Raw genomic sequence first — 57252 nt, forward strand, 5'->3', positions numbered from 1 at the left:
GCCTCACCCCGTCCAGCGCCACGACCTACTACGTGCGCCTGAGCGGCAGCTACAGCGGCCTGACCGTGGTCGGACGGCAGTAAGGCCCGAAGGCCCGATCGCGCGGCGGCGCCGTTCGCCGCCGCGCAACGTGCGCGGGAGGACGCCCTCCCGCCGCGGTTCCGAAAGCAGCGACGTGCCCACCATGACGCAATTCGCCCGCCTTCCGGCGGGCATTTTTTTTGGCGCTGCGGCGCACCGCGATGCCGCAAGCCCCTCTCCCACCGGGAGAGGGGTTGGGGTGAGAGTGCGGCACGAGGCGCGGTGCAATGGGCGACGCGCGGCTGCGCCCTACCGCATCCGGCCCTCCGGGCCACCTTCTCCCGGTGGGAGAAGGAAACGCGTTAGCGGCTTTCGCGCAGGAACCGCGCCATCGACGACACCCCGGCAGCGCCGGCTGGACACGTGCGCGGGAGGAGCGCCTCCCGCCTTCCGGCAAACATTTTTTTGCATGGCGGTGCACGGCGATGCCGCGCAATGCCGCAAGCCCCTCTCCCACCGGGAGAGGGGTTGGGGTGAGGGTGCGGCACGAGGCGCGGTGCAATGGGCGATGCGCGGCGGCGCCCTACCCGCATCCGGCCCCCGGGCCACCTTCTCCCGGTGGGAGAAGGAAACGCGTTAGCGGCTTTCCCGCAGGAACCGCGCCATCGACGAGACCCCCGGCAGCGCCGGCTGGAACTGCCCGGCGACGTCGACGAAACCGCGCATCACCGCGACCTCGCGCGGGGTGCGGTTCAAGGTATCGCGCAGTTCCGGATCCGCGCCGGCGCGCAGCAGGCGCTGCACCAGCAGCGGCAGGCCGTGCAGCGCGGCCAGGTGCAGCGGGCCGAAGCCGCGCGGATCCTGCACCTCCAGGCTGACCTCCTCGTCGAGCAGGCGCTCCACCCCGGCCAGCACCACCGGCTCCTCGCAGGCCGTGCCCGGTTCGGCGCGCGCGCCGAGCAGCAACAACAGCGGCGTCACCCCGCCGGCAGAGCCGCGGTCGGCCTCGGCGCCGGCCAGCAGCAAGGTATCCAGCAGGGCCAGCAGGCGCGTCTTGTCGCGCGCGGTGAAGCCGTACAGCGCGGCGCAGTGCAGCGGCGCCAGTTGCTGGGCGTCGCCGGCATGCACGTCGGCGCCGGCGGCCAGCAGCCGCGCGGCGATGTCCGGCAGGCCCAGCGCGCAGGCCAGCATCAGCACGGTGACGCCGCCGGGCAGGCGGTGTTCGATCTGCGCGCCGGCCTGCAGCAGGGCGGCGACGATCTCGGTCTGGCGCATGCTCACCGCCGCCGACAGCGGCGTGGCGCCGCTGGCCGCGGCGTGCTGAAGGTCGGCGCCACGCGACAGCAACAGCTGCACCGCCGCGAGGTGGCCGCCGCCGGCGGCGCGCAGCAGCGCGGTGCAGCCCTGCGCGTCCACCGCGTCCACCGGCAGGCCCAGGTCGATCAGGCGGCGGATCGCCTCGGCGTCGCCAACCATCGCCGCGGCCGGCACGTCGGCCTCGCGCAGCGGGCGCCGCGGCAGCGGCCAGGTGCGCCAGTCCAGCCAGTCGGCCAGGTCGCGGCGGCCGCTGGCCAGGGCTACGCCCAGCGGGGTCTGGCCGTCGGCGGCGCGCGCGTCCGGCGAGGCGCCCTGCTGGATCAGCAGCTTCAGCGAGGCCTCGCGGCCCAGCGCGGCGGCCAGGTGTAGCGCGGTCATGCCATGGCTGTCGCGCGCCTCGCGGTCGGCGCCGCGCTCGAGCAACTGCAGTTGCAGGCGCAGCCAGCCCAGCCGCACCGCCAGCGACAGCGGCGGATCGCCGGCCGGCGACGGCGCGAACGGATCGGCGCCGCGCTCCAGCAGTTCCAGGGCGAACTGTTCCAGCGCGCGCGAGGCGTGATCGTGCTGGGCGCAGGCGGCGAGCAGGCGGGTCAGGCCGCCGCGGCCGGCCGGCGACACGCCGTGGCGCAGCATCGCCTGCAGGCTGGGCACCGCCTCCACGCCGCGCGAGAGCAGCGCGAACATCGGGGTGTCGCCGCAGGCATCGAGCACCTCCGGCTCGGCGCCGTGCGCCAGCAGCCAGTCCACCGCCTGCGCGTTCAGCGCCAGCGGCGGCTCGTGCAGCAGCGCACCCAGTTCCTCGGCCGCGCACAGCCGCGCCAGCGCGGCCAGGCCGTCGCGCGGCTGGCCCAGTTGCAGGCCCTCGCGCAGCAGTTCCAGCGGCGGCCGGTCGGGCAGTCCGGCCGGGCCGGTCTCGCCCTGGCCGTCACTGACCGCCGCGGGCAGCGGATAGTCCGGGTCCAGCGCGGACACGATCGCCCAGCGCCCGGCCTCGGCGGCCAGGTCGACGGCGCGACGGCCGCTCTGGTCCGGCTGCGCCGGCGCCACGCCCAGGTCGAGCAGGCGCCGGATCAGCCCGGGGGCGACGTGGTCGGCGGTGCAGGCCAGCAGGATCGCGTTGCGGCCGTCGCCATCGACCGCAACCAGATCCGGCTTGTGCGGCAGCAGCCGTTCCAGCACCGCCACGCGGCCGTGGCGGGCGGCTTCCAGCCACGGCGTGCGGCCCAGCGCGTCGCGCGCTTCCAGGTTGGCGCCGGCGCCGAGCAGGGCCTGCACGATCTCCACGTGGCCGGCCTGCGCCGCCTCGTGCAGCGCGCTGCGGCGCTGGCGATCGCGCGCGTCGACCCGCGCCTTGTGCTTGAGCAGCAGCTGCACGCCGGCCGGATCGTCTTCCTCGGTGCCGGCGGCGGCCAGCAGCACCGGGCTGGCCTCGGCCGGCTCCGGCTTGGCGCCGCGTTCGAGCAGGAACTTGGCCATGCGCCAGTTGCCGACCTGGCAGGCCACCGCCAGCGGGGTCAGGCCGTCGCGGTTGGCCGCGTCCAGTTCGGCGGCGGCGTCGCGCAGCAGCGCGGCCACGCCCGGGTCGGAGCTGCGCGCGGCGTGATGCAGCGGGGTGTTGCCGTCGCCGTCGCTGGCGCGCGGGTCGGCGCCGTTGGCGAGCAGGGTCATCACCGCCTCCGGGCGGCCATGCCAGCTGTCGCGGGTGGCGGCCAGCAGCGGGGTCATGCCCAGGTGCGGGCGATTGACGTCGACCCCGCGCACGATCAGTTCGCGCAGCAGGCGCAGGTCCGGCAGCACCGCGGCCAGCACCGGCAGGCTGCGCTGGTCGCGCCACTCGGCGGCGGGCAGCGCATGCGGATCGGCGCCGGCCTGCAGCAACTGCAGCGCGCGATCGACGCGGCCGCCGCGGGCGGCGTCGTACAGCGCCGCATGCAGTTCGTCCTGCGCCGGCGGCGGCTCGTCCGCGCGCGGCGCGGCGGTGGCGCTGAGTTCGGCGAACAGGTCGGCGGAGGACACCGGCGGGGTCAGCGTCTGCGGCGGCGCCACCCGTTGCAGGCCGGCGTGCAGCAGCGGCGAGAGCAGCGCATAGGCCAGCGCCAGCGGCCAGCGCGCGGCCTCGGCGAGCAGTCCCGGCCAGGCCAGCACCACGCCGAGTCCGGCCAGCACCAGCACCAGCGCGGCCACCGCCAGCCCGCGCCAGGCCTGCACGTCCTGCTGCGCCAGCGCATGCCAGCGCGCCCCCAGCGGACCACCCTCGGCATCGCTGCCGTGCCACAACGGCCAAGTCCGCCACAGGCCGAGCAATGCGGCACTGGCGGCCACGCTCAGCGCCAACGCCGCGGCCAGGCTGCCGCTGTCGTGCAGCGCCGCCAGCGGCCAGGCCACCAGCACCGCGACCAGCGCCATGCCGCCGGCCCACAGCACCAGCAGCGGCGCCGCCGCGCCGACCAGGTCGCGCGCGGCGCGCGGACGCGGCCGGCTGCCACGGTGCCAGGACAGCGCCAGCGCGAACGCCGGCTGCGCCAGCCAGGCACCCAGGGCGGCGGCCAGCGGGCCGAATCCGGCGGCCAGCGCCAGCACCGCGCCCAGCGCGGCGGCGAGCATGGGCGCACGCGCGCGGAGGAAAGAGTCAGTCATCGTGTCGATCGGTGGTGCCGGGCAGGGACGGCGGCAATTGCAGATGGAAGCCGCAGCCGGCGAGGTTGGCGCGCACCGCGGCCGGATCGGCGCGGGCCAGCGTGCGTTCGGCGGTCAACGCCACCTCCAGCACGAACGCCAACGGCTGCAGCGACGCCAGCAGCGCCGGCGGCAGACGGCCGAAGTCGTCGCGGGCGGCGAGATACAGATAGGTGTCCGGCTTGCGTTGGCTTTTGTAGACGTAGGCTTGCATGCCCGTGGCGTGCGCCTGGCGTGGAAAGGCAAGCGATTGTGGAGGAAATGCGCCAGCGGCGAAAGCGCACGCCGGCCCTGCGCTGAACGGCTCCGGGGCAGGAGCGCTATTCACGTTCGCGTTGCGGGCGTTTCACGGCATGACCGAATGCGTCGATATACTGCGACGATTGTCCTTGTATGGAATACCGCGTGACCGAAGCGCCCCCGTCGCCCCGCATGGCTCCCGTGGCCATCCGTGCCTACACCGCGACCAACGCGCTCGGCAGCGGACTGCAGGCCCAGGCCGCGGCGCTGCGCAAGGGTCGCAGCGGGCTGCGCCGCAACGACTTCGGTCCGCAACCGCTGGAATGCTGGATCGGCCGGGTGGACGCGCTGGAAACCGCCGCGCTGCCTGACGCCCTGGCTGCGTGGGAATGCCGCAACAATCGCCTGGCCTGGCTGGCCCTGCAGCAGGATGGCATGGCCGCCGCCGTGGCCGCCGCCGCGCAGCGGCACGGCGCCGAGCGGGTGGCGGTGGTGATGGGCACCTCCACCTCCAGCATCGGTGCCAGCGAGGAGGCATACACCCGGCTCGAACACGACGCGGACGGCCCGCGCATGCCCGCCGACCTGGACCGGCCGATCGTGCACACCCCGCATTCGCTCGGCGATTTCGTGCGCGCCGCCACCGGGTTGCGCGGCCCGTGCATCACCGTCGCCACCGCCTGTTCGTCCAGCGCCAAGGTGTTCGCCCAGGCGGCGCGGCTGATCGCCGCCGGCGTGGTCGATGCGGCGCTGGTCGGCGGCGTGGACACGCTGTGCGGCAGCGTGCTGTTCGGCTTCAACTCGCTGCAGGTGGTGTCACCGGAACCGTGCAGGCCGTTCGACGTGCGCCGGGTCGGGCTGTCGTTGGGCGAGGCCGGCGGCTACGCGCTGCTGGAACGCACCGATGCCGCCGACGCGCCGCCGGCGCAGGCGCTGCTGTGCGGCTACGGCGAATCCAGCGACGCCCACCACATGTCCGCGCCGCATCCGCAGGGGCTGGGCGCCGGCCTGGCGATGCGCGGTGCGCTGCAGCGCGCCGGGGTGGACCCGGCCGAGGTCGGCTACCTCAACCTGCACGGCACCGCGACCCCGGCCAACGACAGCGTCGAGGCCGCCGCGGTGGCGGCACTGTTCCCGCCGACCCTGCACGCCAGTTCGACCAAGGCCTGGACCGGGCACACGCTCGGCGCCGCCGGCATCGTCGAGTCGGTGTTCGCGCTGCTGGCGCTGCGCGACGGCCTGCTGCCCGGCACCCTCAACAGCGAACTGCCCGATCCCGCCTGCGGCCCGCAGATCCGCTTCGCCACCGCCCATGCACAGGTCCGCTACGCGATGAACAACTCCTTCGGCTTCGGCGGCAACAACTGCTCGCTGCTGTTCGGCCGCGCATGAGCACGCCGATGCTGAGCGCCACGATCGAAGGCATCGGGTTCTGGGCGCCCGGGCTGCCGTCGTGGGCGGTGGCGCAGGCCTTCGCGCACGGCGGCGCGCTACAGGAGACGCCGGCTCGGCCATCGCCGCAGCTGCTGGCGCCCAACGAACGGCGGCGTGCGCCGGACACGGTGGCGGTGTCGCTGGACGCGGCGTTGGCCGCCTGCCACGACGCCGGCCGCGACCCGGCCACGCTGCCGTCGGTGTTCACCTCCACCCACGGCGACCTGGCGATCACCGACTACATGTGCACCACCCTGGCCAGCGAACCGCTGTCGGTGTCGCCGACCAAGTTCCACAACTCGGTGCACAACGCCGCCGCCGGCTACTGGACCATCGGCGCCGGCGCCACCGCCGCGGCGACCGCGATCAGCGCGCACTCGGGCAGCTTCGCGCAGGGCCTGCTGGAAGCGCTGTCGCAATTGGTCGCGGGCGAAGACGCGGTGCTGCTGGTCGGCTACGACAGCCGCTCGGTTGGCGCGCTGGGCCGCATCGCGCGCAGCGAGGGCCTGCTCGGCGGCGCGCTGGTGCTGAGCGCGGGCGCACGCAACGGCAAGCCGCAGTTGCAGGTGCAGCTGCGCGATGGCACGGCGCCGGTGGGCGATGGCGCGCTGGCGCGGCATGCCGCGGGCAACGCGATGGCGCCGATGCTGCCGCTGTTCGATGCGCTGGCGCTGGGCGGCAGCGGTTGCGTGCTCGACGCAGGCGGCTGCCGCTGCCTGCAGGTGGAGCTGCGCGCATGAGCCGCACGCCGCTGACCGCCGCCGACGCCGCGATCCTGATCCCGGCCCTCAACGAACGGCTGCGCATCCGCGAGGTGGTCAGCGACGCGCTGGCGCACTGCCCGCGGGTGATCGTGGTCGACGACGGCTCCGACGACGGCACCAGCGACTGCATCGCCGACCTGCCGGTGACCCTGCTGCGCCACCCGCAGCGCCGCGGCAAGGGCGCGGCGCTGCGCAGCGGCTTCGCCGAGGCGCAGCGCCAGGGCGCGCGCGCGGTGATGACCATGGACGGCGACGGCCAGCACAGCGCCGCCGACTTCCCGCGGCTGCTGGCCGCGGCCAACCGCCACCCCGGCTGCGTGATCGTCGGCGCGCGCCTGCGCAAGCGCGCCAGCCAGCCGCCGATCCGCCGCATCGGCAACGATTTCGGCGACTGGGGCATCGCCTGGGGCTGCGGCTTCCGCCTGGTCGACAGCCAGAGCGGCCAGCGCCTGTACCCCCAGTCGGTCTATACCCTGCCCGACGTGCCCGGCGAAGGTTTCGTGTTCGAAGCGCAGTTGCTGATCTCGGCCGCGCGCCAGGCCGGTGCGCGGGTGGTGGCGGTGCCGATCGAGACCCGCTACGCCAGCCAGACCCCCGGCACGTTCCGCAAGAGCCACTTCCGGCTGGTGCGCGATCTGTGGAAGATCACCTCGCACGTGATCGTGCAGGTATGGACCTACGGGCACGTGGTGCGCGAGTACCGGCGCACCCGCGCCAATCCGGTGCTGATCGACGACATCGACGGCACCCTCGACCCGGCCCCCCTGGCCGTCGCCAAGGAAAAGACGACATGACAGCAGCGCAGGCGGATGTGGCGATTCTGGGCGGCGGACTGGCCGGGCTGACCCTGGCGCTGCAATTGCGCCAGCGCGACCCGCAACTGCGCATCCGCGTGCTGGAACGGCGCGCTCACCCGGTGCGCGAGGCCGCGTTCAAGGTCGGCGAGTCCTCGGTGGAGATCGGCGCGCACTACTTCGCCGAGGTGCTGGGCCTGCGCGAACACCTGGACGCCGAACAGATCCGCAAGTTCGGCTTCCGTTTTTTCTTCTCCGACGGGCGCGCCGACATCGACCAGTGCACCGAGCTGGGCGTGAGCCAGTTGCTGCCGACGCCGTCGTGGCAGATCGACCGCGGCCGCTTCGAGAACTTCCTCGGGCAGCGCGCGCGCGACCTGGGCGTGGAGTTCCTCGACGGCAGCACGGTGCGCGGCGTCGACCTGGCCGAGGACGACGGCGACCACTGCGTGCGCTACAGCCGCGATGGCGCCGACGCCCGTCTGCAGGCGCGCTGGGTGATCGACGCCAGCGGCCGCGCTGGCCTGCTCAAGCGCAAGCTCGGCCTGGCCCAGGACAACGCGCACCAGGCCAACGCGGTGTGGTGGCGGGTGGACGGGCTGGTCGATCCCAACGGCTGGTCGCAGGACAGCGCCTGGCTGCAGCGCTGCACGCCGCCGGACCGCTGGCGCTCGACCAACCACATGTGCGGCCCCGGCTACTGGTTCTGGCTGATCCCGCTGTCCTCCGGCGCGCATTCGCTGGGCATCGTCTGCGATGCCGCCCTGCATCCGCTGGAGACGATGAACACCCACGCCAAGGCGATGGACTGGCTGCGCACGCACCAGCCGCAGGTGGCCAGCACGCTGGAGCGCAGCGAGCATACCGTGCAGGACTTCCTGTTCCTGCGCGACTTCTCCTACGGCTGCAAGCAGGTGTTCTCGGCGCAGCGCTGGGCGCTGACCGGCGAGGCCGGCGTGTTCCTGGACCCGTTCTATTCGCCGGGCAGCGACTTCATCGCCATCAGCAACACCTACATCTGCGAACTGATCGGGCGCGAGCGCGCCGGGCGCGACATCGCGCCCTACGCCGAGCTGTACCAGCAGCTGTACTTCTCGTTCTACGAGAACACCCTGACCCTGTACCAGGACCAGTACCCGCTGTTCGGCGACGCCCAGGTGATGCCGGTCAAGGTGATCTGGGACTACACCTACTACTGGTCGCTGCTGGCGCCGCTGTACTGCACCGACCGCATCGCCGACCTGGCGGTGCTGGGCCGGCTGCGCCCGGCACTGCAGCAGGCCAGCGCGCTCAACCTGGGCATGCAGGCACTGCTGCGCGACTGGGGCGTGGCCAACCGCGCACAGGCCGCGGCGGTGGCCGACGGACGCCTGCTGGACCAGTACCTGATCGGCTGGTTCCACGAACTCAACCGCGCCCTGCGCGACCGGCTGGACGACGCCGCCTTCGTCGCCCGCCTGCACGGCAACGTCGCGCGCATGGCGGAACTGGCCGGAGAGATCCTGGCCCGCGCCCGCCAGCAGCATCCGGCGCTGGCCGACCACGGCCTGCTGGATGCCTGCCGCGATGCGGCGACGCCGCTGCCGGTGCTCTCGCCGGCCTGGTACGCGGACGCAGCCTGATCCACGCGCAGGGCCGTGCGGCCCTGCAACAACGAGGGCTTCGCGCGGTGCCACGAGGCACAAGGGAGCAGTGCAATTGCGCGGCACACATCACATGGGGCGAATATCGCCCGCGCATTCGTGTTTTCGCACGCACGGCGGTTGACGCCCTGGCGCCACCGGCGCGACACAGGCCCGCCGCGCCCGGCGCGTCCTCCAGGAGAACTCCATGCGCTCCACGCTGCTCGCCTTGGCCCTGCCGCTGGCCGCTCTTGCCGCCTCCTCCACCGCACATGCGCAGACGACCGCGCGCGCGCCGGCCACCCCGGCACCGCTGCAACAGTCGTGCGAGGCGCTGGCGAGCCGGCTCGCCTATCCCGGCACCCGCTTCACTGCAGTGCACAGCGTGGCCGCCGGCGCCCTGCGGGTGGCCGGCCAGCCGATCGGCGCGCACTGCCAGGTCACCGGCCTGATGCACGAACGGGTCGGCGCGGACGGCCAGTCCTATGCGATCGGCTTCGAGATGCGCCTGCCGGCGGCGTGGAACGGGCGCTTCTTCTACCAGGCCAACGGCGGCCTCGACGGCAACGTGGTGCCCGCGCTCGGCGACATCGGCGGCGGTGGCCAGCGCGACAACCCGCTGCGCATGGGCTTTGCGGTCATCAGTTCCGACGCTGGGCACAGCAACGCGCAGAACCCGCTGTTCGGCCGCGACCCGCAGGCGCGCCTGGACTATGGCTACCAGGCGGTGCAGGCGCTGACTCCGATGGCCAAGCGCGTGATGCAGATCGCCTACGGCAAGGCACCGGACTACAGCTATTTCGGCGGCTGCTCCAACGGCGGCCGCCACGGCATGGTCGCCGCTGCGCGCGATGCGCAGGACTACGACGGCATCCTGGTCGGCGACCCCGGGTTCCACCTGCCCAAGGCGGCGATCGCGGACCTGGCCGCGGCCCAGCAGCTGGCGGCGCTGGCGGGCGGCAGCGACACGCGCAGCGGCCTGACTGCCGCCGAGCGCAGCCTGGTGGCCGAGCGCATCGTCGCCACCTGCGATGCGCTGGACGGCGTGCGCGACGGCATGGTGCAGGACGTGCTCGCCTGCCAGCGCCGCTTCGACCTGAACCGCGACGTCGCCACCTGCGGCAGCGCCGGGCGGACCGGCCAATGCCTGACCCCGGCGCAGAAGCGCGCGCTCGGCGCCATCCACGCCGGCGTGCGCAACAGCGCCGGCACGCCGCTGTACGCGCCCTTCCCCTACGACCCGGGCATCGCCAGCGGCGACTGGGCCGGCTGGCGGCAGGACGCCTCGCTGACCCTGGTGCCCGGATCGGTGGCCTTCGGCTTCGTCACTCCGCCGGAGGATCCGGCGGTGCTGCAGGACCTCAAGCGCTACGCGCTGCAATTCAACATGGAACGCGACGCGCCGAAGATCTTCGCCACGGCCGGCGCCTTTGGCGAATCCGCCTGGTCGTACATGACCCCGCCGAACGAGACCCAGCTGACCACGCTGAAGGCGCGCGGCGGCAAGCTGCTGGTCTACCATGGCACCGGCGACGGCATCTTCTCCTTCGCCGACACCGCGGCCTGGTACGACCGCCTGCGCGCGGCAGATGCCGAGGCCGCCAGCTACGCGCGCCTGTTCGCGGTGCCGGCGATGGCCCATTGCGCCGGCGGACCGGCCACCGACCAGTTCGATGCGCTGACCCCGCTGGTGGCCTGGGTCGAGCAGGGCCAGGCGCCGGCCGCGATCGTCGCCACCGCACGCGGCAGGGGCAGCGCCGCGCCGAACACCGAGGTGCCGGCCAGTTGGAGCAGCCAGCGCAGCCGGCCGCTGTGTCCGTATCCGCAGGTGGCGCGCTACGTCGGCGGCGACGTGGAGGCGGCCAGCAGCTTCGTCTGCCGCTGAGCGCGAACCGCCATCGCGCCGTCGGCGTGGCGGCGCGACGGGCGCACCGCCGTCAGCCCATGCCGCCGTTGATGCCGATGACCTGGCCGTTGATGTAGGCGGCTGCGTCCGAGCACAGGAAGGCGACCAGCGCGGCCACTTCCTCCGGCTTGCCCGGGCGCCCGGCGGGGACCATCTGCTTGATCGTCTCCGGCGGGAACGCGCTCTCGGCCATCGCGCCCTGGATCACGCCCGGCGCGACCACATTGACGCTGATCCCGCGGCTGGCCATTTCCCGCGCCAGCGACATGCTGGCGCCGTGCAGCGCGGCCTTGGCCGCGGCGTAGTTGGTCTGCCCGCGATTGCCCAGCACCGCCGCCACCGAGGACACGCTGACGATGCGGCCCCAGCGCGTGCGCGCCATCGGCAGCAGCAGCGGCTGGGTGACGTGGAAGAAGCCGTGCAGCGACACGTCGATGACCCTGTGCCACTGCGCCGCGCTCATGCCCGCCATCGGCGCGTCGTCGTGGATGCCGGCGTTGTTGACCAGCACCTGGATCGGGCCGCGCTCCAGCAGCGTCGCCAGTGCCTGCGCACTGGCCTCGGCGTCGGCCACGTCGAACGCCACCGCCTCGGCGCTGCCGCCGGCGGCGACGATCGCCTCCACCACCGCCGCGGCCCGCGCGACGTTGGCGTTGGCGTGCACGATCACATGCAGGCCCTGCGCGGCCAAGGCGTGGCAGATCGCGCCACCGAGATCGCCGCTGCCGCCGGTGACCAGGGCGCGGCGCGGGGGAGCAGGCTGGGACATCGGCAGTTCCTCGGGCGGAATGGAAGCGGGGCCGCCATCCTAGCGATTCACGGGCGCGACGCCAGCCTGCTCACTCCTGTAGGAACTGCTCAGCCGCCGCGACAGGCACTGTCGGTCAAGCGTCGCGGCTGAAGCCGCTCCTACAGAGGCGCCGGGCGCGACGCCGCGCCCAGCATCACCGTGGCGCGGCCCTCGGCAAGCAGTTGTCCGGCATGGGTGATGCGGAAGGCGTACTGCTGGCTGTCCTCGGCCTGCAGCAGCACCTCGGCCTCGCCGTCGATCGGCCCGGCCAGGTCCTGCAGTTCGCTGACGTGCAACTGCACCCCGCGCAGTGCCACCAGCATGCCCTGCCGCACCGGCGTGCCCGCGGCGCGGCCGAGCAGGCCGCCGTGCACCGCCATCGCCTGCGCGCCGTACTCGCACAGGTGCAGCGCGTGCAGGCGTTCGCCGCTGCGCAACGGATGCGCGGCGCTGCGATGCGCGACGCTGCGCAGCACCACGCGCTGCGCGTCCCAGGCCACCACCTCTTCCCACAGGCACATCAGGCCCTGGTGCGGCACCAGCGCGGCGATGGCCTCGCGTCCGTGCAGGGGCTCAGTGTGCATGGCGGCTCTCCTGCGCTTCGCTGGCGGTCTCGCGCGAAATCAGCAGCGCCAGTACGAAATTGAACAGCACGCCCAGCGCCACGGTGCTGCCGATCGCACGCAGCACCGGGATGCTGGAGGCGGCCAGCAGCGCGAATACCAACAGCGTCATCAGGCTGCACACGATCAGCGCATGCAGGGTGCGCAACTGGTCGGCGCGATCGTCGCCGGCGTGATCGAAGAACAGTGCGTAGTCCAGGCCCAGCCCGGCGGCCAGGATCAGCGCGATCAGGTGGAACAGGTTCAGTTCGACCCCGCAGCCACGCAGGATCGCCAGGATCAGCAGCGTGGTCAGCGCCATCGGCAGCAGCACGCGCACGATCCGCCGCGGCGTGCGCAAGGCGATCGCCACGGTCAGCGCCAGCAGCACCGCGGCCACGCCCAGCGCGGCGAGCACGCGGCCGCGGTAGGCGGCGACCAGCGATTCGGAAGCGTCCTTCAGGTCCAGCAGTTGCGCGCCGCTGCCCTGCACCGCGCGCGCCAGCTGCGCCGGATCGCGCAGCCCGGTCAGCGACACCAGCGCGGTGGTACGGTCCGGGCGCTCCAGCAGCAGGCCGTCGACGGGGGTCGCCAGCGGCGTGCCGTGCAGCGCGCGCGCGGTCAGCAGCGGCGCGGTGCGCGCGACCTGCAGGTCGGCCAGGAACGGCGCGAAGGCGTCGGCGCGGAACGGCGTGGCGGCGACCGCGGCGGCGGTGATCGCCTGGGCCTGCGCCGGATCGGGCAGAGCCGCCTGGCGCCGGCGTTGGGTGGCGGCGCTGGGCAGGTAGCGCGCGGCCATGTCGTAGCCGGCCAGCTCGCCCTGTGCCACCAGCGCGTCCAGGCGCGGGCGCAGGCGTTCGGACGCGGCCAGCGCCGCATCGGCGGAGGCGGCCGGCAGCGCCAGCACGTAGCGCACGTCGGGCGCGCCCAGTTCCTGGCGCAGGTGCGCGTCGCGGGCCAGGCCCTCGGCCGGCACCGGGGTCAGCTTGGACAGGTCGTTCTGCCAGAACGGCCCCGGCGCGAACACGATGACGACGGCCGCCAGCAGGGCCAGCGGCAGCAGCGACCAGCGCGGCCGTGGCAGCCGCGCGATGCCGCGCCACAGCCGCTCCAGCATCGGCGAGTCGGCATGGTCGCGCGGCGAGGGATCGATCAGCGCCGGCAGCAGCAGGCGCGTGGTCAGCGCTGCCACCAACAGGCCGGCGATGGTGAACACCGCCAGCTGGCGCAGGCCGTCCACGCCGGAGAACAGGAAGGTGACGTAGGCGATGCAGGTGGAGACCACGCCGGTGGCCAGGGTCGGCCACAGATGGCGCGCGTTCTCGCGCGGATCCAGGCCCGGGCGCTGGTGGCTGAACAGGTGGATCGGATAGTCCTGGACCACGCCGATCAGGGTGAAACCGAACGCCACGGTGATGCCGTGCACGCCATCGAACAGCAAGGCCACCGCGCCCAGCCCGGCCAGGCCGGCGCTGGCCAGCGGCAGCACGCCCAGCACCGGAATCTTCCAGCTGCGGTAGGCGACCAGCAGCAGCACGATCAGCCCAACCGTATCCAGGGTGCCGATCCACTGCGCCTCGTTCTGGGTGCGCCCGCCGATCTCCACCGAGAACGCGCCCGGCCCGGTCAGGGTCAGCTTGCTGGTACTGCCGGCCGTGACCTTGGCGAAGGCAGCATGGATCGCATCCACCGCGCGCTGCTGGCCGGTGGGATCGAAGCCGGCGGCACGGGTCTGCGCCACCAGCAGCGCGTCCTTGCCGGCGCGGTCGAACCAGACGCCCTCGCGCTGCTGCGGGCCGCCGGCCGGCTGCAGGCTCTCGGCCAGGTGTAGCACCTCCAGGGTCGGATCGCGCGGCAGCAGCGGCTCCACCATCGCCGCCGCCGGCGAGCCCAGGTCCTGCAGCCGCGCCTGCAGCGCATCGCGCAGGGTCGGCGCATCCAGCGGCGTGGCGTCGAAGCTGTCGCTGAGCAGGTAGCGGTACGGCAGCAGGCGCGGCGGGATCGCGTCCAGGCCGGCATCGGCACCATTGGCGACCAGCTCGAACACCTCGCGCTGCGCCGCCAGTTCGGCCCGCATTGCCTGCGACTGTCGCGCCAGCGTGGCCGGATCGGCCCCGGACAGCGACATCAGCAGCAGCCGCGAACCGGGGCCTTCGCCGAGTTCGTCGAGCAGAAGTTTTTGCGCGGGGGTACGGGCTTCCGGCATGAATTTACGCAGATCGCCCGACACCTGCAGCGCGTTGCCCAGCCAGATGCCGGCCACGGTCAGCAGCGCCAGCCACAGCAGCGCCAGCGAGATGCGCATCTTCGAACTGAGTTGGCGTGTCACGACAGCCGCTCCCCAAACGCCCACCCGTCCAGACCCGGGGCCGCGGGCGCGGCATCGGGCATGACGGCCCGCCGCCTGCTACCGCGGGCCGGCATGAACTTGCGCAAATCCCCAGGCACCTGCAGCGCATTGCCCAGCCAGATGCCGGCCACGGTCAGCAGCGCCAGCCACAGCAGCGCCAGCGAGATGCGCATCTTCGAACGCAGGGCACGCTTCATCGCCGCGTCCCCACGCCTGCCTGCGCCGTGCGATCAATGGCGGCGCGCGCAGCCGTCGGGCCGGCAGCACGCTGCCGGCGGGCGCCTCGTGCGGGGATCACGCCGCGTCGCCGTGGCACAGCGCGGTCAGCGCAGCGCCGTCGGCGAGGGCGCCGGCGGCCTGCGCGGCACCGGCCAGCAGGGTGCGCTGGACGTCGCCCTTGGTCGGGGTGGTCTCGATGCAGCGCAGTTCGGCGCCGCGGCCGTACAGGCGCAGGCTGCGCACGTGCGCGGCCACGGCCGGGTCCTTGGGCTGCAGCTCCAGCTGCCAGCGCTCGCGGGTGCCGGTGCTGCTGACGGTGTACTGCTGCTGCAGCAGCGCGCGGTCGCCGGACAGCAGCGCGCCGAACCCGCTCTGCAGGCCGGCCAGTTCCGGCACGCGCGCCAGCGAGAAGCGCCGCGGCGGCTTGCCGTCGCGCTCCAGCGTGGCTTCGCCGCCGCGCAGGATGGTGGTCTCGTGGTACGGCGCGGTGACCTCGCGCACCAGGGTCTGCGCGTCCGGGCGGCGGTACTCGCCCTGCACCCGCAACGGCGTCTTCAACAGCGCCGAGCCGCGCAGTTCGACGAAGGCGGTGCTGACCGGCGCCGGCCGCGCCAGTTTCTGCAGGATCCAGTCGGCGTCCGGCGCCTCAGGCGATGCGGCGCTCAGCGGTGCGGCGCTGCACAGCAGTATCAGCATCCACGGCAAGGTGCGGCGCATCGGCATGGCGGTTGTTCCAGAAGTCGTAGAAGTTGAACCAGTTGTAGGGCGCGGAGCGGGTGTAATGCTCCAGCCTGGCGGCGTAATCGCGGATGAGCGCGGCCAGCACCGGCGCACGCTGCCGGCGCGGCAGGTCCAGGCCTTCGCTGAAGGTCTCGAACACCAGCTCGTAGCGGTTGCCGCCGCGGTACAGGCCGAACGCCAGCACCACCGGCACCTTGAGCGCGGCTGCGATCAGCCACGGCGAGGTCGGGAACAGCGCGCCCTGGCCGATGAACGCAGCGGGCAGCGCCGGGTCCTCCGGGCGCGGCCGGTCCACCAGCAGCGCGACCAGCGCGCCCTCGTCGGTGGCCTGCTTGATCGCCATGACGATCGAGGTGCTGTCCATGCCGGCGTCGATGATGTTGGCCGCCAGCTGCGGGTTCAGCGCGCCCAGCAGTTCGGTCATCGCCGGGTTGTGCGCCTTGTCCAGCACCACCTTGACCTGCACGTCCGGACGCTCGGTGGCCAGCACTCGCAGCGCATCGAAGCTGCCCAGGTGCGAGCCGAAGATCAGCACGCCGCGGCCGCGGTCCATCTGCGTGTGCAACTGGTCCAGGCCCTGGATCTGCACCTGGAACCGGTGCATCTGCCCGCACAGCATGAACACCCGGTCGAGGATGGTCGCGGCGAAGGTGTGGATGTGCCGCGCCACCTCCAGCAGGGTGGCCGGGCGGTCGAACACCCGGCTCAGGTAGTGCCGCGAATCGCGCCGCTCCGGGCCGCGTACCAGCAGGAAGTACAGGGTGATCGGATACAGCAGCAGGCGCCCGACGGCGCGGCCGCCGTAGCGCGCGATGCCGCGGATCAGCCACAGGGCGAAGCGGCCGCCGCCTTCCGGCCGGTGCTTCCAGCCGGCGCTCACGGCGCCGCCTCGGCGTTCAGTTCGCCGCTGACCAGCAGGTCCTCGCCGCGCAACACGCGGAAGCGCCAGCGCGGCGCGGCGCCGTCCAGTTCCACCCGCGCCGGCTGGCCGGGCAGCAGCGGCTGCAGGAATTTCACCTGCGGCAGGCGCAGCGGTGCGCGCGCCCCATGCGCCGCCTCGACGGCCTGCAGCACGTGGTCCAGCACCACGACGCCGGGGACGACCGGGCGGCCCGGGAAGTGGCCGGGCAGGCTGGGATGATCATGCGGGACGACGAAATGCATACGGGCGACTCATATCCTGGGTTCGAGCATCGCACGGACGGCCTGGTGCGCGCGCTGGGTCACTTCCTGGCGATTCAGCGGGCCGTCCTCGCCGTTCACCTGGATCGGCGTGCCGATCCGCACCCGGATGACGCCGGGCCGGACCCGGAATAGGCTGGTCGGCGGCAGCACCTTGCCCGCTCCGTCCAGCGCCACCGGCACCACATCCACTCCCGCGTCGATCGCGGCCTGCAGCAGCCCGGCCTTGAACTCGGCCAGCGCGCCGCTGCGGCTGCGGGTGCCTTCCGGGAACAGGCACAGGTCCTGGCCACGGCGCAGCAACGCCGCCGCCTCGCGCCGCATCATCGCCCCGGCGCGGCGGCTGTCGCGGTCCAGGAACAGCATGCCGGTCGCGCGCGCATACCAGTTCACGAACGGCACCTTCAGCATTTCGTCCTTGAGCAGGAAGCGCAGCGGCACCGGCAGCGCCATGAACAGCGCGCAGATGTCGATGATCGACTGGTGGTTGCTGACGAACAGGTGGTTGCGCGACCAATCCACCCGCTCCTGGCCCTCCACCTGCAGCCGCGCCCCGGCGCCGAACAACAGTACCGGCGCCCAGAAGCGCGCGCCCATGCGCAGCGGCAGGCGCGGCCCGGTCAGCCGCAGCAATACCAGCGCGACGACGATCCCCAGCGCAGTGAGCGCCAGGGTGAACAGCAGCTGCAGGGCGTTCCACATGGCCCAGGCCATGCGCGAGGGCATCCCTGCCTGCGGCAACTTGGTGTTTTCCTTGATGATCTGCACGACCTTGCGTCCCCTGCACTGCGCGCGTCAGCGCAACAGATCCCGCCAAAAAACCGGCCCCAGCCGCGCCAGCTGGCGCAGGAAGTCGGGCAGATTACGGTAGGGACGCTGCGGAAACCAGCGCCCGCGCATCAGATACTCGCCGACGAAGAAGCCGCCGATGACGCCGTAGCCCAGCAGGTTGGCGAACAACGAAGCGCGCGCATCGCTGATCGGCAACGGCGCGGCCAGGCCCAGTTGCGCCAGCACCCCGCTGGGCTGGGCGCACAGCGCCAGCACCAGGTTGAGCAGGGTCAACCCGACCAGCAGCAGGGTCCAGGCCAGGGTCAGGCGGCGGGTGTAGCGCAGTTGGTCCGGGGTGATCGGCATGCCGGCCTGCCGGTACAGGGCCTCGACGATGCGGGTGATCAGCGGCGTGCGCCCGCGCTGCAGGCTGCGCCCGAAGAACCAGGCCACCCAGGCGGTGAACAGCACCGGCGGCGCGGCCAGCAGCAGCAGCGCGTGCGGCGAGCGCCACAGCGGCAGCAGCGCCGCCGTCGCGGCGATGGCCAGCACCCAGGCCCAGGGCCGCCAGCGCGCCATCGGCTCCACCAGCACCATCAGCACCAGCGCCGCGCCGGCCAGCACCGCCAGATCCGGGCGGTGCGCGGCATTGGCCCAATGCGCCAGCGGCGAATAGGCCAGCGCCAGCAACACGCCCAGGGCCAGCGCCCAGGGCGCGGCGTCGGCCGGCTCAGCTGGTCTTGTTGGCTTCGACATGCGCCGACAGCGCGCGCAGCGAGGCGAAGATGCGGCGGTTCTCGTCGTTGTCCGAGCGCAGCTGGAAGCCGTAGCGCTTGCTGATCGCCAGCGCCAGTTCCAGGGCGTCGATCGAGTCCAGCCCCAGGCCGGTATTGAACAGCGGCGCCTCCGGATCGATGTCGCCGGGCTGGACGTCTTCCAGGTTCAGGCTCTCGACCAGCAGCTCGGCCAGTTCACGTTCGGCGGCGGTTTGCGAAGACATCCAGGGGCTTCCAGGCGTAAGGACGGGTGCGACAAGATGGTGCATCGGGCGCTGCGGCGCAACCATCGGCCCGCGAACAGCACGCTATCATGCCGTTTCGCCCCGCCGCTGCGCCCGCAGGTTCCCTCAGGATGACGTCCCCCGCTGTTGCTTCCCCTCCCCCCACCGCCAGCGCCGCCGCGGCAGACACGCCCGACGTGCTGGTGATCGGCGGGGGGCCGGCCGGCTGCGCGGCGGCGATCGTCCTGGCGCAACGCGGCTGGCGGGTAACCGTGCTGGAAAAGGACCACCACCCGCGCTTCCACATCGGCGAATCGCTGCTGCCGATGAACATGCCGATCCTGCAGCGGCTGGGCGTGCTCGAGCAGGTGCGGGCGATCGGCGTGCTCAAGCTCGGCGCCGACTTCCCCAACGATGCCGGCGGCTACAACACCTTCCGTTTCGCGCATGCGCTCGGCGCGCAGTCCGACTTCGCGCTGCAAGTGCCGCGCGCCGACTTCGACCGGGTGCTGTTCGCGCAGGCGCGCGCGGTCGGTGCCGACGTGCACGAGGGCGTGCGGGTCGAGGCGGTGCAGCTGGACGGCGAGGCGCCGACGGTGCAGGCGCGCAGTGCCGACGGCGTGCGCCACTACCGGCCGCGTTACCTGATCGACGCCAGCGGCCGCGATACCTTCCTCGGCAACAAACTCAAGCTCAAGCGCGCCAACCCGCGGCACCAGTCGGCGGCGCTGTTCAGCCATTTCCGCGGCGTGGCGCGGCGCCCAGGCGAGGATGCCGGCAACATCAGCATCTACCGCCACGCGCACGGCTGGATGTGGCTGATCCCGCTGCCGGACGACGTGATGAGCGTGGGCGCGGTGTGCGACCCGGAGTACATGAAGACCCGCCAGGGCTGCGACAGCGAGACGTTCCTGCTGCGCACGCTGGCGCTGAATCCGGACGTGGTGGCGCGCATGGCCGGCGCGCAGCGCGTGGCGCCGGTGCATGCCACCGGCAACTACGCCTACGAATGCACGCGCATGAGCGGGCCGCGCTGGCTGATGCTCGGCGACGCCTACGCCTTCGTCGACCCGATGTTCTCCTCCGGCGTGTACCTGGCCATGCACAGCGCCGAGCGCGGCGCGGCCATGGTCGACGCGGCACTGCGCGATCCGGCCAGCGAGGCGCGGCTGCAGCGGCGCCTGGAGCGGCATCTGCGTGGCGGCCTGGACGAATTCAAGTGGTTCATCTACCGCTTCACCTCGCCGACCATGCGCGAGCTGTTCGCGCAGCCGCGCAACGTGCTGCAGGTGGAACAGGCGGTGGTGGCGATGCTCGCCGGCGACGTCTTCGACAACCGCGCGGTGCTGCGCCGCCTGCGCGTGTTCCGCGCCATCTATGCGCTGTCCGCGGTGGCGATGCTGCCGCGGGCGTGGCGCGCCTGGCGCCACCGCCGCCGCCAGGCCCGCGAACAGTTCCACGGCGACACCTTGCACGGAGACGCACCATGAGCCGCCCGCACCTGCAGTTCCCGCACCACACGCAGGGCCATCCACAGTTGCAGGTGGACTACGTCGCCGAGACCGATCCCGGCCAGGTGCTGGGCGAGGACCGCGTGCTGGCGGTGTTCGGCTTCGGCGAGACCGCGCCCTACCACGACGACCCGCGCTACCTGCGCGTGCCGCTGCAGCCGCACGGTCCGCGCATGCTCGAGGTGTGGCGCACCGATGCCCCGGTGCACAGCGGCCGCGACGGCGCCATCGCCTGGGCCAGCGACGGCCGCCTGCAGTTCGGCGTGATCGAGATCGACGAGCGCCAGGTCGACCTGGACATCGAGGAAGCCGCCGCGCTCGCCTACGCGCAGATCAGCGCCTTCGTCGCCGGCAGCGCCACGCCGCGCCTGCTGCGCATCTGGAACTACCTCGACGCGATCACCCTGGGCAGCGGCGACCGCGAGCGCTACCGGCGCTTCTGCGTCGGCCGCGCGCGCGGACTGGGCGATTTCGACGCCACCCAGCTGCCCGCGGCGACCGCGGTCGGCCGCTGCGACGACGCGCGGGTGATGCAGATCTACTGGCTGGCCGCCGCGCAGGCCGGCACCCCGCTGGAGAACCCGCGCCAGGTCAGCGCCTACCGCTACCCGCGCCAGTACGGCCCGCAACCGCCCAGCTTCGCCCGCGCCATGCTGCCGCCGGCCGGCGGCGACATGCCGCTGCTGCTGTCCGGCACCGCCAGCGTGGTCGGTCACGCCTCCATGCACCAGGGGCAGTTGCTGGCGCAGTTGGAGGAAACCTTCGCCAATTTCGATGCCCTGCTGGCGGCGGCGCGCGAACACGCCCCGGACCTGCCGCCCCAGTTCGGCGACGGCACCCGCCTGAAGGTCTACGTGCGCGAAACCGCCGACCTGCCGCTGGTCGCCGCCGCCCTCGACGCGCGCTTCGGCGACCGCGTGCCGCGCCTGCTGCTGCACGCCGTGATCTGCCGCGACGAGCTGGCGGTGGAGATCGACGGCGTGCATGGTTGAGGCGCATGCCACGCCGCACGCCGTCGTAGGAGCGGCTTCAGCCGCGACGGGCGTTACCGGTAACGCGTCGTCGCAGCTGAAGCCGCTCCTACGAGGTCACGACATATCCCGCTGAGCCGCGGCAACAACGCGTCACTGGAGGCACCGGTCAGCTACAGGTGACATGGCTGCGCGCCCGCCATCGCAGACCAGTCGCGCGGGCATGCCAGGCCCGGGTTCTACCGCCCAGGCACAACGCGCGCCGGCTCTTCGATTCCGCGACCCAATTCCTGCTGCGCAGTGCGCTGCTGCTCCTGGCCCAGCGCCTGATTGGCCAGCGCCAGCTTTTGGTCCGACTGCTCCACCGGCGTGGCCAATGCCTTTTCCACCGGAACGACCGCGCGCTTCATCGCCGGGTCGTCCAAGGCGCCCTGCACGGCGATCAGGTTGCCTGTTTTCCCCAGCACCACGTGGTCGACCCGCTCCAGCGCATTGCCCGACAACGAATAGCCCGTGCCCGGGTACATGTCGCGATTGTCCTTGCAGGCCGCCAGCAGGCTGCGGCTGAGCCGCTCGCTGTCGTGGTCGTAGGCCTTGCCCAGGTCTGCGTCGACCCTGCGCATGCCTGCGCGGATCTGTTCCAGCAGCGCGTGATCCGGATGCCCCGGCAGCGAGGGATCATCGCTGCGGTGCGCCTCGGCGCCTTGCGCGGGCGGTGTCGAAGGTTCGGGTAACCCGTTGGCCAGGGGCGACACGTGCCGATGGGTGTCGGCGGTGTGCTGCAGCAACCCCGCAACGGGCGGCTGCGTGCTGGTATCGAAATATGGCAGCGGCCGCCGGTCCCTGCCCAAATCCAGCCCATTCTCTTCCAGCAGCGATTCGCGAAGATGCAGCCGCGACAGGTTCAGCGCGATCTGCGGGGTGTCGTTGCCTGGTTGTGGCGGATGTTGCCTGTGCTCGACTTGGGCGATGTGGCTGAGCGGATTGGCCGCGTAGTAGTTGGCATAATCGGAGTTGCCGAGAGCGCCGAGCTTGCTGACCTCGGAAGCCTTGTCGAAAAAATTCTGCCCCATTCCCTCCACATTGGCCGGACTCTGGGGCATCGTCATATCCGCACTGATGCTTAGATTCGGCTTGAGCGTGTAGTCGAAGTGAGGTCGCACGCCCGACTTGTCGATGAAATCGGCCATACGCCCTGGCTGTTCGTTATATACATCTTCAAGGGTTGCGTTCGGATTCGCCTTGCGGACCCTGCTGACCATCGCATTCCAGGCCGCGATCTGGGCTCCGGCTTCATCGCGGCGATTCTGTGCAAGGAGAGACGCCAGCGGTTCGGTGTAGTCGCGGGGACTTTGCCGCTGTGCAACTGTGGAAACGCTAGCGGCAAATTCGGTGAGCGCTCGCTTGGTGTCCCCGGCATTGGCGCCATGCTGCAACTCATGTCCCAAGACATAGGTGAGTTCGCCCGCGTTGGGTGCCCGCCCAGACAGCGATGCTTCAAGCCTGGCCAACGGAACCCGCACAGCCTTGTTTTCAGAATCGTACTCGCCGCCAGCATTGGGATTGGTCAGCGGAACGATGCGTGACACCTGACCTTGTCGTACAGCGTCGTTTAGCTGATCGGCCAAGGCGGGCGATGCTTCGATGATCGAGAGCAGGTTCCGCACGTGATCAGGACTGACACTCGGCTGGTTACCAAAGTCGTTGATGACAGCCTGCGCTTGTGGAGTGAGTGGCATCCCTGCACCTCCCCTTATCCGATTACCACCATCTGAACACAGGAATGACGGACTGCATCATCAGACCTGATGCTTTCGTCACGCGGATAAACCTGCAACCACATGCCGGGGCGCTCGAACGAATCGTACATCCAGGCTCCGTGAGACGGCTTTGGCCCGCCGTTCGGCGCTGCGGGGGGAGAGTCGTAGTAGCGCTCACGCACAAAACCCATTTCTTCCAATTCGCCGGTGAACTGATCGAAATCCACGCGGCAGATATCGCGCATCGCGGGCGAAGCGCCTGGTACAACCGGATCGAAGCTGAAGATCAACCGAGGATCCGCCTTCTTCATGTTGACCTCGAAGCCATGCACCCAGTCCTGGTTTACCTTCTCCCCGAACCCATAACGCCCCGACCCATCACGCGCATCCTCCACCGCCACCCCCATCACCTCGCGCAAGCGCTGCGGCGTGAACTCGGGCACGCTCTTGCTGGTCCGGATCAAGGTCAGCAATCGGCTGAGCATCTGTTCGGCGCTCAGCTTGGGCGACACGGGCGCGGCAGCCTGATCGGCGGCGCCGGACGAGGGAGAGGAGGTCATGGCGTGAGATTCCTTGGCAGGAGGCGCAACGGCAGGCGTCCGCGCAGGCGCATGGGTGCAGGCCCCGCACAGCAGCGAGGCGATCAGGACGAGAGAAGCCCGCTGGGGCATGCGGCACATCCTTGCGGCGCGAAGCGATGGCTGCAGTATACGAACACCCTCGTATGGGTTTGCAAGCCGCTCCCGACTGAACCGCGCGGCGGACGACAGCGCACTGCACTGCGCAAATCTTGCCACGCTGGCGCCTGGTCGATGAGCGCTATCCCAGCGCCCTACCGGCAGAGCCTCAGTCCTCGCGACCCGCCGCCAACAGCGCCAGCATCCGATCGCGCGGCAGCTTGCCGGTCTCGTTGCGCGGCAGGGCGTCGAGCAGGCGCAGGCGGCGCGGCAGGAACACCGGGTCCAGCTCGCGGCGCAGCGCGGCCAGGATCGCGGCTTCGTCCAGGGTCGGCGCCACCACCACCGCGGCGATGCGGCCGACCGCCTGCCCAGGTTCCGCTTCAAGCTGCAGCATCGCGCCATCGACCACGCCCGGCAGGGCCAGCAGGCGTCGGGTGAGATCGGCCAGCGAGGCGCGCTTGCCGGCAATTTCCAACAGGTCGGCCTGGCGTCCGCGTACCTGGAAACGGCCGTCGGCGTCCACTTCCATCAGGTCGGCCAGCAGCACCGGCTGCGGCAGGTGCGGCGCGTGCACCAGGGTGCCGTCCGGCTGCGGCGCCACACGCACGCCCGGTAGCGGCGTCCACGGTGCTTCCTGCGCGGTGCGACGGCTGGCGAATACGCAGGTCTCGGTGGAGCCGAACATCTCGCGCACCTCGCCACCGAAGCGCGCCTCGGCGGCGGCGGCCAGTTCCTGCGCCAGCGGCGCGGTGGCCGAGACGATGCCGGCCAGCGGCGGCAGGGTGACGCCGGATTCGACCAGCGCGCGCAGGTGCACCGGCGTGGTCACCAGCAGCCGCGGCGCCGGCAACTGCGCCAGCGCGCGCGCCACGTCCTCGGGAAAGAACGGGCGGCCAGCGTGCACCGCCAGCGGCGTCACCAGCGGCAGCAGGATCGACAGCTCCATGCCGTACATGTGCTGCGGCGGCACCGTGGCCACCACCTGCGGCACCGCCGTGTCCGGCCACAGCCCGACCAGCGCCAGCAGGTCCTGGCGGGTGCTGGTGAGGAAGCTGCCCCAGGTCTTGGGATTGGGCTTGGGTGCGCCGGTGCTGCCGGAGGTGAAGCCGATCGCCACCAGCGCGTCGTCGGCCAGCTGCGGCATCGGCCCGTCCAGCGAGGGCAGCACATCCGGCACCTGCCAGTAGCGCGGCGGCGGCTCGGCCAGCGCCAGGTCGCCCAGGCAGTAGCAGTCGGCATGGGTGCGCTGCACCTCGGCGACCACCGCCGGCGCGCGCGAGGACGGCAGCAGCGAGGTCTGCCCGCGCAGCGCCACCGCGCAGAACGCGACCATGAAGCGGTAGCGGTCCTCGCACAGGTTCAGCGCATGCCGGCCGGCCGGCAGCACCGCAGCCAGGCCGCGCACGTGGCCGAGGAAAGTGGCCAGGTCGATGTGCTCGCCGTTGGCGAAGGCCAACGGACGCCGCGCGTCGCCGACGGCGAGCGGGTGCAACAGGGACGCGGCGGGAATCTCGGAGGAAACGGCGGACATGCGGGGCGGCGGCTCGGCGGGCGATGACCCGCACGGCGCGGGAGCCGGTAGCTTGGCCGCCACCGCCGCCGCTGGCAAGCCGGCCGCCCGCCGCCGCGGCCGCCGTCAGTGGTGGTAGCCGGTGTCGGCGGTGATCTTGCCGCGGAACACCCGGTACGACCAGGCGGTATAACCCAGGATCACCGGCAGCAGCACCGCCAGCCCAACCAGCACGAAACCCTGCGAGGAGGGCGGCGAGGCCGCTTCCCAGATGGTCAGCCCGGGCGGCACGATGTTCGGCCAGATGCCCAGCACCAGGCCGAAGAAGCCGAGCACGAAGAAGCACAGGGTCAGCACGAACGGACGCGCATCGCGGCCCTGCGCCATCGCCGCACGCCACAGCGCCAGCGCGTTGACCAGCACCAGCAGCGGCACCGGCGACAGCCACCAGAAATTCCCGTCGTGGAACCAGCGCGCCATGATCCGCGAGTCCAGGAATGGCAGCCAGGCGCTGACCAGGCCCATGAACACCACCACTACCAGCACCAACGGCCGGGTCAGGGTCCGGGCGACGCGCTGCATCGCGCCCTCGGTCTTGAGGATCAGCCAGCTGCCGCCGAGCAGCGCGTAGCCGAACACCACCGCCGCGCCGGTGAGCATCGAGAACGGGCTGAACCAGCCCAGCACCCCGCCCAGGTACTTGCCATCCTGCAGCGGCATGCCTTCCACCAGCGCACCCAGGATCACTCCCTGCCAGAACGCCGCACACAGCGAGCCCAGCGCGAACGCCCAGCCCCACAGAGACTTGGAACTGCGTGCTTTGAAGCGGAACTCGAAGGCCACGCCGCGGAACACCAGCGCGATCAGCATCAGCAGCACCGGCAGGTACAGCGCCGACAGCACGATCGCGTAGGCCTTGGGGAAGGCTGCCAGCAGGCCGGCGCCGCCGAGCACCAGCCAGGTCTCGTTGCCGTCCCAGATCGGCGCGGCGGTGTTCATCATCAGGTCGAGCTGGTCCTCGTCCTCGGCGAACGGCGCCAGGATGCCCAGGCCGAGCACGAAGCCGTCCAGCAGCACGTACATCAGCACGCCGAAGCCGATCACGCCGAACCAAATCACCGGCAATACGGTCGCCATGTCCATCAGCGGGTCTCCTCGATGTCGTCGTCGGCCGCCGACAGCGGCCGCGCCGGGGTCTTGTCGCCCTCCTGCATGCGCCGCGCCGGCTCGTGCGGCAGCGGCCCGTGGCGCAGCATGCGCAGGATGTACCAACTGCCGAAGCCGAACACCAGCGCGTAGGCGAGCACGTACACGCTCAGCGAGATCCACACCATCGCCGGGCTGACCGTCGGGCTGACCGCATCGCGGGTATGCAGCAGGCCGTAGATCACGTACGGCTGCCGCCCGATCTCGGTGACGAACCAACCGGCGACCAGCGCCACGAACCCGGCCGGCAGCATCGCATTCCACGCCAGGTGCAGCGCGCGCCGCCGCAGCAACGTGCCGCGCCACCAGAAGAACAGCGACACCAGCGCCAGCAGCAGCATCGCCATGCCCAGCCCGACCATCACCCGGAACGCGTAGAACACCGGCTTCACCGGCGGCCGCTCGTCCGCCGGCACTGAGGTCAGCGGCGTGATCTCGCCATCCAGCGTATGGGTCAGGATCAGGCTGCCCAGGCGCGGGATGGTCACTTCGTAATCGTTGCGCTCCGCCGCCTCGTTCGGCACCGCGAACACCACCAGCGGCACGCCCTGCCCCGGCGCCTCGCCGTGCCAGTGCCCTTCCATCGCCGCCACCTTGATCGGCTGGTGCTCGAGCGTATTCAGGCCGTGCGCATCACCGGCGGCGATCTGCAGCGGCAGCGCGATCGCAGCGAAGGCCACCGCCAGCTTGAGCATGCGCCCGGCCGCATCCAGGTGCTCGCCGCGGCGCAGGTACCAGCCGCTGACCCCGCCTATCACGAAGCAGGTGGTGATGAACGCGGCCAGCACCATGTGCGTGAGCCGGTACGGGAACGAGGGATTGAAGATCACCTCGCGCCAGTTGGCCGGGTGGAACACGCCCTCGACCACCGCATAGCCGGCCGGCGTCTGTAGCCAGCTGTTGGCCGAGAGGATCCAGAAGGTGGAGATCAGCGTGCCGATGGCGACCAGACAGGTGGAGAGGAAGTGCAGTTTCTCCGGCACCTTGTGCCAGCCGAACAGCATCACCCCGAGGAACGAGGCCTCCAGGAAGAACGCCGTCAGCACCTCGTAGCTGAGCAGCGGGCCGAGGATGTTGCCGGCGCGTTCGCTGAGCACCGCCCAGTTGGTGCCGAACTGGAAACTCATCACAATGCCGCTGACCACGCCCATGCCGAACGACACGGCGAAGATCTTCAGCCAGAAGAAGTACAGATCGCGCCACACCGTGTCGCGGGTGCGCAGCCAGCGCCACTCGAGGAACGCCAGCCAGCTCGACAGGCCGATGGTGAAGGCCGGGAACAGCACGTGGAAACTGATGACGAATCCGAACTGGATGCGCGACAGCAGCAGGGCGTCCATGGGTAGCGCCTGAGGCAGCGGAAACGATGCCTATTGTTGGTGCGGCGCGGCGAAATGGGATGTGACGGTTTGTCGCAGCGGCGTCCGGCACCAGGACGTCTGCATCTGCGTCGCAGCGCGCGTGCCGGACATCATCGGGCGCCACGGCCCGAGGTCGCTTCAGGCAGCGCCATCAATGCTCGTGCTCCAACCAGCCTCAAAAGAAAGAACTGACGATATTCACCACCGGAATCGACAGAAGTACCGACACGGTCCAAAGGAGGAAGCGCTTCTGGTCGGCTCGCAGGGCATCCAGGCGCGCACTACCCGTCGATCCCGCACTGAACAACCAGTTGACTCCGCGGAAGTCGTTGATGCCTTGCCCCTTCAGGAACGGCACATGGGTGAGGTGAGCTTCGAGCGCCGGATTCTCCTGCGCGATGGCGCGCGACAACCGCATCCGGCGCTGGATGCCAAGTACAGCCAGGCTGCACAGCGCCAACACGGTATAGACGCCGGACACCATGCCTGGACGCGCCAGATGCAGGACAAGCATCGCGGCGACGCCAACCAGCACGGCCAGCCAGATGATCCACAACAATCGCGTTCTCAACGTGCCCCCCATGACGACGGTGCATCGAGGCTGACAGCCGAACGGCTGCAACACGTCGAAGCTGCCCTGCATGTATCGCATCATGATCTTCACCACGCGCCGTGCCAAGGCGTCTCAGGAAAGTTCTGCTCCGCCTGAGCGCGGCCGTGTCCTTCTGCATGCATAGCCAGCGGGGTACGCGAGCGAGAAAGATGAGGTCGCAACAGCGGTCATGGCGGGGAGTGTTGGATAGCAGGAGCGACAGCCTCCTCCACACCATCATCGTCCACTCTGAATTGGCACCGCCGTCGCAGGACCGGGGTGCACGGCAGCAGGTCGATCGTGTGGGCGCGCACAGCCCGCCCATGACCAACGGCGCAATCGCCGCCGCCCTGGCGGCTGCTACGCTTGCGGTTTGCCGTTCGCCCGGAACTCCAGATGCGTCGTCTCGCCCTGAGCGCTGTTGTGTTGCTGTCCCTGTCCTGCCTGCCGCCGCTGGCCGCGGCCCAGGATGCCGCCGCCCCGCTGACCATCGAGCAGGCCATGGCCGATCCGGACTGGATCGGGCCGCCGGTCGAGGACGCCTGGTGGACCTGGGACGGGCACCAGGTGGAGTACCAGCTCAAGCGTAATGGCAGCCCGGTGCGCGACACCTACCGTCAGGGCGTCGACGGCGGCGCTGCGCAGCGGGTCGAGGACGCCCAGCGCAGCACGCTGGACGCGGCCAACCCGGTCTACGACGCACGCCGCCAGCGCATGCTGTTCGTGCGCAACGGCGACGTGTTCCTGCGCGACCTGCGCAGCGGCGCGCTGACCCAGCTGACCCGCAGCAACCAGGCCGCCGCGCGGCCGCAGTTCACCACCGATGGCGGCGCGCTGTGGCGGGTCGGCAACGACTGGTATCGCTGGAGCCCCGGCGGCGGCGTGCAGCAGGCCGCGGTGCTCAAGGCCGAGCGCGATCCCGACGCCGCGCCCAAGCCCGACGTGCTGCGCGACCAGCAGCTGCGCACCCTGGAAACGCTGGCCCGCGACCGTGCGCAGCGCGAGCTGCTGCGCCAGCAGGAGCAGGCCTGGCGCCGCGCCGACAGCAGCCGCGCGCCGGCGCCGGTGTACCTGGGCGACGACGTGGTGGTCGACGACAGTGCGCTGTCGCCGGATGGCCGCCACCTGCTGGTGGTGACCCACGCCAAGGGCGCCGAGGAAGGCCGCGAGAGCAAGATGCCGCGCTACGTCACCGAATCCGGCTACGCCGAATTCCAGGAAGCGCGCACCCTGGTCGGGCGCAATTCGCCGGTGGCGCAGACCCTGTGGCTGGTCGATGCGGTGGCCGGCAGCGCGCGCAAGCTCGACCTGTCGGTGCTGCCCGGCATCGGCACCGACCCGCTTGCGGCGCTGCGCAAGGCCGCCAAGCAGGAGCCGCTGCAGGGGCCGCGCGCGGTGCGCGTGGAAACCGACGGCGATGGCAGCGGCGCCTCCATGCACTGGAGCGAGGACGGCCGCAACGTCGCCGTGCTGCTGCGCGCGGTGGACAACAAGGACCGCTGGATCGCCAGCGTCGACCTGGACAAGGCGGTGCTGCAGCCGCGCCACCGCCTCACCGATCCGGCCTGGATCAACTGGAGCTTCAACGATTTCGGCTGGATGCCGGACAACCAGACCCTCTGGCTGCTGTCCGAGCAGTCCGGCTATTCGCACCTGTACACCCAGCGCGGCAACGAAAAGCCGCGCCAGCGCACCTCCGGCAAGTGGGAAGTGTCGGCGCCGGTGGTCAGCGCCGACGGCCAGGGCTTCCTGTTCCTGTGCAACCGCAAGTGGCCGGGCGACTACGAGGTATGCAAGCTCGACCTGCGCAACGACAGCGTCGCCGAGCTGACGTCGCTGGATGGCGTGGAAGACTTCGCGCTGTCGCCGGACGGCCAGCAACTGCTGGTGCACTACTCCGGCCCCTACCTGCCGCCGCAACTGGCGGTGCTGCCGGCTGCCGGCGGCAACGCGCGCGTGCTCACCGACACCCGCAGCGCCGCGTTCAAGGCACGCCAGTGGGTGCAACCGCAATTCGTGCAGGTGCCGTCCAGGCACGGCGCCGGCACCGTCTGGGGCAAGTACTACGGTCCGGCGCAGCCGGAGCCGGGCAAGCACTATCCGGTGGTGATGTTCGTGCACGGCGCCGGTTACCTGCAGAACGTGTCGGCGCGCTACACCCCGTACTTCCGCGAGCAGATGTTCCACAACCTGCTGGTGCAGAAGGGCTACATCGTGCTGGACCTGGACTACCGCGCCAGCGCCGGCTACGGCCGCGACTGGCGCACCGCGATCTACCGCGACATGGGCCATCCGGAACTGGAGGACTACCTGGACGGGCTGGACTGGCTGGTCGACAGCAAGCAGGGCGACCGCGGCCGCGCCGGCATCTACGGCGGGTCCTACGGCGGCTTCATGACCTACATGGCGCTGTTCCGCAGCCCCGGCACGTTCAAGGCCGGCGCCGCGCTGCGCCCGGTGGCCGACTGGAGCCAGTACAACCACGAGTACACCTCCAACATCCTCAACACCCCGGACCTGGACCCGGAGGCCTACCGCACCTCCTCGCCGATCGAATACGCCAACGGGCTGCGCGACCATCTGCTGATCGCCCACGGCATGGTCGACGACAACGTGTTCTTCAAGGACTCGGTGGACATGACCCAGAAACTGATCGAGCTGCACAAGGACAACTGGGAGATCGCGCCGTACCCGCTGGAGAAGCACGGCTTCACCCGCGCCGACTCCTGGCTGGACGAGTACAAGCGCATCCTCAAGCTGTTCGAGCGCGAGTTGCGCTGAACCGGCCGCTCGCCGGGCGCCTGCCGTCGACGTGCGGCAGGCGCCGGGGAGCCGCCGCGCGGCGCACGCAGGCCCCCGCCAACCACCGGCGTCCGCCACGCATCGCGCCATTCCGTAGGGGTCAACTGCCATGCAGCCGCGACGCGCGACGTGGTGAGCCTTCCGATGGCGCACTGCGTCGGGACTGAAGTCCCTCCCACAGTGCATACAGCGGACTCGCCGCAAGCCCCTGTGGGAGCGACTTCAGTCGCGACGAGGCTTTCCCGGTCAGGCCTGTCGCGGCTGAAGCCCGTTCTGCGCGAGCGCCTGCATCCAGGCGGTCAGGACGCGGACGGCATCGGCACGACCTTGGCGTCGCCCCGCTCCTGGCGACACCACATCGGCCGCGCCCTGAACAGAGGCCGCGCACCGACAGAGCCCCCCTCGCGCACCACCCGGCTTGCGCCCTGGTCCGTCGTCCCTATCCTTGCCGGACGGCCGCCGGTGCGACAGCGCCAGCGCCGCCCGTCTCGAAGGACCGTCGATGCCGCCTCCGCCGCTGCCCCTCACCGCCGCCCGCAACCAGACCATCGATGCGATGGCCAAGCTCTCGCTGCTGCTGGGGGTGCTGTCGCTGCTGTATTCGCTGGGCCAGGCGCTGCTGCTGATGACGCTGCCGGACGGGGCGATCGAGGGCGTGCTGCGCGAGGCCGGCCTTTCGCTGCCGCCGCTGCTGCAATGGGGCGTGACCCATGCGCTGGCGCTGTCCTGGCTGTCGGCGCTGCTTTCCGCGGGCTTGTGCGCGGCGGCGTGGGCGCTGCTGCAGCGGCGCGACTGGGGGCGGCGGGCCTTCATCGTGTTCCTGGTGGTCACCGCCGTGGCCAACTTCGCGGTGCTGCCGCTGCTGTGGCAACTGCTCGACCTGCTGCAGGCCTGGGCGCCGCAGCACGCCTTCGACCCGCAACAGCTCCAGCACGACCTGGCCCTGGGCCGGATCACCCTCATGGTCAGCGGCGCGCTGACCGCCCTGATCTTCGCCGGCCTGCACGGCTGGCTGGTCTACCAGCTGTGCCGCCCCGCGCTCCGCGCCGAGTTCCGTCGCTGACGCACACCCACCGGCCAGCACAGTCCGCGCAGCCCAGCGCTGACGCCTGACACAGCCAGCTTCTAGAATGTCCGGATGCAAACCTTCGACCGTGTCCGCGACTATCTCACTGGCCTGCAAGACCGCATCTGCGCGGCGGTCGAGGCCGCCGACGGCCAGGCCCGTTTCGCCGAAGATCTGTGGCAGCGCGCGGAGGGCGGCGGCGGCCGCACCCGCATCCTGCGCGACGGCGCGCTGTTCGAGCAGGCCGGCATCGGCTTCTCCGACGTCGCCGGCACCCGCCTGCCGCCCTCGGCCAGCGCCAACCGCCCGGAACTGGCCGGCGCCTCCTGGCGCGCGGTCGGGGTGTCGCTGGTGTTCCACCCGCTCAGCCCGTACATCCCCACCACCCACGCCAACGTGCGCTACTTCGAGGCGCAGCGCCATGGCGCCACCGTGGCCTGGTGGTTCGGTGGCGGCTTCGACCTGACCCCGTACTACCCCTTCGACGAGGACGCCCGCCACTGGCACCAGACCGCGCACGACCTGTGCGCGCCGTTCGGCGAAGACCGCTATCCGGCGCACAAGCGCTGGTGCGACGAGTACTTCTTCCTCAAGCACCGCAACGAGACCCGCGGCGTCGGCGGCCTGTTCGTCGACGACCTGCATGCCGATTTCGAGCGCGATTTCGCCTACCAGCGCGCGGTCGGCGATGGCTTCCTCGACGCCTACCTGCCGATCGTGGAACGCCGCCGCGGCCTGTCCTGGGGCGAGCGCGAACGCGAGTTCCAGCTGTACCGGCGCGGCCGCTACGTCGAATTCAACCTGGTCTACGACCGCGGCACCCTGTTCGGCCTGCAGAGCGGCGGCCGCAGCGAGAGCATCCTGATGAGCCTGCCGCCACGGGTGCGCTGGGAATACGGCTTCCAGCCCGAACCGGGCAGCGCCGAGGCGCGCCTGGCCGAGTACCTGGTGCCGCGCGAGTGGCTGGCATGAGCGCGCCGGCGCGCACCGCCGTGCTCGGCCGCGAGGACAAGCGCGCCATCGCCGAACAGCTGCAGGCCTACCTACGCACCGAGCTGCAGCAGCAGGTCGGCGCGTTCGAGGCCGAATTCCTGCTCGAGTTCGTCGCCGAGCGCATCGGCGCGCATTACTACAACCGCGGCCTGCACGATGCCCGCGCGCTGCTTGCCGCGCAGTTGGACACGCTGGACGACGCGCTGTACCAGCTTGAGCAGGCGACCGAGCCGCGCCGCTAGGCCGCCGCCTTCAGCGGCGGCATCAGCCGCGATGCGGCGTTGCCGACAGCGCCCTCGCGACCGCGGGCCTGCGTCGTCCGCCGGGCGCTGCGATCAACTGCCCTTGTTGCTGAGAATGGTGATGTGGCCATTGGTCTCCAGCAACGCCAGGCGCACGTCGTCGATGCCCTGGCACCCCTGCTGGCGCATCGCCGCCTCGAAATCGGCATGGCTGACCAGTTCGCGCCGCAGCACCTGGCGGAACACGTGGCCGTCGCGGGCCAGCACCACCGGTTCGCCCTCGATCAAGCGCTCCACGCGGGCGCTACGCGAGGTGACCAGGCCGACCGTGAAGTTCAGCGCGATCAGCGTCGCCGCCAGCAACAGGCCGCCGCCGAGCGAGGTGTCCTCGCCTAGCAGCGCGTTCTGCACCGCATTGCCGAGCAGCACGATCAACAGCATGTCGAACGGCGTCAGCTGGCCCATGGCGCGCTTGCCCGACACCCGCACCATCACCAGCACGGCCACGTACACCACCACCGCGCGGAAGACGAATTCCCACCATGGCATCGACAGATGGAAAAGATCGGGCATCGCACGACTCGCAGGGATGGTGGAGCGGCGACCTTACGCTGTGACGTGCAGCCGGCGATAGGGCAGGGTCAGGAGCGCGGGCATAAAAAAGCCCCGCGGACCAGGGGGAGGTCGGCGGGGCCAGGGAACGGAGACTTGGGGAGGAGTCGCCGTTCCTGGATCTGCTCCAGGGGATGGGAGGAGATCCGCGACAGGTATTGCGCCTGTCGAGGGATATAAGAACATTTCCCACCTTGCTCGTTCGTGAAGATTTAAGTTAAAAATTTGTCAGATTAAGGACGGATTCATTCCCGAAAATCGGCCCCAAATAAACCGCGTCAAAATTCCGTTCAACCACTGCAGCGCCGCATCCTGCAGGGTGTGACGCCAGTTGGAATTCCAGCGCTTCCAGCGCGCGATCGGGTCAAAAAAACAGCGAGAATGGGAAAGCAAAAATCACTGGCGGGATAATCTGTCCGAAAACCAGATTCAATCCGCATCTGGCAGATACGCACGCTGTCTACGCAAGACACCGCAAGGTCACGCCGGGTCCTGGATCCATGTCCAGGACCCGGGCGCTCAATGCGCCTCGTCCCAGTTGTCGCCCACGCCGCTGTCCACCACCAGCGGCACCTTCAGCTCCGCCGCGGCGGACATGCGCCGGGTCACTTCCGGCAGCAGCGTGTCGACGAAGTCGGCATCGGCTTCGAACACCAGTTCGTCGTGCACCTGCAGGATCATCAATGCGCGGTCGCGGTGGTCCTGCAGCCAGGCGTCCACACCGACCATGGCACGCTTGATGATGTCGGCGGCGGTGCCCTGCATCGGCGCATTGATCGCCGCACGCTCGGCACCGGCGCGCAGGCCCTGCTGGCGGGCGTTGATGTCGTTGAGATACAGGCGGCGGCCGAACAGGGTCTCCACGTAGCCCTGGGTGCGCGCCTGCTCACGCATGCGCTCCATGAAGTCGCGCACGCCCGGGTAGCGGCTGAAGTACAGCGCCACGTAGTCCTGCGCCTCGCCGCGGCCGATGCCCAGGTTACGGGCCAGGCCGAAGGCACTCATGCCGTACATCAGGCCGAAGTTGATCGCCTTGGCGGCGCGGCGCTCGTTGCCGGTGACCTCCTCCAGCTTGCGCCCGAATACCTCGGCGGCGGTGGCGCGGTGCACGTCCACGCCACTGCCGAAGGCGCGCAGCAGGCCCGCATCCTCGGACAGGTGGGCCATGATCCGCAGCTCGATCTGCGAATAGTCGCAGGCGATCAGCTTGCGTCCCGGCGGGGCGACGAAGGCGCGGCGGATGCGGCGGCCGTCGTCGGTGCGGATCGGGATGTTCTGCAGGTTCGGATCGGAGGAGGACAGCCGCCCGGTGGCGGCGCCGGCCTGGTGGTAGCTGGTGTGCACGCGGCCGGTGTCGGGGTTGACCATCTCCGGCAGCTTGTCGGTGTAGGTGCTGCGCAGCTTGGCCAGGCCGCGGTACTCCAGGATCACCCGCGGCAGCTCGTGCTGGTCGGCGATCGCCTCCAGCGCCTCCTCGTTGGTGCTGGGCTGGCCCTTGGGGGTCTTCAGCACCGCCGGCAGCTTCAGCTCGTCGAACAGCACCGCCTGCAGTTGCTTGGGCGAATCCATGTTGAAGCTGCGCCCGGCCAGCGCGGTGGCCTTCTGCTGCGCGGCCAGCATGCGCTGGCTCAGGTCCTGGCTCTGCTTGCGCAGTTCGGCGATGTCCACGCACACGCCGTTGGCCTCGACCCGCGCCAGCACCGGCACCAGCGGCATCTCGATCTCGCGGTAGACCCGCGCCAGCGCGGGTTCGGCATCCAACTGCGCCGACAGCGTGCGGTGCAGGCGCAGGGTGATGTCGGCGTCCTCGGCGGCGTAGCCGGTGGCGTCGTCGATGGCGACCTGCGAGAAAGCGATCTGCTTGGCGCCCTTGCCGGCCACGTCCTCGTACTTGACCGTGTCGTAGCCGAGGTAGCGCCTGGCCAATGAATCCATGTCGTGGCGGCTGGCGGTGGAATTGAGCACGAAGCTCTCCAGCATGGTGTCGTCGGCGTAGCCGCGCACCTCCACGCCGTGGCGGCGCAGCACGTGCAGGTCGTACTTGCCGTGCTGGCCGACCTTGGCCTTGGCCGGGTCTTCCAGCAGCGGCTTGAGCAGCGCCAGCGCCAGCGCGCGATCCAGTTGCACCGGCGCGCCCGGGTAGTCGTGGCCCAGCGGCAGGTAGTCGGCGCGGCCCGGCTCGGTGGCGAAGCTGAGCCCGACCAGGTTGGCGCGCATGGCGTCCAACGCGTCGGTCTCGGTATCGAAGGCAAAGCCGTCGGCGGCGCGCAGGCGCACCAGCAGTTCCTCGAACTGCTCGGGCGTGCTCACTGCGGTGTAGTCGCCCTTGGCGGCCAGTGCCGGGTCCAGCATGGCGGCATCGGCCGGCACGGCGGCGCGGGCATAGCCGGCGGCGGTGCCGCGCAGGCTGGGCGTCGCCTCGCTGGCGGTCTCCGGTGCGGCCACGCCGCCGTCCAGGTCGCGCAGCGCCTGGGTGAAGCCGTAGCGCTGATACAGGCCGCGCAGTTGCTCCGGCTCCTGTTCACGCAGGCCCAGGGTGCGCGGCCCGCCGGCCAGCGCCACGTCAGTCTTGATGGTGACCAGTTCGCGGTTCAGCGGCAGGCGCTGCAGCGCCGCGCGCAGGTTGTCGCCAATCTTGCCCTTGATGCTGTCGGCGTGGGCGATCACCCCGTCCAGCGAGCCGTACTCGGCCAGCCACTTGGCCGCGGTCTTGGGCCCGCATTTCTCGACGCCCGGCACGTTGTCGATGGCATCGCCCATCAGCGCCAGCAGGTCGACGATCTGGTGCGGCCAGACCCCGAACTTCTCCATCACCGCCGCGTCCGAGTCCATGCGGCTACCGCTCATGGTGTTGACCAACTGCACGCCGGGGCGCACCAGCTGGGCGAAATCCTTGTCGCCGGTGGAGATGGTGACGTCCAGGTCGTCGCCGGCGCCCTGCAGGGCCAGGGTGCCGATGACGTCGTCGGCCTCGACCCCGTCCTGGCGCAGGATGGTGATGCCCAGCGCATGCACGATCTGGCACATCGGCTCGACCTGCGCGCGCAGGTCGTCGGGCATCGGCGGGCGGTTGGCCTTGTACTGCGGGTACAGGTCGTCGCGGAAGGTCTTGCCCGGCGCATCGACCACGAAGGCCACGTACTCGGGGCGCTCCTTGAGGGTGGCGCGCAACATGTTGACCACGCCGAACAGCGCGCCGGTGGGCTCGCCGGCGGCATTGGTCAGCGGCGGAAGCGCGTGGAACGCGCGATACAGGTAACTGGACCCGTCGATCAGGACTAATCGGCTCATCGGCCAATTCTACGCTGCGGCGTGTTCGCGGCCTGAAACGGGTTAGCCCCTCTCCCACCGGGAGTGGGGTTGGGGGGAGGGTCGGCGCGCAGCGACGCGCTGAATTGGTCCACGAGGCTGCGCCCGTACCCTCATCCGCCCCTGCGGGGCACCTTCTCCCGAGGGGAGAAGGGAACGGCACTAGCCCCTCTCCCACCGGGAGAGGGGTTGGGGTGAGGGTACGGCGCGCAGCGACGCGCTGAATTGGTCCACGAGGCTGCGCCCGTACCCTCATCCGCCCCTGCGGGGCACCTTCTCCCGAGGGGAGAAGAGAACGGCACTAGCCCCTCTCCCACAGGGAGAGGGGTTGGGGTGAGGGTACGGCGCGAAGCGACACGCTGACGTGGTCCACGAGGCTGCGCCCGTCCCCTCATCCGCCCCTGCGGGGCACCTTCTCCCGAGGGGAGAAGGGAACGGCACTAGCCCCTCTCCCACCGGGAGAGGGGTTGGGGTGAGGGTACGGCGCGAAGCGACGCGCTGACGACGCCTTCTGTTTCCTGAAAGCACGCGGCGCAAGCCACGCATACGCGCCGCCTTCGCGCCCCGCGGGCACCGACGCGGCGCATAATCGGCGGCGACGACGTCCGTGGAGAACACCGCAATGAAAGCCCTGATCCTGGTTCCGCTGTTGCTGCTGGCGGGCTGTGCCTCCACCGGCCTTGGCCCGGACGGCGCGCCGATGGACGTGCGCGGCGCGGAAACCACCCAGCGCAAGATGGACAACGGCGACACCGTCGACGAGTACCGGGTGGGCGGCCAGCTGCGCATGGTCAAGGTGACGCCGGCACGCGGCCCCGCCTACTACCTGTACGACCGCAACGGCGACGGCCACATGGAGGTGGACGGCAGCAAGGACAACGTGTCGCCGGTGTATTGGAAGCTCTACAGCTGGTGACCCGCGCCTTGCGCGCCGCCAAACGGCAGCGCGCAGCGGCGTGGATGCCTTTTCCCGAACGGCCAGATGGGACCACGCAGGGACCGGTCAGCATGCCGCCGGCGCTCACGGCCAGCGGCTTGCGCTGGCCGCAGCCCACCCGCCGTGCCCTAGATGCCGGCAAAGGCCGGAATCGCCGGAAACCCGGCCGGTGCGGTCGCGGTGCCGGCGGTCTTGGCGCCGTTGTGGTACCACAGGTAGTACGGATAGATGCTGGCCGGCGGGTTCAGGCCCAGGCCCTGATCGGCCGAGTAGGACCCGTTGTTGGCGGTCACCTTGACCAGCACCGGCAGCGCCTGCTTCTTGAAGGTGGCATCGCAGACCGCACAGGGAAACGCGTCCTGCACGATCAGGTAGGGCCCCGCAGCGGACTTCTTGCCGAGCGCGTTGTAGACGCCGATCTCCGAGTGCTGCTGTTTGCCCTGGCCGGTGATCTGGCCTTCGGCGCCGAGCTTCCACTTGCCGCCATTGACGTAATAGCCTTCGGTGTTGATGGTCATGCGCGTTCTCCTCAGTCAGTGGGTGATGAGCGCCGGCGGCGCCACGCCGCTCCATGCGCTGTCGTCCGCCGCCTCCGCGGGCGCATGGCAAGGCGCCGCACTTCCCTAAGAACGCGCGCGGATCCAGGCCCGTGAACGGCTGCGGCAGCACCGGCGGGAACAGCGTCGCCGCGCGCGGCGTGGCGGGCCATCGGCCCAAGCCTGATCCTGATGGGAGCGCGCGATGACACGCGCTCGCAGGTAACCCGGTCCACAGAAGGCGCGCTACGGCGCCAGTGCGCCACGCCATGGCCGGGACGCATGCGATCGGCGGTCCCTGACAGCAGCATGATGCGCGGCAGAGGCACCGCGATAGGTGCTCGGTGACGACAGCGGGTGCGGAGCGGCGGAAATCATGCGTGGGCCGCCCGCGCATTGCAGCCCGGAGGCCTGCGCCAAGCCGCGAGGCGTCATTCGCGATGGGCGTCGCCGGCCTGGCCAACGACCGCCTGATCGCGATGGACAGTGCCGTCGCCGCCGCAGCACGCCGCATCGGCAACCGCCAAAGGCACGCTTCGAGCCTTCCGGTGCCCGCGCCGACGCCGGCGCGGGCCGATGGCACCTCAGCGGATCACCAGCACCGGCACCTGGCTGTTGGCGAGCACTTCCGCGGTCTGGCTGCCGAGCAACACCCGGCTCATGCCGCGGCGGCCGTGCGAGGTCATCACGATCAGCTCGCTGTTGCAGGCCACGGCCATGTCGATGATGCCCTCGGCGGCGTAGCGGTCGAGCACGTGGCGGCCGTGCGCGGTCACCCCGGTGGCCGCGGCGGCGGCCAGCGCCGGCGCCAGGATCTTCTGCGCGCCGGCTTCGCGGTCCTGGCGGTATTCGGGGCTGGCCTCGTAGCCCACGCTCCAGCCCATCGCGTCGTACATGCCCATTGCCCACGGCTCCGACACGGTGACGATATCCACCTCGGCGCCGAGCGTGGCGGCCAGCGCCAACCCCTGCTGCAAGCCCTTGGCGGACAACTCGGAACCATCGATGGCGATCAGGATGCGCTGGTACATGGGATGCTCCGCTGACGCCGCGCGCGGCGGCTGGAACAGCATTGCACACCCGATGCGCGGCGCCTGCCTTGACCCGGATCAAATTCAGGCGCTGTGCGGCTTCAATAACCGTGCCGGATTGCCGGCCACGCGCGCGCCGGCGGGCACGTCGCGGCTGACCACGCTGCCGGCGCCGATCACCGCGTCGTCGCCGATGGTCACGCCCGGCAGCACGATCGCGCCGCCGCCGATCCAGACGTTGCGCCCGATCGTCACCGGCCGCCCCAGCTCCAGCCCCTCGGCGCGTTGCGTGGCATCGCGCGGATGATCGGCGGCATAGAGTTGCACTGCCGGCCCGATCTGGGTGCCGGCACCGATGCGTACCGGCGCCACGTCCAGAATCACGCAGTTGAAGTTGAGGAACACATCCTCGCCGAGGTGGATGTTGTAGCCGTAGTCGCAATGGAACGGCGGCCGCACCACCGCACCGCGACCCACCGAACCGAGTCCTTCGACCAGCAGCGCGTGCCGCTGTGCCGGCGGTTCGGCCAGCGCCGCGTTGTAGCGCAGCATCCAGGCACTGGCCGCGTCCTGCTCGGCCTGCAGCTGCGCGTCGCTGGGACGATAGGCCTCGCCCGCCAGCATCTTGTCTTTCTCGCTTCGCATCCTGCCCTCCCAGGCATCGGTCGAACCGGATGATCGCATCGCACTGCGTCACAGCGCGCAAGCGGCGGATGCGCCGCCGTCATGACCTGCAGGCCACGCCGCATTCACCGTCCAGCAACGCACCCGCATCCGATCATCGGGCGACCGCGCCAGCCCATGCGGCCACGTGCGGACTTTCTCCCAGACAAGGCGGTGCACGATGTCCGAGCGTGTGGAAGCAGGTCAGATGGTCTTCGTCGCCGACGGCGAGGTCGGTGTGGGTGCGGTGCGCGAAGTCCGCGACGGCGGCACCACGTTCGTCGTCAACATCGAGAATGGCGGCGATTTCGTGGTGCCGTCGAGCGCGGTGCGCGACGTGCATTTCGGCAAGGTGATCCTGGCGGTCGAGCACCTGCCGGCATCGCTGCGCGAGGCGCTGCGACACCCGCACGCCGCGGAACTGCCGACCTCCACCTACGCCGCCAGCGATCCGAGCGACGGGGCACTGAAGGACTAGTCGCGCGGCGACACGGACACGGCGGCGTACAGACGATCGACCGCGCCGCCCTGGCATCGAACGCATACCCTTTCCCTGGGGTATGCCTGCGTCCTCGATCAAGGCGCCGGTTCCATCGAGGGTATGATCGCTGAGGGCGTGATCGCAAGTTCAATCACCGCGCGTCGCGGCTGAAGCCGCTCCCACAAGACCAGATTCGGCATGGCGGATGCCCTTCCCGTCTGCGCAATCCGGGCGATCCGACCGCCCACAGACATCGCGATGGCAATCGCGGACCAAGAACAACTCAGTCGCTGGCGATGCAACAGGTTGCCGAGGTCATTTTTGCACCCCGCGCCCCGACCGCCATCAGTCCACACGGCGCCCGCATGAACGGCATCGCCTGACGCCTCCCCGGCCAGGCCGACCCGGTGCGCCGGCAATGGCGGCAAGTGCTAACGTTCCGCGCTTCCGCACCTCATCTTGCCTTCGGAGCCGCGCATGTCCGCCACCGCTTTCCCCGCCTCCCGTCGCGCCCGCCGGGCGCTGGTCCTCGGCATCGGCCTGGCGCTCGCCGGCGCCGCGCAGGCGCAGGTGGTGCTCACGCCGGACGTGCCGGCGCCGCAGGACACGCCCTACCCCGGCACCCTGACCCTGCAGGTGGACGCCGGCGACGTGCGCCAGGGCATCTACCGGGTCCACGAGACCATTCCGGTCAGTGCCGGGCGGCTGACCCTGCAGTACCCGCAGTGGATCCCCGGCGACCATTCGCCGAGCGGGCCGGTGGCGATGCTGGCCGGCCTCACCCTCACCGCCAACGGCAAACCGCTGCCGTGGCGCCGCGACACCTTCGACGTGTACAGCTTCCACGTCGACGTGCCGCAGGGCGTGAGCGCGATCGACGCCAGCTTCCAGTACCTGTCGCCGCGCGACGACGGCTTCGAGATGACCGACAAGATGCTGCAGCTGGAGTGGAACAAGGTGGCGCTGTACCCGGCCGGCCACGACACCCGCGGTATCACCGTGGCACCCAGCGTGACCCTGCCGGCCGGCTGGGAGTTCGGCACGGCGCTGGAGACCGCCAGCCGCGACGGCGCCACCACCACCTTCAAGCCGGTGGATTTCACCACCCTGGTCGACTCGCCGATCTATGCCGGGCGCTACTTCAAGCGCGTGGACCTGACCCCGGCCGGCGGCGCGCCGGTGCACCTGGACGTGGTCGCCGACGCACCGCGGTTCCTGGACATCAGCGCCGAGCAGCTGCAGGTGCACCGCAACCTGCCGGTGCAGGCGATCAAGCTGTTCGGCTCGCACCACTACGCGCACTACGACTTCCTGTTCTCGTTGTCGGACGTGCTCGGCGGCAACGGCCTGGAACATCACCAGTCCAGCGAGAACGGACTGGCTGCCGACTACTTCAGCGCCTGGGACGAGAACGCGCCGGACCGCGACCTGCTGGCGCACGAGTACACGCACTCCTGGAACGGCAAGTTCCGGCGCCCGGCCGACCTGTGGACACCGACCTTCAACGTGCCGATGGGCGACTCGTTGCTGTGGGTCTACGAGGGCCAGACCCAGTACTGGGGCTATGTGCTGACCGCGCGTGCCGGCATGTGGACGCCGCAGCAGTTCCGCGACGCGCTGGCGATGACCGCGGCCAACTACGACCGCAACCGCGCCGGTTTCCGCTGGCGCTCGCTGGAAGACACCACCAACGACCCCACCGCCGCGCACCGCGCACCGCTGCCCTACCGCAGCTGGCAGATGAGCGAGGACTACTACAGCGGCGGGCAGATGGTGTGGCTGGCGGTGGATGCCAAGCTGCGTGCGATGAGCGGCGGGCGCAAATCGCTGGATGACGTGGCCAAGGCGTTCTTCGGCGTCGACGACGGCAGCTTCGCGGTCAAGACCTACACCTTCGACGACGTCATCGCCGCACTCGACGGCGTGGTCCACTACGACTGGGCGGACTACATCAACCGGCGCGTCTACCAGGTGGACCCGCCGCTGCTGGAAGGCTTGCAGGCCAGCGGCTGGAAGCTGGTGTACACCGACCAGCCCAGCGCGTTCGAGAAGCAGTACGACGGCCGCCACCAGTCGGCGCGGCACCGCTACAACTTCGCCTGGTCGATCGGCCTGGTGATGAACGACGACGCCAGCATCAACGACGTGCTGTGGGACGGACCGGCGTTCAAGGCGGGCGTCAGCAGCGGCGCCACGGTGCTGGCGGTGAACGGCCAGGACTACTCGCGCGACACGCTCAAGCAGGCGATCGCCGACGCCAAGGGCGTCAGCGCGCCGATCGTGCTGACGCTCAAGTACCAGGGCGGCGTGCGCGACGTGCCGGTGAACTACCACGACGGCCTGCAGTATCCGCACCTGGTGCGGGTCGAGGGCACGCCGGACTACCTGAGCAAGATCATCGCCGCACGGCGCTGAGCCAAGGGCGTGTCACCCATTCCCGAGCGCGCCTGCCAGGCCCAACACGAAGGGCTGATTGCGCGTGCCCGTGGCCGCGTCATCGCTCGGGCATGGACGCGCGTCCAGATCCTCGCTCTTCCTTGCCACAGGCACGCGCAGTCGCGGCGCGGCACGCTCGGGGATGGGTGACACGCCCTAGGCTCGCCGCCGCTGCCGGCAACGCAGCGGCGGCACGTGCGCGACGCGGCGCCGTCACACGCCGCACGCGCATGCCGGCGACAATGGCATGCGGAGTTTCCGTCCTGCCCCGGCATGCCTGCGATCGAGTTGCTGACCGTCAATGTGCACATGGGCTTCAGCGTGCTGAAGCGGCGCTTCATGCTGCCGGAACTGCGCGCGGCGATCCGCGCCCTGCCCGCGGACCTGGTGTTCCTGCAGGAAGTGCTGGGCGAACACCAACTGCATGCCGGCCGCCATGCCGACTGGCCGGCGCAGAGCCAGTACGAGTTCCTCGCGGATGCGCTGTGGCCGCAGTTCGCCTACGGCAGCAACGCGGTGTATCCGCATGGGCACCACGGCAATGCGCTGCTGTCGCGCTTCCCGATCGCCTCCTTCGTCAACCGCGACGTCTCCATCGCCGGCCACGAACACCGCGGGCTGCTGCATGCGGTGCTGGACATCCCTGGACATGCCGTGGCGCTGCATGCGATCTGCGTGCACCTGGGCCTGCGCGAAGCGCACCGGCGCCGGCAGATCGGCCTGCTCGGTGCGCTGATCGCCGAATTGCCGGCACAGGCGCCGCTGATCGTCGCCGGCGACTTCAACGACTGGCGCCAGCGCGGGCATCCGCTGCTGCAGCGGCATGGGCTGACCGAGGCCTTCGCGCACCTGCACGGGCGCGTGGCGCGCAGCTTCCCGGCGCGCTGGCCGCTGCTGCCGCTGGACCGCATCTATGTGCGCAACGTGCGCCTCGAGGGCGCGCAGGTGCTGACCGGCCGCCCGTGGTCGCACCTGTCCGACCACGCCCCGCTGCACGCCAGGATCGTGCTGTGAACCGGGCAGCGAACCGCGACACGCGCTGGCGCCAGGGCCACCGCCTGCAGTTGCTGGAGAACGGCGATGCGTACTTCCCGCGCGCCTTCGCCGCGATCGATGCGGCCCGGCACGAGGTGTTGCTGGAAACCTTCATCTGGTTCGAGGACAAGGTCGGCCTGGCGCTGAAGGACCACCTGGTCGCCGCCGCGCGTCGCGGCGTGCGCGTGCACCTGCTGGTGGACGCGTTCGGATCGCCGGATCTCTCGCCCGGCTTCGTGCGCGAACTGACCGAGGCCGGGGCCGAGTTGCGCCTGTTCGACCATCAGCCGACCCTGCTCGGCGTGCGCCTGAACGTGTTCCGGCGCATGCACCGCAAGCTGCTGGTGGTGGACGGGCGCATTGGCATGATTGGCGGCATCAACTGGTCGGCCGATCACCTGGCCGACTTCGGCGCGGAGGCCAAGCAGGACTACGCGGTGGAGGTGCACGGCCCGGTGGTGGCGGACATGGTCGCGTTCGTGCGTCGGACCCTGGATACCCACGGGACCGGCGCCGGTTGGGAGCCGCAGAAAAAAGTCGATGTGCCGCCCGCCGGCGAGGCCGAGGTGTGCTTCCTGCCGCGCGACAATGCCGGCCGCTCGCGCAGCATCGAACGCGCCTACCGGCAGGCGTTCCGCAGCGCACAGCAGGAGATCGTGCTCGCCAACGCCTACTTCTTCCCCGGCTACGGTTTCCTGCGCGACCTGTGCGCCGCCGCGCGCCGCGGGGTGGCGGTGAAGCTGATCTTCCAGGGCCAACCGGACACGCCGCTGGCGCTGTTCGCCGCACGCGCGCTGTACCGGCATCTGGTCGATGCCGGGGTGCAGATCTTCGAATACTGCGAGCGCCCGTTCCACGGCAAGGTCGCGGTGATCGACGGCCACTGGAGCACGGTGGGATCGAGCAACCTGGATCCGCTGAGCCTGGCGCTGAACCTGGAAGCCAACCTGGTGATCCGCGACGCTGCCTTCGCGCGCGACCTGCATGGGCGCCTGCAGCGGCTGATGCAGCGGCATTGCCGGCAAGTCGTGCCGGCACAGGTACCGCGCGGGCGCTTCTGGCAACCGCTGCTGCGGCCGCTGCTGTTCCATCTGCTGCGCAACGTGCCGCAGTGGGCCAGCCGACTGCCCAAGCGTACGCCGCGTACCGCGGTGTTGCGGCGCAACCGGCACGCACCATGAGCCGCACGCGCAAGCGCTGGCGCATGCTGCGCCGCTTCGCTTATCTGGCCTTCCTGGCGCTGGTGGCGATACTGCTGGTGCGCGCGGCACGCACGGTGGACTGGGCGGCGGTCGGCACGACCCTGGCCGGCTACGGCGCCGGCACCCTGGCCACCGCGGCCGGCCTGAGCCTGGCCAGCTACCTGCTGTATGCCGGCTACGACCTGGCCGCGCGTCGCTACGCGGCACATGCGGTGCCGACGCCGCGGGTCATGGCGATCGCGGACATCGCCTACGCGTTCAGCCTGAACGTCGGCGCGCTGATCGGCGGCACCGCCATCCGCTACCGCCTGTACGGACGTGCCGGACTGGGCCTGGCGACGATCAGCCGCGTGGTCGGCTTCGCCATCGCCACCAATTGGATGGGCTATCTGCTGCTGACCGGTGTGCTGCTGGTCAGTGGCCGCCTGCGCACGCCGGCGCAGTGGTCACTGAGTGGCGCGGCGCTGCCATGGATCGGCGCGGCGATGCTGGGTGTGGTGGTGGCCTACTTGATCGCCTGCCAGCGCGCGCATGGCCGCACGCTGCAGGTGCGCGGCCACGTCCTGCACCTGCCGCCGTTGCCGCTGGCCCTGCTGCAACTCGGCCTGGGCACCGGCAACTGGGCGCTGATGGGCGCCCTGCTGTACGTGCTGATGCCGGCCGGCGTGGCCTACACCTCCGTCCTGGGCGCACTGCTGGCGGCGGCCGTGGCCACCGCCATCGCGCACGTGCCGGCCGGCATCGGCGTGCTGGAAGCGGTGGTGCTGCCGCTGCTTGGGACGCAGGCGCCGCAAGCGGAACTGCTGGCTGCGCTGCTGGCCTATCGCGCCTTCTACTACCTCGGCCCGCTGCTGCTCGCCTGTGCGGGCTACGCGGTGCTGGAGGCGCGGAGACGTCGCGGCGCGGGCTGAGCGAGGACGGCCTGCGCGTCGGTGGCAACGCAGCAGGATGGTGACGCGTCACGCTGTAGCGCACCAAGCGACGCGACGCTGCATCCGCGCACCGGCACGGCTCAAGCCCGTGACGACCGCACTTGTTGCGGTACGCCCCCGGTGCTAGCGTCGCAGCGCACGCGTCCTGGAGCAGGGCGGTCATGCCGCCGCACGGACGCGCTCTTCGGCACCCCGGCACGGTCGACCGAGTGAACGCGCGCAGCACACACGTCATTGGCTGTCCTCATCGCCGCACACCATTCCCGGGAGGTCGCATGAAACTGCTGTTTGCCGTCGCGTTGGCGACGCTGCTGTCGCCGTGTCTGTCCGCTTCCGCCGCACCCGCTGCGCCCTCGCCCCTGCTCGGCAACTGGGCCGTGGACGTGGCGCGCCTGGATCGGGCACCCCAGGATCGGCCCAAGGCCGTCACCCTGCGCTTCAGCGACGCGGGCAAGGGCAAGTGGGCGGTCAAGGTCGACATTGCCGAACAGGGAGGCGGCACCATGCATGCCGAAGGCGTCGCCGCGCTCGATGGCCGCGCCACGCCGGTGAAGAACAATTTCGAGGCCGATGTCTTCGCCCTGCAGATGCCCGCGCCGAACGTGCTGGTGATGATGCTGTCCAAGGACAGGAGCGTGGCCTCGACCCGCATCTACACTGTCGCCGCGGACGGACGCTCGATGACCGAGACCGTGTCCGCGTTCGCGCCGGACGGCACGCCGACGATGCGCACCAATTACTTCACCCGCGTCGCGGCATCGCAGCGCTGACGCATGCGCAGGGTGACGCCCATGCCGGTCTCATCCCTTCGCACGCTGCGATGAGGATCGACAGCGGTCGTATGGCGGCATGTCCGGTGGATGCGAAATAGCGATCACATGGAACAGGATGGCGACTGATCGCGTCCCTGCCCCACGATTCCCAATGTGCCTGGATCGCAGTGTGGCGCGGCTGGACGATCGAGGACGCACGGCACATGGCCGCGATGGCGGCGTCGCAGTGAGCGGCAACGCGCTTCCGAAATCGGGGGCAGCGCGCGGTCCTGATGGCATTCGACGTCCTGCCGGGCACCGACGCATGGTGCGGCAAGGACGCTGAAGCAGCGCAATCCTTGCAAGCGCCGTTCTACACTCACGGCGACAAGACGACACCGCGACCGGGAAGGAGCAGCATGAAGTTCTATGGATATCCGCTATCGGATCTAACGGTCGAGGAGACGGGGCCAGTCGCCCTGGCCGAGGTCACGCTATGCGCAGATCCCGGCGAGCTGAAGGCAATCGCGCGGTTCCTTCGCGACTGTGCGGAAGAGATGGAGCGCATCGGTGCGGATTACGATCACCTGCATCTTTCCGATCGGATCGCGCAGTTCGAAACATCGCCCCAGTTCGTGGTGGCTGCCGCGACTTTGGGGTGATGCCGACGCAGGCCAAGCACTGCTTCCTCCAGCCGCCCCATTTTTTCCAGCAGACACGCACTGGGGAAACAAGCCGCCCTCCCCTGCCGGCCTGGGCCCGGCCTTCGCCAGCCTCCGACAAGGCATAGGCCAGGAACTCAACCAGTTCGGTCATCGTTTGGCGGTCCACTTCGGCGTCTCCAACGCATGCCCCCAATGGCTGGGCGTACAGCAACAGCGCTAAAGTAGCGGCCCGATGACCGGACATGCCCCGTGACGCCCAAGTTCTGGCTGCTGCAAGCGTTCGGCTGGTCGTTGTTCCTGGCGATCGCCTACGTGGCCCGCCCGAGCGAAGCCGCGGTCGCCGATTCGCTGCAGTTCATGGCGACGCTCGCACTGAGTGCAGCCGGGTTGGCAGGCAGCCTGGCGTTGCGCTGGATCTACCGGCGGCTGCAGGCCGATGGCTATGGCGAGGTGCGCTGGCTGGGCATCCTGTTCGCCGCCAGCGTGCTGGCGGCGGTGACGATCGATCTGCTGTTGTATGTGCTGCTGTGGCTGGGCGCGGGGCTGAGTCCGGTTCTGGCGGCGCTGCAGCAAGCCCAGCCGCCGATGGCGCGCGCGCCGCTGCTGGCCGTGGCCTATATCGCCTGGAGCCTGCTGTACCTGGCCATCAGCCGGCAGACCCGGCTGCAGCAGGCGGCCCGCACCCAGCGCGAGTTGCAATTGGCGTTGAAGGACGCGCAGTTGCAGCGCCTGCTGGGCCAGCTCAACCCGCATTTCGCCTTCAATGCGCTCAACAACATCCGCGCCTTGATCCTGATCGACCCGGAGGCGGCGCGCGCGCAACTGACGCGCTTCGCCGCCACCCTGCGCTATCAGTTTTCCGGCGGCGACGACGCCCTGGTGTCGGTGCACGAGGAGCTCGAGGTGGTGCGCGATTATCTGGGCCTGGTCGGCCTGCAGCTGGGGGCGCGATTGCGCTACCGGGAACAGGTGGACCCGCAGGCGCTGGCAGTGCGCGTGCCGCGCTTCTGCCTGCAGTTGCTGGTGGAGAATGCGATCAAGCATGGCCTGGGGCCGAGCAGCGCCGGCGGCGATCTGCAGGTCTGTGTAGCCCTGCAGCGCGGCGATCTGCAGTTGGAGGTGCGCAACACCGGCCAGTTGCGCCACGACCACGGGCAAGGCACCGGCTTGAACAATCTGCGCCAGCGCCTGCTGCTGTCGTTCGGGCCTGGCGCCGGCTTGCGCCTGGCCCAGGAAGAGCAGTGTGTGGTGGCCAGCGTGTGGATAGGAGTGGCGGCGTGATCGAAGCGGTGATCGTGGAGGATTCGGAACTTGCCCGTTTCGAGTTGCAGCATCAACTCAAGGCCTATCCGCAGGTGAGCGTGGTCGGCCACGCCGCCGATGTGGAGGCGGCGGTGACGCTGATCGAAACGGTCGCACCCGATGTGGTGTTCCTGGATATCGACCTGCCCGGCGGCAATGCCTTCGACGTGCTCGAACGTCTGTCGCAGGTGCCGCGCATCGTCTTCACCACCGCCTTCGATGCCTACGCCCTGAAAGCCTTCGCGTTCAACACCGTGGATTACCTGCTCAAGCCGATCGAACCGCAGCGGCTGGCGCAGGCGATCCAGAAGCTGTCCGAGTCGATGCCGGCGAGCCCGGCGCGGCGTTCGATGGACAGCGCCATCTTCATCAAGGACGGCGAGCACTGCTTCCTGGTCAAGCCGCGCGATGTGCGGGTCATCGAGGCGGTCGGGAACTACAGCCGCGTGCATTTCCTGCAGCACGCACCCCTGCTGTACCGCCCGCTCGGCGCGATCGAGGCGCAGCTGGCGCCGGAGAAGTTCTTCCGCGCCAGCCGCAAGTACATCGTCAATCTCGACTACGTGGAGCAGGTGGCGCCGTGGAGCAACGGTGGCTTGTTGCTCACGCTGCGCGGTGGCGTGGAGGTCGAGGTGTCGCGGCGGCAGAGCGCGCGCTTCAGGGAGCTGTTGAGCCTGTAGGCGCATCCGCTTCGCGTACGCCGGTGCTGTCGCCCATCAGCCGGTCGTGCAGGGTCATCGTGGGCCGGCCGTCGCGGTCCTGGCCGAAGCTCAACGCATCCAGTCCCCCGTCCAGATAGTAGCGGCCGTCCGTATGCGCCTGCAGCGGCAGCGCATCGTCGCCCTCGCGCTGCAGTTGCAGGCGGCCCTCCACTTGTGCAAGGACACGGGTGCCGTCGGCGAACCGGTACTGCCCGGTGCGGCCTGGCGACAGCGCATGGGCCGGGTCGATGCCGGGATATGGCTGCCCGGCCGCCATCGCCGCCAGGCGCACGGCCAGGGTGGTGGGATCCAGGAATTCGGCATTGGTGAGCACCACCACGAACACGTCCGGCTCGCCGATACGCACCACGTAGCTGTTGAAGCCGTTGATGAAGCCACCGTGCTCCACGTCCGGCAAGCCGTTCGCCTGGCCAATGATCCAACCGAAGCCATATGGCGACAGGCTGCCGTCGGCGAGCCTGGTCTTGGCCATCGCCTGCGCGAGCGTCGCCGCCGGCAGCAGCCGCGCGTCGCGCAGCGCGCGGTGCCAGATCGCCAGGTCGTCGACGGTGCTGATCAGGCCGCCGGCGCCCTGCGGCTGCGACATGCTGATGAAGTCCGCGTTCTGCAGCGCCTGCCCGGCACGACGGTAACCGTGGGCGCGATGCGGGATCAGCGCCAGGTGATCGTCGTAGCGCGTGTGGGTCATGCCCAACGGCTGGAAGATGGCCTGCTGCAGGTACTCCGCATAGGGCTGGCCGGTGAGACGTTCGATCAGGTGGGTCAGCACGATGTAGTTGGAGTTGCTGTAGCGGAACCGCGTCCCCGGCACGAACTCCAGCGGCAGATCCCGGAAATAGCAGATCAGGTGCATGGCATCGGTATCCTCGCGGCGCGCGGCGCGCGAGGCGGGGATGCTGCTGACGTTCTTGATGCCCGAGGTCTGCGTCAGCAGCTGGCGGACCGTCACGTTCGCCATCGGGCCGTGCAAGGCCGGATCCAGCGACAGCAGCGTCGCATCCAGCTCCAGCTTGCCGGCCTGGACCAGTTGCAGCACCGCGACCGCCGTGAACTGCTTGGTGACCGATGCCAGGCGCAGCGCCGACGCCGGCTGCATCGCCACCCCATTCTCCACGTCGGCCAGGCCATAGGCCTGGCGCAGCAGGACCCGATCGCCGCGGGTCACCAGCACCACGCCGCCCGGCCCGGCCTCCTTGAAGAACTGCGTGGCGGCCTGGGCCAGGTCCTTTTCCGGTTGCGCGGCGACCGCGCCCGCCGCGGCGTGCGCCGTGCCGACCATGGCCAGAACCGTTGCCAACAACCACGCCAAACGATGTGTCATGCGCCTTCCCCTTGGTGATGTGGGGCAAGGCTGGCGCGCCCGCACAGCGCACTCCAGCGACCTATGACGAACGGGGGGCACGGCACGTGAGCGGTCGTCGGCATGGATGAGCGGAGGCGCGGCCGCGGGATCTGCGCAGCCCCGGCAGCGTTGGCTGGCCGGCGGACGCGGGCCGCGAATGTGCCTGCGGGAATGCTGGGACAGCGGCGAGACGGCATGCGCAGTCCGCTACCGCGGCACGCAGTTAGGCGCCGAAAACGCAACGCCAGCGCCTGCTGGTGCATTCCCGAGCACGCCGCTCGGGAATGCACGATGTGGCCTAGAGCACCGTCAGATTGGCGTACGCCATCACCAGCCACTTGGCGCCGGCCTCGTCGAACTGCACCTGCACGCGGGCGTGGGCGCCGCTGCCTTCGTAGTCGATGACCACGCCGCCGCCGAACTTGGGGTGCTGCACGTTGGCGCCGAGCTTGATCGCCGGGGCCTCGATCACGCTGTGCCCCATGCTGCGCGGCGCACCCAGCGAGGCGCTGCGCGACACCTGCACCTTCGGCCGCACCTCGTGCAGCAGCTCGCGCGGGATCTCGCGCAGGAAGCGCGAGGGCACGTTGTAGTTGTCCTGGCCGTGGATGCGCCGCGACTCGGCATAGCTCAACACCAGCTTGTGACGCGCGCGGGTGATGCCGACGTAGGCCAGGCGCCGCTCTTCCTCCAGGCGCCCGCTCTCTTCCAGCGAACGCGCACTGGGGAACAGGCCGTCTTCCATGCCGGCCAGGAACACGATCGGGAATTCCAGGCCCTTGGCCGAGTGCAGGGTCATCAGCTGCACGCCCTCCTCGCCGGCCTGGGCCTGGCCCTCGCCGGCCTCCAGCGAGGCGTAGGCCAGGAACGCGACCAGTTCGGTCATCGCCTGGCGGCCTTCGTCGGCGTCCTCGTCGCCGTCGGCGCGGACGAAACGCGAGGCCACCGAGACCAGTTCGTCGAGGTTGTCGGTGCGCGATTCCGAATCCAGCCCGCCGCGGCTCTCCTTGCTCCAGTGCTCGCGCAGGGTGGAGCGCGCCAGCACCTGGTCAATCTGTTCGGGCAGCGGCAGCCCGGCCACTTCCGCGGCCAACTGCTCGATCAGGCCCAGGAACTGGCTCAGCGCGTTGCGCGCGCGTGCGGCCAGGTCGCCGCCCTGCTGCGCGGCCTGCTGCGCCGCGGCCCACAGCGACAGCGACTGCGCACGCGCCAGGCGCCGCACTTCGTCCAGGGTGCGGTCGCCGATGCCGCGCGTGGGTGTGTTGACCGCACGCTCGAACGCGGCATCGTCGGCACGGTTGGCGACAAGGCGCAGGTAGGCCAGGGTGTCCTTGATTTCGGCGCGCTCGAAGAAGCGCATGCCGCCGTAGACCCGGTACGGCACCTGTTCGGCGATCAGCGCCTCTTCGAACGCGCGCGACTGCGCATTGCTGCGGTAGAGCACCGCCGCCTCGCTGTAGCTGCCGCCGTCGCGCACCCACTGGCGCACGCGCTCGACCACGTAGCGCGCCTCGTCCACCTCGTTGTAGGCGGCGTACAGGTCGATCGGCTCGCCGTCGCCCGAATCGGTCCACAGCTGCTTGCCGATGCGGTCGGGGTTGTGCGCGATCACCGCGTTGGCGGCGTTGAGGATGTTGGCGCTGGAGCGGTAGTTCTGCTCCAGGCGGATGGTCTGCGCGCTGGGGAAATCGGTGAGGAAGCGCTGCACGTTCTCGACCTTGGCGCCGCGCCAGCCGTAGATCGCCTGGTCGTCGTCGCCGACCACGAACACGTGGCCGCTGTCGCCGGCAAGCACGCGCACGAACGCGTACTGGATGGCGTTGGTGTCCTGAAACTCGTCGACCAGGATCTCGCCGAAGCGGGCGCGGTAGTGCGCCAGCAGCGCCGGGGTGTCGCGCAGCAGTTCGTGCGCGCGCAGCAGCAGTTCGGCGAAGTCGACCAGGCCGGCGCGGTCGCAGCGCTCCTGGTACAGCGCGTAGGCATTGCGCAGGGTGGTGACCCACTCGTCGCGCGGCTCCGGCTGGATGTGCTGGGCGCGGCGGCCCTCGTCCTTCTGCTGGTTGATCCACCACACGATCTGCTTGGGCGGGAACTTGCCCTCGTCCAGCTCCAGTTGCTGCACCACGCGCTTGACCAGCCGCAGTTGGTCGTCGGCGTCGAGCACCTGGAAGCTTTCCGGCAGCTTGGCGTCCTGCCAGTGCAGGCGCAGCAGGCGGTGGGCCAGGCCGTGGAAGGTGCCGATCCACATGCCGCGGCTGCCGTTGCGCAGCTGCAGGTCGGCGCGGTGGCGCATCTCGCCCGCGGCCTTGTTGGTGAAGGTGACCGCCAGAATGCCGTGCACCGGCACGCCATGCACCTGGTGCAACCAGGCGATGCGATGGGTGAGCACGCGCGTCTTGCCGGAGCCGGCGCCGGCCAGGACCAGATAATGGCCGGGCGCGGCGGAAACGGCCTCGCGCTGGGCGGGGTTCAGATCGTCGAGCAAATGAGAGACATCCACCCGCGCATTTTAGCCGGTGCAGCGGCGCAGCGGCTGCGACAGCGCGCGCCGCGCGACGGACGATGTGGCCTCACTCGGCGCGGAACAGGCGTTCGGCCAGGAAATCCACGAACACGCGCAGCTTCGGCGACAGTTGCCGGCTAGACGGCCACACCACGAAGAACGCGCCGCCGTCGGCCATGTGCGCGTCCAGCACCGGCTGCAGGCGGCCGTCGGCCAGCGCGTCCCGGGCCAGGAACGCCGGCATGCAGGCGATGCCCATGCCGGCGATCGCCGCGGCGCGCACCGCTTCCATGTTGTTGCAGGTGAGCACCGCCGGCGGCAGCGGCGCCGATTCGGCCAGCGGCCAGTCCTGCGGCTTGCCGGTACCGGGCACGCGGAACAACACGCCGTCGTGCGCGGCCAGCTGCGACGGGGTCTGCGGCACGCCGCGGCGGCGCAGGTAGTCCGGCGCGGCGCACAGGCAGAACCGGAATGGCCCCAGGCGCCGCGCCAGCAGCCGCGAGTCGGCCTGCACGCCGCTGCGGATCACCGCATCCAGGCCGTGTTCGAGCAGGTCGACCACACGGTCGTCGAACGCCAGGTCCAGCTCCACGTCCGGATAGCGCTGGCGGAACTCGGGCAGCAGCGGCACCAGGAAGCGGTAGCCGATGGTCGGCAGGCCGACCCGCAGCCGCCCGCGCGGCGCCTGCCGGGTCTGCGCCAGCGCGTCCTCGGCCTCGCGCAGGTCGGCCAGCACACGCTGGCAATGCTCCAGGAACAACGCGCCCTCGGCGGTCAGCGCGATGCGCCGGGTGGTCCGCTGCAGCAGGCGCACACCGAGCGCGCGCTCCAGCGCGGCCACGCTCTTGCCCACCGCCGAGGCCGAGATGCCGAGCACGCGGCCGGCGCCGACGAAACTGCGCTGTTCGGCGGCACGGACGAAGGCGACGATACCGGTGAGGCGGTCCATGCCAGGATATTAGAGCGTTTTATTCCGCAAACCTCGGAGGATTGCGGTCTTTTTCGCGGATTGCCGCCCGGATATCTCTAGTGGCCTCCCGACATTCGCCGCAAAGAGGCGCCCGATGACCTCCGCTTCAATCCCCGACTCCATTCCCCTGCCGCGCCGAGGCGCCGCCCTGGCGGCGGTGTGTCTGGCCGCCCTGACGCTGCCGCTCAACTTCTCCGGCGGCGCCGTCGCCACCCCGGCGATCGGCGCGGCCCTGGGCGGCAGCGCGCTGGCCCTGGCCTGGATCACCAACGCCTTCATGCTCAGCTTCGGCAGCCTGCTGTTGGCGGCCGGCGCGCTCGCCGACCGGCATGGGCGGCGCCGGGTGTTCCTCGCCGGCCTGGCGCTGTTCGCCAGCGCCAGCCTGGGCGTGGCCGTGGCCGGCTCGGTCGCGGCGATCGACCTGTGGCGGGCGCTGCAGGGCGTCGGTGCCGCCGCCGCGCTCGCCGCCGGCACCGCGGCGCTGGCCCAGCTGTACACCGGCGTGGCGCGCACGCGCGCGTTCAGCCTGCTCGGCACCACCTTCGGCACCGGCCTGGCGTTCGGCCCGCTGGCCGCCGGCGCCCTGAGCGAACGGCTCGGCTGGCGCGCGATCTTCGTCGGCGTGGCCGCGGTCGCGGCGCTGGCGTGGGCACTGGCTGCGCGCTGGCTGCCGGCCTCGCGCGCTCCGGACGCCGGTCCGCCGGATCGCGCCGGCGCGCTGTGTTTCAGCGCGGCGCTGGCGCTGTTCACCGCCGGCCTGATCCAGGGCCCGCACAGCGGCTGGGGCAGCGCCGCGACGCTGGCTTTGCTCGGAACCGCCGCCCTGCTGTTGCTCGCCTTCGTCTGGATCGAACGGCGCCGCCGGCATCCGCTGCTGGACCTGAGCCTGTTCCGCTACCGGCGCTTCGTCGGCGTGCAGTTGCTGCCGGTCGCCACCTGCTACAGCTACGTGGTGCTGCTGGTGCTGCTGCCGCTGCGCATGATCGGCGTGGACGGCACGCCGGCTGCCAGTGCCGGCCTGACGCTGCTGGCGTTGTCGGCGCCGATGCTGTTGGTGCCGAGCCTGGCCGCCGCATTGGCGCAGCGCATCGCCCCGGCCTGGCTGTCCGCGGCCGGCTTGGCGGCGGCCGCGGCCGGCCTGTGCTGGTTGGGCGCACGACCGCCGGCGCAGGCGCTGCCGGCGCTGCTGCTGATCGGCGCCGGCACCGCCCTGCCCTGGGGCCTGATGGATGCGCTGTCGGTCAGCGTGGTGCCGACCGAACGCGCCGGCATGGCCGCCGGCCTGTTCGGCACCCTGCGCGTGGCCGGCGAAGGCATCGCCCTGGCCAGCGTGGCGGCCTTGCTGGCGGCGTTGCTGCAGGTGCGGCTGGCCGCGGTCGCGCCGCTGCTGCCGAACGCGACCCTGGCAGAGATCGCGCAGCGGCTGGTCGCCGGCGATCTGGCGGCATCCATGCAGGACGGTGCGCTGTCCGCGGCGCAATTGCGCCTGGCCTACACCGCGGCCTTCGGCACGCTCACCCGGGTGCTGGCAGCGATCACCGCGCTGGCGGCGATCGCGATCTGCGTGCTGCTCGGGCGCTCGCCGCAGGACGCGGTGGATGGGGGCCGCTGATCGCGATGGGAGACACCCCTTGAAGACCGGAAATGCCCGTCGCGACTACAAACGATGCGAAGGTCCTGTCGCCGTAGGAGCGGCTTCAGCCGCGACGGGCGTTACCGACATCCCGGTCGCGGCTGAAGCCGCTCCTACAATGAGGTCACGGCTGCGCCGCGCGCAACCGCGGCAGGCATGCGCCGCGGCGCTCAATGGACGGTGGCTACCGGCAACTCCAGCGCCAGCAGCACCTGCGCGGTCTGCTGCGCCTGCACCCGCAGCTCGGGGATCGCCAGGCTTTCCCACAGACTGCCGATGCGCAGGCTGCCGAGCACGCGGATGCGTGGCGTAGCGTGGCCGTCGGCATCGAGCAGCGCGCCGTCGGCGGCACTGCCCACGCCGATGCCGTGCGGCCCCGGCTGCGCATGGCCGCAGCCGAGCAACTGGTGCAGCAGCGGATTGCGCATGGTCTGCGCGCGCAGTTCGACGCCGGTGGCGTTGATCACGCAGTGGGCGTCGAGCTGCAGTGGCGCGCCGTCGGCGCCCATGCCGTTGACCTGCACGCAGGCGCCGACCGGGAATACCGTGTCCAGCCGCGCGCGGTGCAGGCGTAACTGGCCGACCCGGCGCATCGCCTGCAGTTGCGCGAAGACCGGCGCGGCGATGCGATGCCGGTGCACGTCCCAGTAGCGCACTACGTGGCGCAGGAAGCGGCGCTGCTCGGCGACCGACAGCGACTGCCACAGCGCCTGGCTCAGCGGCCGCACCCGGTCCATCACGCTCTGCCAGGGCTGGCCCTGTGCCTGCGCCGCGGCGGCATGGCGACGCAGCGCGCGCACGCGCTGGCGCAGCGGCATCGCCAGCAGCGCCTGCGCATCGAAGTCGGCCGGCGCGCCATGTGCGGCATGCGGCAACGGCAGCAGTGCGTGCCGCGAGACCACGTGCACCGGGCCGCGGTGCGCGTTGGCCAGCAGGGTCAGCACGCTGTCGGCCATGCTCAGGCCGGAGCCGACGATGCAGACCGTGGCCTCGCGCGGAATGGCCTGCAGCTGCGCGTAGTCCCAGGCCTCGATCCGCGACGGCGCATCGAGACCGGGGGCGCCGC

The 57252-nt window shown here is 70.6% G+C and carries 49 protein-coding genes (1 of these 49 only partly in view); 22 read left to right on the top strand and 27 right to left on the bottom strand.

Annotation, left to right across the window (positions count from 1 at the left end):
- Positions 1-657: 657 nt before the first annotated feature.
- Entirely contained in the window at positions 658-3975 is a 3318-nt protein-coding gene (locus tag ACP93_RS12955; RefSeq protein ID WP_048491100.1) for an ankyrin repeat domain-containing protein, read from the bottom strand.
- The gene (locus tag ACP93_RS12960) at positions 3968-4228 is read right to left on the bottom strand and encodes a YcgL domain-containing protein (RefSeq protein ID WP_017909431.1); all 261 of its coding nucleotides are present in this window, start codon (positions 4226-4228) and stop codon (positions 3968-3970) included. Before ACP93_RS12960 ends, ACP93_RS12955 begins: the two co-directional genes overlap by 8 nt.
- A gap of 218 nt (positions 4229-4446) precedes the next feature.
- Here ACP93_RS12960 and ACP93_RS12965 point away from each other — a divergent pair, with 218 nt between their 5' ends.
- The 5 genes from ACP93_RS12965 (at position 4447) to ACP93_RS12985 (ending at position 10753) form a co-directional block, all read left to right on the top strand.
- Positions 4447-5646: a beta-ketoacyl-[acyl-carrier-protein] synthase family protein gene (locus tag ACP93_RS12965; protein ID WP_048491161.1), complete on the top strand. Its 1200-nt coding sequence runs from the start codon at positions 4447-4449 to the stop codon at positions 5644-5646.
- Between the two features lie 8 nt (positions 5647-5654).
- Positions 5655-6428, top strand: a complete 774-nt coding sequence (locus ACP93_RS12970) for a beta-ketoacyl synthase chain length factor (RefSeq protein ID WP_048491162.1) — start codon at positions 5655-5657, stop codon at positions 6426-6428.
- Positions 6425-7246 carry a glycosyltransferase family 2 protein gene (locus ACP93_RS12975; RefSeq protein WP_048491101.1) on the top strand — a complete coding sequence of 274 codons (822 nt, stop codon included), beginning with the start codon at positions 6425-6427 and terminating at the stop codon, positions 7244-7246. Before ACP93_RS12970 ends, ACP93_RS12975 begins: the two co-directional genes overlap by 4 nt.
- Entirely contained in the window at positions 7243-8868 is a 1626-nt protein-coding gene (locus ACP93_RS12980) for an NAD(P)/FAD-dependent oxidoreductase (protein WP_048491102.1), read from the top strand. Before ACP93_RS12975 ends, ACP93_RS12980 begins: the two co-directional genes overlap by 4 nt.
- A gap of 208 nt (positions 8869-9076) precedes the next feature.
- Complete coding sequence (locus tag ACP93_RS12985) at positions 9077-10753, top strand: tannase/feruloyl esterase family alpha/beta hydrolase (RefSeq protein WP_048491103.1); 1677 nt, start codon at positions 9077-9079, stop codon at positions 10751-10753.
- Positions 10754-10805: 52 nt separating this feature from the next.
- Here ACP93_RS12985 and fabG read toward each other — a convergent pair whose 3' ends face one another.
- The 10 genes from fabG to xanC form a co-directional block, all read right to left on the bottom strand.
- Complete coding sequence (gene fabG / locus ACP93_RS12990; protein WP_048491104.1) at positions 10806-11543, bottom strand: 3-oxoacyl-ACP reductase FabG; 738 nt, start codon at positions 11541-11543, stop codon at positions 10806-10808.
- A 140-nt stretch (positions 11544-11683) separates the two neighbouring features.
- Positions 11684-12133, bottom strand: coding sequence for a hotdog family protein (locus ACP93_RS12995; protein ID WP_048491163.1), 450 nt, complete (start codon positions 12131-12133; stop codon positions 11684-11686).
- Between the two features lie 4 nt (positions 12134-12137).
- Positions 12138-14495: an MMPL family transporter gene (locus ACP93_RS13000; protein WP_106407103.1), complete on the bottom strand. Its 2358-nt coding sequence runs from the start codon at positions 14493-14495 to the stop codon at positions 12138-12140.
- Positions 14492-14713: a hypothetical protein gene (locus ACP93_RS13005; RefSeq protein WP_048491106.1), complete on the bottom strand. Its 222-nt coding sequence runs from the start codon at positions 14711-14713 to the stop codon at positions 14492-14494. Before ACP93_RS13005 ends, ACP93_RS13000 begins: the two co-directional genes overlap by 4 nt.
- Positions 14714-14810: 97 nt before the next feature.
- On the bottom strand, positions 14811-15458 hold the full coding sequence (locus tag ACP93_RS13010; RefSeq protein WP_048491107.1) for a LolA-related protein: 648 nt from the start codon (positions 15456-15458) through the stop codon (positions 14811-14813).
- The gene (locus ACP93_RS13015) at positions 15382-16356 is read right to left on the bottom strand and encodes an LpxL/LpxP family acyltransferase (RefSeq protein ID WP_048491108.1); all 975 of its coding nucleotides are present in this window, start codon (positions 16354-16356) and stop codon (positions 15382-15384) included. Before ACP93_RS13015 ends, ACP93_RS13010 begins: the two co-directional genes overlap by 77 nt.
- Positions 16353-16640 carry an ApeI family dehydratase gene (locus ACP93_RS13020; RefSeq protein WP_048491109.1) on the bottom strand — a complete coding sequence of 96 codons (288 nt, stop codon included), beginning with the start codon at positions 16638-16640 and terminating at the stop codon, positions 16353-16355. The genes ACP93_RS13015 and ACP93_RS13020 overlap by 4 nt, the downstream gene beginning before the upstream one ends.
- Before the next feature lie 9 nt (positions 16641-16649).
- Positions 16650-17399, bottom strand: a complete 750-nt coding sequence (locus ACP93_RS13025; RefSeq protein WP_048491164.1) for a lysophospholipid acyltransferase family protein — start codon at positions 17397-17399, stop codon at positions 16650-16652.
- A gap of 54 nt (positions 17400-17453) precedes the next feature.
- Positions 17454-18185 carry a COG4648 family protein gene (locus tag ACP93_RS13030; RefSeq protein WP_048491110.1) on the bottom strand — a complete coding sequence of 244 codons (732 nt, stop codon included), beginning with the start codon at positions 18183-18185 and terminating at the stop codon, positions 17454-17456.
- Entirely contained in the window at positions 18160-18429 is a 270-nt protein-coding gene (xanC, locus tag ACP93_RS13035; RefSeq protein WP_003470209.1) for a xanthomonadin biosynthesis acyl carrier protein XanC, read from the bottom strand. The genes ACP93_RS13030 and xanC overlap by 26 nt, the downstream gene beginning before the upstream one ends.
- Positions 18430-18560: 131 nt before the next feature.
- On the opposite strand from xanC, the gene ACP93_RS13040 reads away from it, so the two are divergent.
- Both ACP93_RS13040 and ACP93_RS13045 read left to right on the top strand, forming a co-directional pair.
- A complete protein-coding gene (locus tag ACP93_RS13040; protein WP_048491111.1) occupies positions 18561-19919 on the top strand; it encodes an NAD(P)/FAD-dependent oxidoreductase in 1359 nt (452 codons plus the stop codon).
- Positions 19916-20932: a chorismate transformation FkbO/Hyg5 family protein gene (locus ACP93_RS13045; RefSeq protein ID WP_048491112.1), complete on the top strand. Its 1017-nt coding sequence runs from the start codon at positions 19916-19918 to the stop codon at positions 20930-20932. The genes ACP93_RS13040 and ACP93_RS13045 overlap by 4 nt, the downstream gene beginning before the upstream one ends.
- Before the next feature lie 218 nt (positions 20933-21150).
- Here the strand turns inward: ACP93_RS13045 and ACP93_RS22320 are convergent, their stop codons facing one another.
- The 6 genes from ACP93_RS22320 to ACP93_RS13075 all read right to left on the bottom strand — a co-directional run bounded on the left by ACP93_RS22320 (position 21151) and on the right by ACP93_RS13075 (position 28095).
- Positions 21151-22650, bottom strand: a complete 1500-nt coding sequence (locus ACP93_RS22320) for an XVIPCD domain-containing protein (RefSeq protein WP_228136032.1) — start codon at positions 22648-22650, stop codon at positions 21151-21153.
- A gap of 14 nt (positions 22651-22664) precedes the next feature.
- Positions 22665-23231 carry a hypothetical protein gene (locus tag ACP93_RS13055; RefSeq protein ID WP_053069746.1) on the bottom strand — a complete coding sequence of 189 codons (567 nt, stop codon included), beginning with the start codon at positions 23229-23231 and terminating at the stop codon, positions 22665-22667.
- A gap of 286 nt (positions 23232-23517) precedes the next feature.
- Positions 23518-24882, bottom strand: a complete 1365-nt coding sequence (locus tag ACP93_RS13060) for an AMP-binding protein (RefSeq protein ID WP_048491114.1) — start codon at positions 24880-24882, stop codon at positions 23518-23520.
- Between the two features lie 105 nt (positions 24883-24987).
- Positions 24988-26004 carry a cytochrome d ubiquinol oxidase subunit II gene (gene cydB / locus ACP93_RS13065; protein ID WP_048491115.1) on the bottom strand — a complete coding sequence of 339 codons (1017 nt, stop codon included), beginning with the start codon at positions 26002-26004 and terminating at the stop codon, positions 24988-24990.
- Positions 26004-27407, bottom strand: coding sequence for a cytochrome ubiquinol oxidase subunit I (locus ACP93_RS13070; protein ID WP_048491116.1), 1404 nt, complete (start codon positions 27405-27407; stop codon positions 26004-26006). Before ACP93_RS13070 ends, cydB begins: the two co-directional genes overlap by 1 nt.
- Before the next feature lie 196 nt (positions 27408-27603).
- Positions 27604-28095 carry a hypothetical protein gene (locus tag ACP93_RS13075; protein ID WP_048491117.1) on the bottom strand — a complete coding sequence of 164 codons (492 nt, stop codon included), beginning with the start codon at positions 28093-28095 and terminating at the stop codon, positions 27604-27606.
- 321 nt (positions 28096-28416) lie between these two features.
- On the opposite strand from ACP93_RS13075, the gene ACP93_RS13080 reads away from it, so the two are divergent.
- The 4 genes from ACP93_RS13080 (at position 28417) to ACP93_RS13095 (ending at position 33123) form a co-directional block, all read left to right on the top strand.
- Positions 28417-30801 carry a S9 family peptidase gene (locus tag ACP93_RS13080; RefSeq protein WP_053069747.1) on the top strand — a complete coding sequence of 795 codons (2385 nt, stop codon included), beginning with the start codon at positions 28417-28419 and terminating at the stop codon, positions 30799-30801.
- Positions 30802-31324: 523 nt separating this feature from the next.
- Positions 31325-31885 (top strand): hypothetical protein, encoded by a 561-nt coding sequence (locus tag ACP93_RS13085; RefSeq protein WP_048491166.1) that lies wholly within the window; start codon positions 31325-31327, stop codon positions 31883-31885.
- A 75-nt stretch (positions 31886-31960) separates the two neighbouring features.
- Positions 31961-32860 carry an oxygen-dependent coproporphyrinogen oxidase gene (gene hemF, locus ACP93_RS13090; RefSeq protein WP_048491119.1) on the top strand — a complete coding sequence of 300 codons (900 nt, stop codon included), beginning with the start codon at positions 31961-31963 and terminating at the stop codon, positions 32858-32860.
- Positions 32857-33123, top strand: coding sequence for a DUF2164 domain-containing protein (locus ACP93_RS13095; RefSeq protein ID WP_048491120.1), 267 nt, complete (start codon positions 32857-32859; stop codon positions 33121-33123). The genes hemF and ACP93_RS13095 overlap by 4 nt, the downstream gene beginning before the upstream one ends.
- 93 nt (positions 33124-33216) lie before the next feature.
- On the opposite strand, the gene ACP93_RS13100 is transcribed toward ACP93_RS13095, so the two are convergent.
- Both ACP93_RS13100 and polA read right to left on the bottom strand, forming a co-directional pair.
- Complete coding sequence (locus ACP93_RS13100) at positions 33217-33696, bottom strand: DUF421 domain-containing protein (protein WP_048491121.1); 480 nt, start codon at positions 33694-33696, stop codon at positions 33217-33219.
- Positions 33697-34254: 558 nt separating this feature from the next.
- Complete coding sequence (gene polA, locus ACP93_RS13105; protein ID WP_048491122.1) at positions 34255-37026, bottom strand: DNA polymerase I; 2772 nt, start codon at positions 37024-37026, stop codon at positions 34255-34257.
- 640 nt (positions 37027-37666) lie between these two features.
- Between polA and ACP93_RS13110 the strand changes: the two genes are divergently transcribed.
- Positions 37667-37960: a DUF2782 domain-containing protein gene (locus ACP93_RS13110; RefSeq protein WP_017910345.1), complete on the top strand. Its 294-nt coding sequence runs from the start codon at positions 37667-37669 to the stop codon at positions 37958-37960.
- Between the two features lie 149 nt (positions 37961-38109).
- Here the strand turns inward: ACP93_RS13110 and ACP93_RS13115 are convergent, their stop codons facing one another.
- The 3 genes from ACP93_RS13115 to ACP93_RS13125 form a co-directional block, all read right to left on the bottom strand.
- Entirely contained in the window at positions 38110-38499 is a 390-nt protein-coding gene (locus ACP93_RS13115; RefSeq protein ID WP_048491123.1) for a hypothetical protein, read from the bottom strand.
- A 602-nt stretch (positions 38500-39101) separates the two neighbouring features.
- On the bottom strand, positions 39102-39548 hold the full coding sequence (locus tag ACP93_RS13120) for a universal stress protein (protein WP_048491167.1): 447 nt from the start codon (positions 39546-39548) through the stop codon (positions 39102-39104).
- Between the two features lie 84 nt (positions 39549-39632).
- The gene (locus ACP93_RS13125) at positions 39633-40193 is read right to left on the bottom strand and encodes a sugar O-acetyltransferase (protein ID WP_048491124.1); all 561 of its coding nucleotides are present in this window, start codon (positions 40191-40193) and stop codon (positions 39633-39635) included.
- Between the two features lie 199 nt (positions 40194-40392).
- On the opposite strand from ACP93_RS13125, the gene ACP93_RS13130 reads away from it, so the two are divergent.
- From ACP93_RS13130 to ACP93_RS13170, 9 genes are all read left to right on the top strand, one after another.
- Positions 40393-40689, top strand: a complete 297-nt coding sequence (locus ACP93_RS13130; protein WP_228136033.1) for a hypothetical protein — start codon at positions 40393-40395, stop codon at positions 40687-40689.
- Between the two features lie 480 nt (positions 40690-41169).
- Positions 41170-43107, top strand: coding sequence for a M61 family metallopeptidase (locus tag ACP93_RS13135; protein WP_048491125.1), 1938 nt, complete (start codon positions 41170-41172; stop codon positions 43105-43107).
- Positions 43108-43401: 294 nt separating this feature from the next.
- The gene (locus ACP93_RS13140) at positions 43402-44142 is read left to right on the top strand and encodes an endonuclease/exonuclease/phosphatase family protein (RefSeq protein WP_048491126.1); all 741 of its coding nucleotides are present in this window, start codon (positions 43402-43404) and stop codon (positions 44140-44142) included.
- Complete coding sequence (gene clsB / locus ACP93_RS13145) at positions 44139-45344, top strand: cardiolipin synthase ClsB (protein WP_048491127.1); 1206 nt, start codon at positions 44139-44141, stop codon at positions 45342-45344. The genes ACP93_RS13140 and clsB overlap by 4 nt, the downstream gene beginning before the upstream one ends.
- Positions 45341-46276 carry a putative bifunctional lysylphosphatidylglycerol flippase/synthetase gene (locus ACP93_RS13150; protein ID WP_048491128.1) on the top strand — a complete coding sequence of 312 codons (936 nt, stop codon included), beginning with the start codon at positions 45341-45343 and terminating at the stop codon, positions 46274-46276. Before clsB ends, ACP93_RS13150 begins: the two co-directional genes overlap by 4 nt.
- Before the next feature lie 296 nt (positions 46277-46572).
- A complete protein-coding gene (locus tag ACP93_RS13155; RefSeq protein WP_048491129.1) occupies positions 46573-47067 on the top strand; it encodes a hypothetical protein in 495 nt (164 codons plus the stop codon).
- 275 nt (positions 47068-47342) lie between these two features.
- Entirely contained in the window at positions 47343-47711 is a 369-nt protein-coding gene (locus ACP93_RS13160) for an Imm32 family immunity protein (RefSeq protein ID WP_053069748.1), read from the top strand.
- A 252-nt stretch (positions 47712-47963) separates the two neighbouring features.
- The gene (locus ACP93_RS13165) at positions 47964-48995 is read left to right on the top strand and encodes a sensor histidine kinase (RefSeq protein ID WP_048491130.1); all 1032 of its coding nucleotides are present in this window, start codon (positions 47964-47966) and stop codon (positions 48993-48995) included.
- Entirely contained in the window at positions 48992-49696 is a 705-nt protein-coding gene (locus ACP93_RS13170) for a LytR/AlgR family response regulator transcription factor (RefSeq protein WP_053069749.1), read from the top strand. The genes ACP93_RS13165 and ACP93_RS13170 overlap by 4 nt, the downstream gene beginning before the upstream one ends.
- Here the strand turns inward: ACP93_RS13170 and ACP93_RS13175 are convergent.
- The 3 genes from ACP93_RS13175 to ACP93_RS13185 all read right to left on the bottom strand — a co-directional run bounded on the left by ACP93_RS13175 (position 49674) and on the right by ACP93_RS13185 (position 54532).
- A complete protein-coding gene (locus ACP93_RS13175; RefSeq protein WP_048491131.1) occupies positions 49674-51059 on the bottom strand; it encodes a serine hydrolase domain-containing protein in 1386 nt (461 codons plus the stop codon). The genes ACP93_RS13170 and ACP93_RS13175 overlap by 23 nt on opposite strands.
- A gap of 319 nt (positions 51060-51378) precedes the next feature.
- Complete coding sequence (gene uvrD, locus ACP93_RS13180; RefSeq protein ID WP_048491132.1) at positions 51379-53580, bottom strand: DNA helicase II; 2202 nt, start codon at positions 53578-53580, stop codon at positions 51379-51381.
- Positions 53581-53650: 70 nt separating this feature from the next.
- Complete coding sequence (locus ACP93_RS13185; RefSeq protein WP_048491133.1) at positions 53651-54532, bottom strand: LysR family transcriptional regulator; 882 nt, start codon at positions 54530-54532, stop codon at positions 53651-53653.
- Between the two features lie 115 nt (positions 54533-54647).
- Here ACP93_RS13185 and ACP93_RS13190 point away from each other — a divergent pair, with 115 nt between their 5' ends.
- On the top strand, positions 54648-56165 hold the full coding sequence (locus ACP93_RS13190) for an MFS transporter (protein ID WP_048491134.1): 1518 nt from the start codon (positions 54648-54650) through the stop codon (positions 56163-56165).
- A gap of 191 nt (positions 56166-56356) precedes the next feature.
- Here ACP93_RS13190 and ACP93_RS13195 read toward each other — a convergent pair whose 3' ends face one another.
- A protein-coding gene (locus ACP93_RS13195) for an FAD/NAD(P)-binding protein (protein WP_048491135.1) crosses the window boundary here: on the bottom strand, positions 56357-57252 show its 3' portion. 529 nt of this gene lie beyond the right edge of the window; the window shows 896 of its 1425 coding nt (coding positions 530-1425); its start codon lies beyond the right edge, outside the window; it ends in the stop codon at positions 56357-56359.

It is taken from the genome of Xanthomonas sp. NCPPB 1128 (assembly GCF_001043115.1).
Classification (GTDB): Bacteria; Pseudomonadota; Gammaproteobacteria; order Xanthomonadales; family Xanthomonadaceae; genus Xanthomonas_A.

Coding starts and splice junctions, on each gene's coding strand:
- ACP93_RS12955 (WP_048491100.1), bottom strand. CDS start 3,975: ATGACTGACTCTTTCCTCCGCGCGCGTGCGCCCATGCTCGCCGCCGCG.
- ACP93_RS12960 (WP_017909431.1), bottom strand. CDS start 4,228: ATGCAAGCCTACGTCTACAAAAGCCAACGCAAGCCGGACACCTATCTG.
- ACP93_RS12965 (WP_048491161.1), top strand. CDS start 4,447: ATGGCTCCCGTGGCCATCCGTGCCTACACCGCGACCAACGCGCTCGGC.
- ACP93_RS12970 (WP_048491162.1), top strand. CDS start 5,655: ATGCTGAGCGCCACGATCGAAGGCATCGGGTTCTGGGCGCCCGGGCTG.
- ACP93_RS12975 (WP_048491101.1), top strand. CDS start 6,425: ATGAGCCGCACGCCGCTGACCGCCGCCGACGCCGCGATCCTGATCCCG.
- ACP93_RS12980 (WP_048491102.1), top strand. CDS start 7,243: ATGACAGCAGCGCAGGCGGATGTGGCGATTCTGGGCGGCGGACTGGCC.
- ACP93_RS12985 (WP_048491103.1), top strand. CDS start 9,077: ATGCGCTCCACGCTGCTCGCCTTGGCCCTGCCGCTGGCCGCTCTTGCC.
- fabG (WP_048491104.1), bottom strand. CDS start 11,543: ATGTCCCAGCCTGCTCCCCCGCGCCGCGCCCTGGTCACCGGCGGCAGC.
- ACP93_RS13005 (WP_048491106.1), bottom strand. CDS start 14,713: ATGAAGCGTGCCCTGCGTTCGAAGATGCGCATCTCGCTGGCGCTGCTG.
- ACP93_RS13010 (WP_048491107.1), bottom strand. CDS start 15,458: ATGCCGATGCGCCGCACCTTGCCGTGGATGCTGATACTGCTGTGCAGC.
- ACP93_RS13020 (WP_048491109.1), bottom strand. CDS start 16,640: ATGCATTTCGTCGTCCCGCATGATCATCCCAGCCTGCCCGGCCACTTC.
- ACP93_RS13030 (WP_048491110.1), bottom strand. CDS start 18,185: ATGTCGAAGCCAACAAGACCAGCTGAGCCGGCCGACGCCGCGCCCTGG.
- xanC (WP_003470209.1), bottom strand. CDS start 18,429: ATGTCTTCGCAAACCGCCGCCGAACGTGAACTGGCCGAGCTGCTGGTC.
- ACP93_RS13040 (WP_048491111.1), top strand. CDS start 18,561: ATGACGTCCCCCGCTGTTGCTTCCCCTCCCCCCACCGCCAGCGCCGCC.
- ACP93_RS13045 (WP_048491112.1), top strand. CDS start 19,916: ATGAGCCGCCCGCACCTGCAGTTCCCGCACCACACGCAGGGCCATCCA.
- ACP93_RS22320 (WP_228136032.1), bottom strand. CDS start 22,650: ATGCCACTCACTCCACAAGCGCAGGCTGTCATCAACGACTTTGGTAAC.
- ACP93_RS13055 (WP_053069746.1), bottom strand. CDS start 23,231: ATGACCTCCTCTCCCTCGTCCGGCGCCGCCGATCAGGCTGCCGCGCCC.
- ACP93_RS13060 (WP_048491114.1), bottom strand. CDS start 24,882: ATGTCCGCCGTTTCCTCCGAGATTCCCGCCGCGTCCCTGTTGCACCCG.
- cydB (WP_048491115.1), bottom strand. CDS start 26,004: ATGGACATGGCGACCGTATTGCCGGTGATTTGGTTCGGCGTGATCGGC.
- ACP93_RS13070 (WP_048491116.1), bottom strand. CDS start 27,407: ATGGACGCCCTGCTGCTGTCGCGCATCCAGTTCGGATTCGTCATCAGT.
- ACP93_RS13080 (WP_053069747.1), top strand. CDS start 28,417: ATGCGTCGTCTCGCCCTGAGCGCTGTTGTGTTGCTGTCCCTGTCCTGC.
- ACP93_RS13085 (WP_048491166.1), top strand. CDS start 31,325: ATGCCGCCTCCGCCGCTGCCCCTCACCGCCGCCCGCAACCAGACCATC.
- hemF (WP_048491119.1), top strand. CDS start 31,961: ATGCAAACCTTCGACCGTGTCCGCGACTATCTCACTGGCCTGCAAGAC.
- ACP93_RS13095 (WP_048491120.1), top strand. CDS start 32,857: ATGAGCGCGCCGGCGCGCACCGCCGTGCTCGGCCGCGAGGACAAGCGC.
- ACP93_RS13100 (WP_048491121.1), bottom strand. CDS start 33,696: ATGCCCGATCTTTTCCATCTGTCGATGCCATGGTGGGAATTCGTCTTC.
- polA (WP_048491122.1), bottom strand. CDS start 37,026: ATGAGCCGATTAGTCCTGATCGACGGGTCCAGTTACCTGTATCGCGCG.
- ACP93_RS13110 (WP_017910345.1), top strand. CDS start 37,667: ATGAAAGCCCTGATCCTGGTTCCGCTGTTGCTGCTGGCGGGCTGTGCC.
- ACP93_RS13115 (WP_048491123.1), bottom strand. CDS start 38,499: ATGACCATCAACACCGAAGGCTATTACGTCAATGGCGGCAAGTGGAAG.
- ACP93_RS13120 (WP_048491167.1), bottom strand. CDS start 39,548: ATGTACCAGCGCATCCTGATCGCCATCGATGGTTCCGAGTTGTCCGCC.
- ACP93_RS13125 (WP_048491124.1), bottom strand. CDS start 40,193: ATGCGAAGCGAGAAAGACAAGATGCTGGCGGGCGAGGCCTATCGTCCC.
- ACP93_RS13130 (WP_228136033.1), top strand. CDS start 40,393: ATGTCCGAGCGTGTGGAAGCAGGTCAGATGGTCTTCGTCGCCGACGGC.
- ACP93_RS13135 (WP_048491125.1), top strand. CDS start 41,170: ATGTCCGCCACCGCTTTCCCCGCCTCCCGTCGCGCCCGCCGGGCGCTG.
- ACP93_RS13140 (WP_048491126.1), top strand. CDS start 43,402: ATGCCTGCGATCGAGTTGCTGACCGTCAATGTGCACATGGGCTTCAGC.
- ACP93_RS13150 (WP_048491128.1), top strand. CDS start 45,341: ATGAGCCGCACGCGCAAGCGCTGGCGCATGCTGCGCCGCTTCGCTTAT.
- ACP93_RS13155 (WP_048491129.1), top strand. CDS start 46,573: ATGAAACTGCTGTTTGCCGTCGCGTTGGCGACGCTGCTGTCGCCGTGT.
- ACP93_RS13160 (WP_053069748.1), top strand. CDS start 47,343: ATGGCATTCGACGTCCTGCCGGGCACCGACGCATGGTGCGGCAAGGAC.
- ACP93_RS13175 (WP_048491131.1), bottom strand. CDS start 51,059: ATGACACATCGTTTGGCGTGGTTGTTGGCAACGGTTCTGGCCATGGTC.
- ACP93_RS13185 (WP_048491133.1), bottom strand. CDS start 54,532: ATGGACCGCCTCACCGGTATCGTCGCCTTCGTCCGTGCCGCCGAACAG.
- ACP93_RS13190 (WP_048491134.1), top strand. CDS start 54,648: ATGACCTCCGCTTCAATCCCCGACTCCATTCCCCTGCCGCGCCGAGGC.